Origin of the sequence: Leucobacter sp. Ag1, from assembly GCF_000980875.1 — a bacterium.
In the GTDB taxonomy this organism is placed as follows: Bacteria; Actinomycetota; Actinomycetes; order Actinomycetales; family Microbacteriaceae; genus Leucobacter; species Leucobacter iarius.
This window is the reverse complement of the sequence record NZ_LAYO01000107.1, coordinates 57,291-108,119: the sequence shown is the minus strand read 5'-3', so window position 1 is coordinate 108,119 and position 50,829 is coordinate 57,291. Positions and strand designations below refer to the sequence as shown.

Sequence of the window (50,829 nt, the reverse complement as noted above, 5' to 3'; positions counted from 1 at the left end):
AAACGAGGAACGCCCCGGCCGTCGGCCGGGGCGTTCCTCGTTTCAGCGCGGATCCGCTCAGCGCAGCTGCTTGGTGAAGTTCGTGATGCGCACCGTCGAGCAGCGGCGGCCGCGCTCGTCGGTGATGACGATCTCGTGCACCGACATGCTGCGCCCCAGGTGGATCGGCGTGCAGACCCCCGTCACGATGCCCTCCGCGGCCGATCCGGTGTGGGTCGCGTTGATGTCGACGCCGACGGCGACGGTGCCCTCGGCCGCGACGAAGTTCGCGTGCATCGACCCGAGCGTCTCGCCGAGCACCACGTAGGCGCCCCCGTGCATGATGCCGAACGGCTGCGTGTTGCCCTCGACCGGCATGGTGGCGACCGCCCGCTCGCGCGAGAACTCGGTCATGCGCACGCCCATGCGCTGCGCGAGCACGCCGAGTCCGTGCTGCTCGATGTAGGCGAGCCCCTCGTCGGTGCCGGTCGGGATCTGGTCGAAGCTCGCTCCGCTGGTCGTCTCGGGCATGCGTTTCCTCTGCTCGGGGTGGCCGCGCCGCACCGTCCGCCGAACGCCCCTGCCGATGTCGGAGGCGGCTTGTAGGCTGGGCACGTGTCGAATACGCCTCAGCCTACTCTCATGATCATCGACGGCCACTCGCTGGCCTTCCGCGCGTTCTACGCGCTGCCGGTCGACAGCTTCCAGACCGCATCGGGCCAGCACACCAATGCCATCCACGGCTTCATCTCCATGCTCATCAATCTGCTGAGCAACGAGAACCCCGATTCGTTGGCCATCGCCTTCGACATCTCGCGGCACTCGTTCCGCACCGAGGAATACCCGGAATACAAGGGCACCCGCGGCGAGACCCCGCCCGAGTTCAAGGGCCAGGTCCCGCTCCTGCAGGAGGCGCTGCACGCGATGGGCATCCGAACCATCGAGAAGGAGAACTACGAGGCGGACGACATCCTGGCGACGCTCTCCCTGCAGGGCGCGCAGGCCGGCTACCGGGTGCTCGTGGTCTCGGGCGACCGCGACACGATCCAGCTGGTCGACGACAACGTGACCCTGCTCTACCCGTCGAAGCAGGGCGTGAGCGAGCTGACGCGCTACGACGCCGAGAAGGTCATGGAACGCTACGGGATCCGCCCCGAGCAGTACCCCGAGATCGCGGCGCTCGTCGGCGAGACGAGCGACAACCTGCCCGGCATCCCGCGCGTCGGCGAGAAGACCGCGGTCAAGTGGATCAACCAGTTCGGCTCCCTCGAGGAGGTGCTGCGCCGCCAGGACGAGATCGGTGGCAAGGTCGGGGAGAGCCTGCGCGAGAACGCGCACCTCGCCGAGCGCAACCGACGCCTCAACCGGCTCGTGCGGGACGTGGAACTCGACGTCACGCTCGACGAGCTCGAACGCGGGGACATCGACATGGCCGCGGTGCAGCAGGTCTTCGCGAAGCTCGAATTCCGCACGCTGCTGCAGCGCGTCGGCAAGCTCGCGGGCGCCGAGGTGCCGAGCGGCGGTGCGACCACCGCGGCGGCGATCGCCCCGGTGCCCACGGCACCCGAAGCGAAGCTGCTGCTCGACGAAGAGCTGGACGACTGGCTGCGCAAGGCCGAGCGGCCCGCGGTGAGCATCACCGCGGTGGGCGAGGGCTACGACGTCGGCCTCGCCACGCTCGAGAGCTCGGCCGAGCTGCACTGGATCCCCGGTGGGCGCGACTACGCGCTCTTCGAGACCTGGCTCGCGAGCGACGCGCCCAAGGTGTTCTTCGACGCGAAGTCGCAGATCCGGGCGATCGCGAGCACGGGCGTCGGCATCGGCGGCATCGTGGGCGACACCCTGCTCGCGGCCTGGCTCGTCTGGCCGCTCGCAGCCGAGAAATCGCTCGCCAGCACGGTGCGCAAGTACCTGGGTGAGGACATGCCCGAGCCGGACCCCAACCAGCTCGTGCCCGACGAGGACGCGGCGGCGGGGCCGGGCACCGTCGCCTGGTACATCCTCCGGGCCCACGACGCCGTCGTCTCGAAGTTCCCCGAGCGCACGGGCGAGGTCTACACCGACATCGAGCTGCCCCTGCTCCCGGTGCTCGCGGTGCTCGAGCAGCGCGGCGTCGAGATCGACCTGCCGCTGCTGCAGTCGCACGAGGCCGAACTGCGCGACCGAGTCGCAGCGCTCGCGCAGCAGGCCTTCGACGCGATCGGGCACGAGGTCAACCTCTCGTCGCCCAAGCAGCTGCAGCAGGTGCTCTTCGAAGAGCTCGACATGCCCAAGACCCGCAAGACCCAGACGGGGTACACGACCGACGCCGCCGCGCTCGCGGACCTGCAGGTCAAGAACCCGCACCCGTTCCTCGACGCGCTGCTCGCGCACCGCGACGCGAACAAGCTGCGCCAGATCATCGAGACGCTGGTCAAAGCGGTGCAGGCCGACGGTCGCATCCACACCACGCTCGTGCAGATCGGGGCGAGCACGGGGCGCCTCGCCTCGACCGATCCCAACCTGCAGAACATCCCGGTGCGCACCGAGGAGGGCCGCCGCATCCGCGAGGGCTTCACCCACGCGGGCGAGTTCGAGAGGCTGATGACGGCCGACTACTCGCAGATCGAGATGCGGATCATGGCGCACCTCTCGGGCGATGCCGGACTCATCGAGGCGTTCAACGCCGGCGAGGACCTGCACCGCTTCGTGGGCTCCCGCATCTTCGGCGTCGAGCCCGCCGAGGTCACGAGCGAGATGCGCGCGAAGGTCAAGGCGATGTCCTACGGCCTCGCCTACGGCCTGTCGGCGTTCGGGCTCTCGAAGCAGCTCGGCATCTCGGGCGCCGAGGCGAAGCAGCTCATGCTCGACTACTTCGAGCGCTTCGGCGGCGTGCGCGATTACCTGCGCTCGGTGGTGGAGCAGGCCAAGGCCGACGGCTACACCGAGACCATCTTCGGTCGCCGGCGCCCGTTCCCCGACCTCACGAGCCCGCACCGCGCCCTGCGCGAGAACGCGGAGCGCGCGGCGCTCAACTCGCCCATCCAGGGCAGCGCGGCAGACATCATCAAGCGCGCGATGATCCAGGTGGAGCAGCGCATGCGCGCAGCGGACATGAGCTCGCGCATGCTGCTCCAGATCCACGACGAGCTCATGTTCGAGGTCGCCGCGGGGGAGTGGGACGCGCTCGAGGCCATCGTCCGCGAGGAGATGGCGGGCGCTGCCGACCTCTCGGTGCCGCTCGACGTGCAGGTCGGCGGCGGCGCGAACTGGAACGCTGCGGCGCACTGATCCGACGCACCGCCGGGCTCCTGCTCGGCGGTGCGCACCCCGCGGCGCGCCGAGCGCCGCGGGGGTTGATCTCGGGCGTGTCGCCTGAGTAAGATGATGTGGTCACAACTGTGGCGACTCAACCATGCCAATCGCGGGCGTGCGCTTCGGGCCTCCGGGCTCGCAAGATGTTTCGCACGTCCGCCCGACTTCCTGTCCATTCTGGAGATCATTTACATGACGAACGCAACGACCGAGAGCAAGCAGGTCGCGATCAACGACATCGGCTCGGCCGAAGACTTCCTTGCAGCGGTCGAAAAGACCCTCAAGTTCTTCAACGACGGCGACCTCATCGAGGGCACCGTGGTGAAGATCGACCGCGACGAGGTCCTCCTCGACGTGGGGTACAAGACCGAGGGTGTCATCCCCTCGCGCGAGCTGTCCATCAAGCACGACGTCGACCCCGGTGAGGTCGTCGAGGTCGGCGACTCCGTCGAGGCACTCGTGCTCCAGAAGGAGGACAAGGAAGGCCGCCTGATCCTGTCGAAGAAGCGTGCTCAGTACGAGCGCGCTTGGGGCGACGTGGAGAAGATCAAGGAGAACGAGGGCGTCGTCACCGGCACCGTCATCGAGGTCGTCAAGGGCGGCCTCATCGTTGACATCGGGCTCCGTGGCTTCCTCCCCGCTTCGCTCATCGAGCTGCGCCGCGTGCGCGACCTGACCCCGTACCTGGGCCAGGAGCTCGAGGCGAAGATCCTCGAACTCGACAAGAACCGCAACAACGTGGTGCTGTCGCGCCGTGCGCTCCTCGAGGAGACGCAGTCGGCCAGCCGCTCGTCGTTCCTCGCCGAGCTCAAGCCCGGCCAGGTCCGCAAGGGCGTCATCTCGTCGATCGTCAACTTCGGTGCGTTCGTCGATCTCGGCGGCGTCGACGGCCTCGTGCACGTCTCGGAGCTGTCGTGGAAGCACATCGAGCACGCGTCCGACGTGGTCGAGGTCGGCCAGGAAGTCACCGTCGAGGTGCTCTCGGTCGAGCTGGATCGCGAGCGCGTCTCGCTGTCGCTGAAGGCGACCCAGGAGGATCCGTGGCAGGTCTTCGCCCGTACCCACGCGATCGGTCAGATCGCCCCGGGCGTCGTCACCAAGCTCGTCCCCTTCGGCGCGTTCGTTCGCGTCGCGGACGGCATCGAGGGCCTCGTGCACATCTCGGAGCTGTCGGGTCAGCACGTCGAGCTCGCTGAGCAGGTCGTCTCGGCCGGCCAGGAGGTCTTCGTCAAGATCATCGACATCGATCTCGATCGCCGCCGCATCTCGCTCAGCCTCAAGCAGGCCAACGAGGGCGTCGACCCCGAGGGCACCGAGTTCGATCCGGCTCTGTACGGCATGACCACGGAGTACGACGAGAACGGCGAGTACAAGTACCCCGAGGGCTTCGATCCCGAGACCCAGGAGTGGAAGGAAGGCTTCGAGTCGCAGCGCGAGAAGTGGGAGCAGGAGTACGCTGCTGCCCAGGAGCGCTGGGAGGCTCACAAGAAGCAGGTCGCCGCTTCGATCGCCGAGGCTGCTGCAGCTCCCGCCGTCGACGCCCCGTCCTCGAGCTTCTCGAGCGAGTCGTCCTCGACCGGTGCACTCGCCGATGACGCGGCTCTGGCCGCGCTGAAGGCGCAGCTCGAGGGCAACTGAGCCCGACTTCGCGTCAGCGAAGCGAGTCCTCACGAAGGCCCGGCTCCCCATTGCGGGGGCCGGGCCTTCGGCGTTCCCGGGCGGCGGGTGGTGGCGGGCGGGTGCGGCGTGCCGATGGGTGGATCCCGTGTTGGCGAGTGGAAGCCTTGCCGACGAGTGGACGGTGTGCCGACGAGTGGACGGCGTGTCGGACGGAGATAGGGCATCCGGAGGTCGGGAACGCGTCCACTCGTCGGGCACGATCTGGCCGGGTGCCACGGGTGCCACGGGTGCCACGGGTGCCACGGGTGCCACTGGTGCATACGAACCCGAGCGCCGGGCACACGCCGATGCGTCGGGAGGCACCCGTCAGCACACGATCGGATCAGGCGGCGGAGCGAGGGGGCCGGGGTCGGGCGCCGGCATCATGCGTCCGGGGTCAGACGACCGGGATCGTGTCAACGGTGTGAGGCGACCGGTATCGTGTCAACGAGGCCAGACAGCCGCCCCACGCGACCGCGCCTACGCGACCGCGCCTACGCGACCGCGCCTACGCGGCCGCGACGGCTCTGCGCGCCGCGCGCTCGCGCAGCGCCCGCCGGAGGCGCCGGACCAGCCACCACATGATCAGCACGACGCAGACGAGCGCGAGCACGGGCACCAGGATCGCGAGCACGGCGAGCAGCACCGCCCCGATGTCCTCCAGGGTGCTCGTCACGGGCGCCGCGAGGCCGGCGCTGAGCGCGTTCAGCACGGGCCGTGCGATCGCCTTCAGCAGGTGGGGGATCAGCGCGATGACGACGCCCAGCACGAACGGCCACACCTGGCCGCTCTCCACCCACTGCGCCGGATCCGTCACCGCGACAGTGTCGGCCTTTGCGCCGGCCGAGAAGACGAGCCCGCCGGACGCGGGCCGGATCACAGTGTGCAGCACGTCGTTGGCGGTGTCGAGGACGGGGAACTTGTCGACCAGGATCTCGATCACGAGCAGTACTCCCACGATGCCGAGCGTCCACTCGTTCTCGAGCCAGGTCCATCCGGTGGGCAGTTGGACCAGATCGGTGAAGCGGGAGAGCAGGCCGAGCACCAGCAGCGGAATGTACGCGTTCAGTCCCGCGGAGACGGCGAGGACGCCGCCGGTGATCAGCTCGAGCATGGCTCCAGCCTATGCGGCTCCGCATTCCGTGCATCGTGCGGCCCTAGACTGCATGGCGTGCAACTCATCGCGCTCACGGGCGGCATCGCCGCAGGCAAATCGACCGTCGGCCGCCGTCTGGCGGAGCTCGGGGCATTCCGGATCGACGCGGACCAGCTCGCCCGGGACGTCGTGGAGCCCGGCACGCCCGGGCTGCGCGCCATCCGAGATCGTTTCGGCGCCGAGGTGATCCGTGCGGATGGCGCTCTCGACCGGGCGGCGCTCGGCGCCCGCGTCTTCGGCGACGCCGAGGCGCTCGCGGATCTGAACGCGATCGTGCACCCCGCGGTGCGCGAGCTCGCGGAGCGGCGGATCGGCGAAGCGGCCGCGCTGGATCCGGACGCGATCGTGGTGTACGAGATCCCCCTGCTCGTCGAGACCGGCGGACGCGCCGCGAGCTCGGTGCCCTGGGGCCTCGTGTTGGTCGCGGACGCGCCTGCGGAGCTCCGGGCGGATCGTCTGGTCGCGCTGCGCGGCATGGAACGCGCCGAGGCCGAGCGGCGGATCGGGAGTCAGGCGAGCGACGCCGACCGCCGCGCGATCGCCGATGTGCTCATCGACACGAGCGGCACGGAGCAGGAGACCCTGGACCAGGTGGATGCGCTCTGGACGCGCCTCACGGCGCGAGAGACGACCGGCTGAACCGGGCTCCCCGGCCGAGCTCCGGGATCGATCAGCGGCTGAACTCGGCCAGCCAGTCGAGCTGGAACTGGGCCACCGCGGCGATGACCACGTAGCAGAGCAGCACGATGACCCAGCCCCAGGAGTAGACGGCGCGGAATCGCCGCTGAGCTGGCTCGCTGAGGGGGACATCGCCGACCGCGGGAGCTCGGAGGAACGTGATCCAGAACAGTGGGATGGTCACCGTCCAGATCACCATGCACCAGGGGCACAGGCGACCGAGCACGAAGACGCTCTGGAAAGCGAGCCAGCTGATGAGGCAGAAGCCGAGGAACAGGCCGCCCTGGTAGAGCCACCAGAACCACCGGGAGAACCGGGCTCCGGCGAGCAGTGCAACACCGACGGCGATCGGCGCGACGAACGCGCTGATACCGATGATCGTGTTGCTGAATCCGAGGACGGAGCCCTGCCAAGAACCCATGTTGTCGCTGCAACTCACCAGCACGCTGATGTTGCAGTTGGGGACGTAGTCGGGGTTCTTGAGCTTGTGGAGGTACTCGTTGAGCAGCTCGAAGGAGGCGAACCAGCCGATCGCGCCGAGCACGATCGTGAACACGGCGAAGCCGATCGGACGGGGAGCGCGCACCGGCGTAGTGGTCATAATTCGAATCCTAGTGACCATTTCTGCGGTGCGTATTCAGCTGACGTGCCATAATGGACACCGTATCGGCGCCGAACAGGCGAGATGCGCACAGTCTTTTGGCCGCCCTGCGGCGGTCACCGGTCGATGCACTGACCGAGCGCGGAGCGAACGCCCCGCGGAGAACAGGATTTGCGGCGGTGAGCCGCCGCACCGAGGAGATTCCCGGAGGGGCGAGTATCCTCCGGGCCAGAGGAGTACACCAGAGATGGTGAATCAGCCCGACAACGAAACTTCACAGAACGTCGAACCCGTCACCGCGGAGCCGACGAGCAGCGACGCGCCCGAGACGATCCTCGACGCGGTCGAGGCGGTTCTCGACGCGCAGTTCGAGGAGGCCCCGGTTGACGCGGCCACGGCCGAGTCTGCGGCAGCTGAGGCGGTGCCCGAGAGCGACCCCGCCGCGGAGCCGTCCGACGCGCCCGCAGGCGAGGCGGCGGACACCGCCCCCGAGGCGGACCCCGCTCCCGCAGTGGAAGCCACTCTCGAGGCGGACGCCACCCCCGCAGGCGCAGAGCCCACCGAGGCCGCGCCCGAGCCCGAGGCTGCGCCCACCAAGACCCACCCCGAGCTCGTGCTGCCGCTCGCGGACATGACGCCGGAGGAGCGCTTCCGCGCCACGACGCGCCTCATCTTCCTGGCGCCCGACGTACCCCCGGTGGCGCCCCGTCCCCGCCGCGGCGGGACCGAGCTGCGCCAGCTCGACGATCTGCTCGACCAGCAGTTCTCGCGCGACGACGCCGAGGACCGCGAGGCAGGATCCGCTCGTCGTCGCAGCCGTCGCCGCACCGGCGGTCAGGAGCTCCCTCCCGAGGAGGAGCCGCAGCCTCGACGCCAGCCGCGCCAGGCCCCGGTGATCACCGAGCCGCAGAAGATCAAGGGATCCACCCGCCTGGAGGCGAAGAAGCAGCGCCGTCGCGACGGCCGTGACGCGGGCCGCCGCCGGCGCATGGTCATCACCGAGTCTGAGTTCCTCGCCCGCCGTGAGGCGGTGGATCGCGAGATGGTCGTGCGCACGACCGCCGACCGCATCCAGATCGGCGTCCTCGAGGACAAGGTCCTCGTCGAGCACTACGTCGCCCGTTCCAGCGAGAGCTCGCTGATCGGCAACGTCTACCTGGGACGCGTGCAGAACGTGCTGCCGAGCATGGAAGCAGCGTTCGTCGACATCGGGCGCGGCCGCAACGCCGTGCTCTACTCGGGCGAGGTCGACTGGTCGGAGTTCGAGGGCAGCAACACCGCGCGCCGCATCGAGAACGCGCTCAAGCCGGGCGACCAGATCCTGGTGCAGGTCACCAAGGATCCGGTGGGCCACAAGGGTGCTCGCCTCACGAGCCAGATCTCGCTCCCGGGCCGCTTCCTCGTGTACGTGCCCGGCGGCGCGATGAACGGTATCTCGCGCAAGCTGCCCGACACCGAGCGCGCCCGCCTGAAGAAGATCCTGAAGGCCGTGCTGCCGTCCGGTGCCGGCGTGATCGTGCGCACGGCCGCGGAGGGCGCCAGCGAGGATCAGCTCACGCACGACGTGCAGCGCCTGACCCGCCAGTGGGAGTCGATCCAGAAGCGCGTCGAGAAGGGCGGGGCCCCGGTCCTGCTGCACTCCGAACCCGACATGCTCATCAAGATCATCAGGGACGTCTTCAACGAGGACTTCCACCGTCTCGTGATCTCGGGCGCCGACACGTTCAGCACCATCTCGAACTACCTCGAGCAGGTCGCCCCCGATCTGCTGCAGCGGGTGGAGCGCTTCGAGGGGGAGCGGGACGTCTTCGACGAGTACCGCATCTCCGAGCAGATCGTGAAGGCGCTCGACCGCAAGGTCTGGCTGCCCTCGGGCGGATCCCTCGTGATCGACCGCACCGAGGCGATGACGGTCGTCGACGTCAACACGGGCAAGTTCGTCGGTTCCGGCGGCAACCTCGAAGAGACGGTCACCAAGAACAACCTGGAGGCCGCGGAGGAGATCGTCCGGCAGCTCCGGCTCCGCGACATCGGCGGGATCATCGTCGTCGACTTCATCGACATGGTGCTCGAGTCCAACCGCGACCTCGTGCTGCGCCGCCTGGTGGAGTGCCTGAGCCGCGATCGCACGAAGCACCAGGTCGCCGAGGTGACCTCGCTCGGCCTCGTGCAGATGACGCGCAAGAAGCTGGGGCTCGGTCTGCTCGAGTCGTTCAGCGAGCCCTGCGAGGTCTGCGCGGGTCGTGGCGTGATCGTGCATCACGAGCCGGTCGCCAAGCACCGCAGCGTCGATTCGGCGCCGTCGCGTGGCAAGCGGAAGTCGAACGGCGGACAGGGCGGCGGCCAGAACGGCAACGGTTCGAACCACTCGAACGGATCGAACCACTCGAACGGCAACGGCGGGCAGAACGGCGGGCAGCAGCAGCCCCACGCGGCCTCGCAGACCCACGCGATCAGCGACGGGGCGAAGAACATGCTCGCCCAGGTCGCGGCCTCGACGATCCCCGGCTCCGCAAAGCACGAGGACGAGGCTCCTCGTGCCGAAGCTGCGGCTTCGGCCGCCGAGTCGCCGAAGCGCGAGTCCGGGCAGCGGAACCGCGCGCAGCGCGGCGCACGCTCCGCCTGGGAGAACGCGCAGACCGAGCCCGCCGCCGCACCCGCAGCCGCTCCCGCGGGCGGTCTGCTCGACTCGGTGCTCGAAGCGCTGCCCGACGCGCCCGCTGCAGGGCGCGGCCGGTCCCGCGGGCGCCGCGTGTCGGTCGCCTCGGGGCGTGCCGCCGAGGGGCGCGAGACCGAGACGCGCAGCGACGAGTCGGTGCGCGCAGCGCAGGCCGCGCTCGCCGAGGCGCTCGACGCGACCGTGTCCGGTCGCGACACGGAGTAGCGGGACACGCCAGGCATTTGACCGGTCGGCGATCGGGAGATATGCTTGATCGCTGGTGCCACTCTTTTTGAGTGGCGATCCGGTGAACAGGGCGCGGTTCCACAGTGCGGAGCAGCGAGAACGTTCGCCCCGCAGACCACGAACGGCGATTTCAGCGTCGCGGTTCGGATACGTAAGACGATCCTCAGGAAAAGGGTGACAAGTGGTTTACGCAGTAGTGCGCACCAGCGGACGGCAGGAGAAGGTCGAGGTTGGCTCGATCATCACGGTGAACCGTCTTTCGGCTGACGCCAAGGACAAGATCGAGCTGCCCGCCGTGCTGCTCGTCGACGGCGACCAGGTGACCACCGACGCCGCCAAGCTCGCCAAGGTCAAGGTGACTGCAGAGGTCCTCGAGGACCTCCGCGGCCCCAAGATCGTGATCCAGCGGTACAAGAACAAGACCGGCTACAAGTCGCGTCAGGGTCACCGCCAGGATCTCACCCGCATCAAGGTCACGGGCATCAAGTAGCCCCCGGCTTCCCGAAACAAGGAGACTAGAGACTCATGGCACATAAGAAGGGCGCGAGCTCGACCCGTAACGGTCGCGACTCGAACGCACAGCGTCTTGGCGTGAAGCGCTTCGGCGGTCAGCAGGTGAACGCCGGCGAGATCATCGTGCGTCAGCGCGGCACCCACTTCCACCCGGGCGCCAACGTCGGCCGCGGTGGCGACGACACCCTCTTCGCTCTCGCCGCAGGCGCGGTGGAGTTCGGCGCGAAGGGCGGCCGCAAGGTCGTCAACATCGTGACCGCAGCCGCCTAACACTCGGCAGCACTTGGCAAGGGCGGGCTTCGGCTCGCCCTTTGCCGTATTTTCGGGCTTTTGAATCTGACGTGAGGAACGCAGCATGGTGACGTTTGTTGACCGGGTGCAGGTGCACCTGCAGGCCGGGCGGGGCGGCAACGGCTGCGTATCGATCCGACGGGAGAAGTTCAAGCCCCTGGCGGGCCCCGACGGCGGCAACGGCGGGCACGGCGGCGACATCGTACTGCTGGCGGACCCCCAGGTCACCACGCTGCTCGACTACCATCGCCGGCCCCACCGCAGCGCCGAGAACGGCGGCTACGGCGCCGGCGACTACCGCGCGGGCACCAACGGCGCCGAGATGACCCTCTCGGTCCCGATCGGCACCGTCGTGAAGGACGACGCAGGGGAGACCCTCATCGACCTCACCGAGCCCGGCACTCGCTACGTCGTCGCCCACGGCGGCATCGGCGGCCTCGGCAACCACTCGCTCGCCAGCACCAAGCGCAAGGCTCCCGGCTTCGCGCTGCTCGGCACCGAAGGGTGGGCCGGCAGCATCACCCTCGAGCTCAAGACCATCGCGGACGTCGCCCTCGTCGGCTACCCCTCCGCGGGCAAGTCGAGCCTGATCGCGGCGCTCAGCGCGGCGAAGCCGAAGATCGCGGACTATCCGTTCACCACGCTGCACCCCAACCTCGGCGTCGTGCAGGTGGGGGATCACCGCTTCACCGTCGCGGACGTCCCCGGCCTCATCGAGGGCGCGAGCGAGGGCAAGGGCCTCGGCCTCGACTTCCTCCGCCATGTCGAGCGCTGCAGCGCCCTGCTGCACGTGCTCGACTGCGCGACGCTCGAGCCGGGCCGCGATCCGCTCTCCGACCTCGAGGTGATCAAGGCCGAGCTCGCCGCCTACCCGGTCCCCGAGGGCCAGGTGCCGCTGCTGGACCGTCCGCAGCTGATCGCGCTCAACAAGGTCGACGTGCCCGAGGCCCGCGAGCTCGCCGAGTTCGTGCGTCCCGAGCTGGAGGCCATGGGCTACCGCGTGTTCGAGATCTCGGCCGCGTCGCACGCCGGTCTGCGCGAGCTCTCGTTCGCCATGGCCGAGCTGGTCGAGACCGCTCGCGCCGAGGCGCTGCAGGACGAGATCGATCAGCCTCGGATCGTGCTGCAGCCGAAGCCCGTCAACGAGGGCGGCTTCACCGTGCGCGCCGAGGGCGGCAGCTACGGCACGCTCTACCGCATCCTGGGTACGAAGCCCGAGCGCTGGGTCGCGCAGACCGACTTCACGAACGACGAGGCCGTCGGCTACCTGGCGGATCGCCTCAACAAGCTCGGCATCGAAGACGGGCTGGTCAAGGCCGGCGCGGTCGCCGGATCGACCGTGGTGATCGGCCCGGGCTCCGGCGTGATCTTCGACTGGGAGCCCACGCTCACGAGCGCGGCCGAGGTGCAGATGGGTGCCCGCGGCACCGATCTGCGCGTGGAGCAGAACAAGCGCCGCACCAACAACGAGCGTCGTGAGGAATACCACACGCTCATGGATGCCAAGGCCGAGGCCCGCGCGGAACTCGAGCGCGAGCGCAAGGCCGGCATGTGGAGCGACGAGGCATGAGCCGCGCCGAGTGGCTGCTGACCGGGCGGCGCGTCGTCGTCAAGGTCGGCTCCTCCTCGGTCAGCGGCGACAACGCCGCCCAGATCCCGCACCTGGTCGACTCGCTGGCCCGGCTGCACGCCGCGGGCGCCGAGGTGATCCTCGTCTCCAGCGGTGCGATCGCGACCGGTGTGCCGTTCCTCAAACTGGAGGAGCGTCCCGACGATCTCGCGACCCAGCAGGCCGCCGCCGCGGTCGGGCAGAACATCCTGGTGAACCGCTACCAGCGGGCGCTCACGACGCACGAGATCGTCGCCGGACAGGTGCTGCTCACCGCGCACGACCTCGACAACCCGACCCACCGCGGCAACGCCAAGCGGGCGCTCGAGCGCCTGCTGCAGCTCGGGATCCTCCCGATCATCAACGAGAACGACACCGTGGCGACGCACGAGATCCGCTTCGGCGACAACGACCGACTGGCCGCGCTGGTGGCGCGCCTCATCGGCGCCGACCGCCTCGTCCTGCTCTCCGACGTGGACGCGCTCTACACCGCCCCGCCCGCGGTGGCCGGGGCGACCCGCATCGCGGAGGTCGCCTACGGGGACCGGCTCGAGGGCGTCGAGATCGGTGAGACCCAGTCGGGCTGGGGTACGGGAGGCGCCGCGACCAAGGTGCAGGCGGCCCGGCTCGCCGCGGATGCGGGGACCGAGGTGCTGCTGACCGAGACGCGGCTGCTGCCCGCCGTGCTCGACGGTGCGGATCACGGGACCTGGTTCGGCGCGCGCGAGCCCGAACCGACCGCGTAACGGCACGGCATCGGCGGCCCGTCTCCCGTCGAGGCGCGATAGTCTGGCCCGATGAGCGTGCTGAACGACCCCTTCATCGACCGACTCGAGCGCGCGCGTTCGGGCGCGAAGCGTCTCGCCACCGCGACGACCGCGTCGAAGGACGCAGCGCTGGAGGCGATCGCCGTCGGCATCGAGCAGGCGATCCCGGGCATCGTCGCGGCCAACGCCGAGGACCTGCAGCGCGGACGCGAGAACGGCCTGGACGCCGGTCTGCTGGATCGCCTCCTGCTCGACGAGACCCGCCTGCGGGGCCTCGCTGCAGCGGTGCGCGACGTCATCGCCCTGCCCGACCCGGTCGGCCAGGTGGTGCGGGGCAGCACGCTGGCGAACGGGATCCGGATCAGTCAGGTCCGCGTGCCCTTCGGCGTGATCGGTGCGATCTACGAAGCTCGGCCCAACGTGACCGTCGACATCGCGGCGCTCTCGCTCAAGAGCGGCAACGGCGTCGTGCTCCGCGGCGGCAGCGCTGCGGAGAGCTCCAACGCGGTCCTGGTCGACGTGATCCAGCGCGCGGTGACGTCCGTCGGACTCGACGGCGACGCCGTGCAGACGATCGACGAGTTCGGGCGCGAGGGCGCATCCCGCCTCATGCGGGCCCGCGGCTACGTCGACGTGCTGATCCCGCGCGGCAGCGCCGGCCTCATCTCGACCGTGGTCCAGGAATCGACGGTGCCGGTCATCGAGACCGGTGCGGGGATCGTGCACGTGTTCGTGGACGCGAGCGCGGACGAGGAGATGGCCGCGGCCATCGTGCGGAACGCGAAGACCCACCGGCCGAGCGTCTGCAACGCCGCGGAAACCCTGCTGGTGCATCGGGACGCCGCGGAACGCCTCCTGCCGCGCCTCGCCGCCGATCTGATCGCGGCGGGCGTCACGCTGAACGGGGACGAGGCGGCACGCGGATTCTCCGAGGAGATCCTGCCGGCGGGGGAGGCCGAGTGGAGCACCGAGCACCTGGCCCTCGTCATGGGCGTCCGCGTCGTGGATTCCCTCGACGAGGCGCTCGCGCACATCGAGCGCTATTCGACCCGGCACACGGAGTCGATCGTCACGCAGGACTACGCGAACGCGGAGCGCTTCCTCGCGGAGGTCGATTCGGCCGCCGTGATGGTCAACGCCTCGACGCGGTTCACCGACGGCGGCGAGTTCGGCTTCGGGGCCGAGGTCGGGATCTCGACGCAGAAGCTGCACGCGCGCGGACCGATGGGCCTGCCCGAACTCACCAGCACGAAGTGGCTCGTCCGCGGGTCCGGTCAGATCCGCTGAGCGGAAACCGATAGACTGTTTGCCAACTATCCATTTGCTCGCACAGTAGAGGACGTCAGATGTCACTTCTCGCCACGGTCGCCGCAGCAGCCGAGGGTTCTTCGCACGTTGTCAACGAGCTGCCCATGCCGGCACCGCTCTTCGGGGTCATCGTCTTCGGCATCTTCACGGCGCTCGCCATCGTGACCTTCAGCTTCCGCGACGTCGCGAACCGCCACGCCGAGAAGGCGGAGGCGTACGCTCGCGAGCATGGTGATGCCCAGCATCACTGAGCCGGTGGAGCACCGAAGCCGCCGCATCGGGGTGATGGGCGGCACGTTCGATCCGATTCACCACGGCCACCTGGTGGCTGCGAGCGAGGTCGCGCAGAGCTTCGACCTCGATGAGGTCGTGTTCGTGCCGACCGGGCGCCCGTGGCAGAAGACCCGGGTGACCGAGAGCGAGCACCGCTACCTGATGACGGTGATCGCTACGGCGTCGAATCCTCGGTTCCGCGTGAGCCGCGTCGATGTCGACCGCGAGGGGCCGACCTACACGGTCGATACGCTCCGCGATCTGCGTGCGATCTATCCCGACGCCGAACTGTTCTTCATCTCGGGGGCCGACGCGGTCGAGCAGATCCTGAGCTGGAAGGACGTCGACCGACTCTGGGAACTCGCTCACTTCATTGCGGTTTCACGGCCCGGTCACGAGCTCTCGCTTTCCGGTTTGTCGGGCGAGCACGTAAGCTTGCTAGAAGTCCCTGCGCTGGCGATCTCGTCGACCGACTGCAGAAGTCGAGTCGCGCGCGGCTATCCGGTGTGGTACCTCGTGCCCGACGGAGTCGTGCAATACATTGCCAAGCACGAACTGTACACCGATGGAAGCGACTGACCGATGAGCGAGCACGACGAGACACCCGCCCTGACCCGGCGCGAGCGTCGGCTGCAGGCCCTGGGCGAGACCGGCTCCATGCCGACCGTCGACGCCCCTGCGGCCGCCGCGGAAGCGGCTGCGGTCGCGGCCGAGCAGCAGGCGACCGACGCCACCGACCCCGCGGACGAGATCGAGATCTCTCCGACGGACCCGGACGGGCGCCCGCGAAGCCGACGCGAGATCCGTGAACTGCGCGATCGAGCGCGCGCGGAGATGGAGGCTGCGGCCGTCGAGCACGCTGCTGCGGCCGAGGCTGCCGCCGCCGAGGCCGCCGCCGAGGCCGAATCCGCCGCCCCCGAGTCGACAGCTCCCGAGCACGTCGCGTCGGAGCAGGCCGAGCCGGAGCACGTCGCCCCTGCGCCCGCTGCTCCGGTGCCGACCGAGATCGCCGTGACCGAGGCGCCGGCCGAGCCGACGCTCGAGACCGTCGCAGCGGAGATCATCGAGTCCGAGACCCCCGACGCGACTCCCGCCGCTCCCGCGACGATCGTGATGGATTCCGTCGAGGTCGAGCCGCACCCGGCCGAAGAGGCTCCCGCCGACACGGACGAGGCTCCCGAGGATGCCGCTGAGGCTCCTGCAGGGGTGCCCGCGGCTCCCGAAGCAGCGGTCCGCGCCGAGCAGGAACCGGTCGATCCGGCGGCGACGCAGGCGTTCTCGATCGCCGAGATCGCCGAGGCCTCGGGCAGCTGGCCCGAGGAGCGCGCTCCCGAGACCGCCGGACTCGATTTCGATGCGATGGTCGGACAGGCCACCGCGCAGGTCGCCGAGGAGACCGCTCAGGCGGCCGATGCCGAGCCGGCAGCGGAGCCCGCTGCCGAGCAGGCCGCGCCCGCGAAGCCCAAGAAGCGCAAGCTCGGCTGGAAGAAGAAGCAGGACGGCGCCGCCGAAGAGGCAGCCGCTCCGGCTGCGGACGAGGCCGCCTCGCAGGACGCCGCTCCGGCCATGCCCGCCGCGTTCGCGCCCCCGGCTTTCACCGCGCCCGAGCCCGAGCCCGCTGCGGCCCCTGCCGCACCGGCACCCGCGCAGCCGGAGGCCGCGCCCGAGGCGGCTCCCGAGGCCGAGCCCGAGCCGGAGGCTCGTCCCGCCGAGCCGACTCCGGCGACGCCCGCGGCGCCGCAGTCGGCGCGCACCGCCTACTCGTTCCCCGACATCGTCCCGCTCGACGACGGCATGTCGGTCTTCGACGATCCGGCCGTTCACCGCGCCCGCATGGGCCAGGCGGGGCAGGGATCCGGCGACTTCGAGGACCTCATCTCCCGCGCCGTGGCGCAGGAGGGGGCGGCCAGCACGACCAACACGTCGGCGCTGATCCTGCCCTCGATGCCCGAGACCAGCGAGCTCACCGGTCCGCTCGGCGCGACCGGCGACCTGTTCCTCACCGGGTCCATCGAGCTGCCGAAGTCGCTGGGCGAGACCGGCGGCCACGCGGCGATGCACGACTCGATCGACGTCGATGCGGCCGAGGAGGTCAGCCGCGAGGCGGCACCGAGCGACCCGCACGGCGCCTCTCCGGTGTCGGCGGCCCGCGCCGTCAGCGCCCGTTCCGCCCACTCGGTGGCCGTGGTCAACGAGAACAAGCGCGGAACCAAGACGCTGCCGATCGTTCTCATGTCGGCCGGCGGCGTGCTGCTGATCGGCGTCGTCGGGCTCTTGATCTGGGGCGCGAGCAACGGGATGTTCGGCTGATCGCCGACGCCCCCTCAGTTTTTCCAACCACACCCATTGAAAGGGACGCGTGAGCGACACCACTGACGTTCTCAACACTCTCGAGACCGCGGTCCTCGCGGCCGACGCGAAGGGCGCGACCGAGCCTGTCGCACTCGACGTGGGGGAGTTCTTCCCCTACGCCGATGCCTTCCTGCTCCTGACGGGCAGCGTCGAGCGCAACGTGCAGGCGATCTCCGACGCGATCGAGGACGCGCTAAACGAGTCCGGCGTGCGCACCGTGCGACGCGAGGGACGCGAGGGCGGACGCTGGGTGCTGCTCGACTTCGGCGGCCTCATCGTGCACGTCTTCCACCAGGAGGAGCGCGAGTTCTACCAGCTCGAGCGTCTGTGGAGCGACTGCCCGGTGATCGACACGCGCGGGATCCTGGAACGGGCTGCCGATTTGCGTTCGACCCCCGAGGGTGATGTAAAGTAGAAGAGTTGTCGGGGGAGAATTCGTCCGACTTCCACGGGTCTGTGGCGCAGCTGGTAGCGCACCTGCATGGCATGCAGGGGGTCAGGGGTTCGAGTCCCCTCAGATCCACTCAAGAACAGAAGGTCCGGCGAAAGCCGGACCTTCTGTCGTTTCCGGGCCTGAAGAATGCGCTCCCGCGGCGCGAAGGAACCGGCGCGACCCGACTGCGGGCCGAGCGCCCGCCCGCGGGTCGGAGGCGCCGCCGATCCGTGCCGGCATACGCTGGTCGGCGGGATCGCGCGGCTGATACTGTCGCTCCGTGGAACGACAGAGCGCGCCGAGGATCGAGGGCCTGCCCGACCGATCCATTACCCGCTTCGGAGAGCGCGAGCTCGGCGACGAAGGGGTGCGCGGTGTCGACGGACCGCTCGGCATGACCGCGAAGGCGCGGGCGTTCGGCCCCGTGCTCATCGTCGAGGCCGAAGGGACGGGATCCGAGTTCGAACGGCGGCCGATCCGGCCGGATCTCCCGACGATCGATCTGCTCTTCGTGCAGCAGGGCGAGTTCGAGTATCTCGACGGCGGCGTCTGGTGCGCGTCGCGGGGGCCGCTCATGATCGCGCCGAGCGGCCTGCCGAACCGGGTCCGCCTGGCCGGACCGTGGCGGTTCGTCGTCGCGCGGATCCCGCGTCAGGCGCTGCTCGTGCACACGCCGACGCTCGACGACCGGGTCAGCATCCATGAGGAGCTGACGCTCTCGGAGCGCTCGCTCGCCGTGCTGCTCTCGCAGTCGGTACGGAGCGAGCAGGAGGCGTCCGAGGCCGACGCGCGGCTCATCGCCCGAACGGTGCTCGAGATGGCCGGGGCCGTGCTGCGCCATCGGCAGGGCGGCGGATGGGAGCTGGAGGATCGGCAGGCCGGGATCCGGGATCGCGCTCTCGCCCTGATCCGGAGCGACGGTGCGGACCCGCGACTGGACCCGGAACGGATCGCGAGCGGGGTCGGGGTGTCGCTGCGCTACTTGCAGGAGATCTTCGCGGCCGGCGGGAGCTCGGTGGCCGCGGAGCTGCGGAAGGAACGGGCTCGGGTGGCGCGTTCCCTGCTGCAGGATCCGGGGTTCGGCGGCCTCGGCGCGACCGAGATCGCGCTGCGTGCCGGATTCGGTTCCAGCGCCAGCATGCGCCGCGCGCTCGCAGTGTTCTACCGGCTCGGTCCCGCGGAGCTCCGGGCGCGAAGGGCACCGCAGCCGGAGAGCCCTGTCGAGGTGATCCCCGGAGAAGGACCTGCGGCGTAGGTTCGGGGGCGAGGTCCGCGGACTCCCCGGGAGCGCCTGACCGGTGCCAGGTCACGCCTTGCGCGGCGGCTCCTCGACGCAGCGGAGGCCGCCCGGCGAATTGGCGAGGGAGGCCAGCTGCTCGATCCACAGCGGGTTCAGCTCCTCGGTGGTCTCGGCCTCGAACTCGAAGTGGATCGGGACGGTCGGGTGCAACCAGATGCTGTGCTGCTGTCCGTCTCGCGTCCAGGTGAGTATGAGGCTCTCCTGGCGCTTCAGCTTGCCGAGCACGACGGTGCGCAGGTGGGTGAGCAGGCGGTCGTCGAACGCGAAACTCTCCATGCCGCTGTAGTGGAGGTATCCCATGGTTCTAGAACTGCTCCACCGTCTGCTTCGCGGCGTCGGTCTCGGTCAGCACCAGCAGACCGCGTGCGGTGTGCGAGTGCTCGGTGAGGACCTCGATCCAGTGCCGGTTGAGCTGCGGCGGACGGCTGCCTGAGAAACGGAACACCAACGGGATGCTCGGCGCGAGCCACACCGACAGCCGCCCGCCTCCGCGCTCGGCCGGGTGCACCCAGCTCATGAGGAAGCTCTCCTGGCGACGGAGCTTGGTGGTGATGGCGACCTTCAAGTGCGCGAGCGTCCGATCATCGAACTCGAACTCCTGAGTACCGCCATAGATGAGAAAGCCCATAGGTGCATGCTGGCATGTTCCGACGCAAATGACGAGAGGTGCCGCGAACGGCACGACGGTTTCCGACGATCAGTGACGTACGCGACGCGAAAACTGGAGTAATGTGACCGCGTGACTACGCACACTCCGCTCGAGGAGCCCTCCAAACCGGCAGACGGCGCCGGGTCCCGTCTGCGCCGTTGGCTGCTGACCGATACCGCCGAGAAGGCCGGCGAGCACACCGGCCCCCACGGCAAGGCGGTCGGGCGCGGAGCGCCCTGGTGGCGGGTCATGTGCCTCACCGGACTGGACTACTTCTCGACGCTCGGCTACCAGCCGGCGATCGCGGCGCTCGCGGCGGGCCTGATCGCCCCGCTCGCGACCCTGCTGCTCGTGGCGATCACGCTGTTCGGCGCGCTCCCCGTGTACCGTCGCGTGGCGCGCGAGAGCCCGAACGGTGCCGGATCGATCGCGATGCTCTCGAAGCTGCTGCCCAAGTGGGGCGGCAAGCTCGCGGTGCTCGCGCTGCTCGGCTTCGCCGCGACCGACTTCATGATCACCATGACCCTGTCGGCCGCGGATGCGACGGCGCACGCGATCGAGAACCCGTTCGCCCCCGACTTCCTGCAGGGGCAGCAGGTCATCATCACCCTCGCGCTGCTGGCGGGGCTCGGCGTCGTGTTCCTGCGCGGCTTCACCGAGGCGATCCGCATCGCGACGGTGCTCGTCGGCGGCTTCCTGCTCATCAACGCGGTCGTGCTCGTCGTCGCCCTCGCGCATATCCTGCAGACTCCGCTGAAGGTGGGCGACTGGTGGACCGCGCTCACGACGCAGCACGGCGATCCGTGGATGATCATCGCGATCGCGCTCATCGTGTTCCCGAAGCTCGCGCTGGGGCTCTCGGGCTTCGAGACCGGTGTCGCCGTCATGCCGCAGATCCGCGGCGAGCAGGGAGACCCCGAAGCGACCCTGCGCGCACGCGTCAAAGGCGCCCACCGCCTGCTGACCACCTCGGCGCTCATCATGAGCGCGTTCCTCGTGACCTCGTCGATCGCGACGGTCGTGCTGATCCCGCAGGAGGAGTTCCAGCCCGGCGGCAAGGCGAACGGCCGAGCCCTCGCGTACCTCGCGCACCAGTTCCTGGGCGACGGGTTCGGCACGGTCTACGACGTGATCACCATCGCGATCCTGTGGTTCGCGGGGGCCTCGGCGATGGCCGGCCTGCTGAACCTGGTGCCGCGCTACCTGCCGCACTACGGCATGGCGCCGCGCTGGGCCCGCGCGATCCGTCCGCTCGTGATCGTATTCACGTGCGTCGCGTTCCTCATCACGATCATCTTCCAGGCCAGCGTCGACGATCAGGGCGGAGCCTACGCCACCGGCGTGCTGGTGCTGATGACCTCGGCGGCGGTCGCGGTGACGCTCTCGGCGCGGGGCAAGCGCGAGCGCGGCAAGACCATCGGCTTCGGGATCGTGACCCTGGTGTTCCTGTACACGACGATCGCGAACATCATCGAGCGCCCCGACGGTATCAAGATCGCGGCGTGCTTCATCCTCGGGATCCTCGTGGTCAGCTTCGTCTCCCGCGTGGTCCGTTCCATCGAGCTGCGGGCGACGACGGTGCAGCTCGATCCGCTGGTCGAATCCTGGGTGCGCGAGGCCGTCGATTCGGGCCGGCCGATCCAACTGATCGCGCACGATCCGAAGCACGCCAGGCCCGAGCGCTACGCCGAGAAGCTCAAGCACGCGCAGGCGGCGCACCGCTTCGTCGGGGAGGACGCCTGGTTCATCGAGGTGACGATCGGCGACAGCTCCGACTTCGAGGACGAGATCTACGTCGTCGGCGACGAGCGCTACGGCCACCGCGTGCTGTCGCTGCGCGGCAGCTCGGTGCCGAACAGCCTCGCCTCGGTGCTCATCGATCTGCGCGATCGCACCGGGCAGGCCCCGCACATCTACTTCCGCTGGACCGAGGGCAACCCGGCCTCGAACTTCGCGCGCTTCCTGCTCTTCGGCGAGGGCGAGATCGCTCCGATGACCCGCGAGGTGCTGCGCATCGCGGTGCCCGACATCACGCAGCGACCCTGGGTGCACGTGGGATGAGTGCAGGCCGCTACGCGCCGAGCCCGTCGGGCGACCTGCACCTGGGCAATCTGCGCACCGCGCTGCTCGCCTGGCTGTTCGCGCGGTCGAGCGGGCGCGGGTTCCTCATGCGGATCGAGGACCTCGACCGGGGTCGCGATGCGGGCGCGGCGGATCGCCAGCTGGAGGACCTCGCCGAGCTCGGCATCGACTGGGACGGGCCCGCGGTGCTGCAGACCGAGCGCGGCGACGACCACGATGCAGCGATCGCGGAGCTGGCGGAGCGGGGCCTGGTCTACGAGTGCACCTGCACGCGGCGGGACATCCTCGCCGCGCCGACCGCACCGCACGCGCCGCCCGGCGCGTACCCGGGGACCTGTCGCGATCGGAACGAGGCCGAGCGCGCCGCCGCGCGCGAGCGGATCCTGCCGCGGCTGCCGGCGCTCCGCCTCCGGGTTCCGGAGGGCGCGGGGCAGCTCGCGTTCGATGATCGGCTCATGGGCCGGGTGACCGGTGTCGTGGACGATCTCGTGCTGCGCCGTGGAGACGGCGCCGTGGCGTACAACCTGGCGGTCGTGGTCGACGATGCCTCGATGGGGGTGGACCAGGTCGTGCGCGGGGACGACCTCGCGTCCTCGACGCCGCGGCAGATCGTGCTGCAGCGCCTGCTGGGCCTGCCGGCGCCGCCCGCGGTGGAATACGCGCACGTGCCGCTCGTGCTGGGGCCGAGCGGTGCGCGCCTCGCGAAGCGGGACGGCGCGGTGACGCTGCGCGAGCTGCAGGCGCACGGCATCGGGGTGGAGCGCGTGCGCTCGCGTCTGGCCGAATCGCTGGCGCTCGCGTCGCCGGGGGAATCGGTCTCGACCGAGCGGTTGCTCACCCGATTCGATCCGGATCTGCTGCCGAGGGAGCCGTGGGTGTGGACGCCGGATCCCACATAAGCAACATAAAACCAATGTGGTTTTAGTTGCGTATTCTCCCGTTCGTGTGGCACTGTTGGATGAACGCCACGCAACGACGGGAGGAGCGTTTCGTGTACGCCGCAGAACGCCAGCAGCTGATCCTGACTTCGGCGCGCGCCGACGGACGCGCCGAAGTGGGCGCGCTCGCCGAGCAGCTCGACGTCTCCACCGAGACGATCCGCCGTGACCTCACGGCACTCGAACGCCGCGGCCTGCTGCAGCGGGTCCACGGCGGTGCGATCCCCGTCGACCGGGTCGAGCCCGAGGTCGGTCTCGACGTGCGGATCGGCCGACGTGCCGCGGTCAAGCAGCGGATCGCGCTTCGCGCTCTCGAAGAGATTCCGGCGGGCGGCACCGTGCTGCTCGACTCCGGGACGAGCACGCTCGCGATCGCGCAGGCGCTCCCCGCCGACGCCGAGTGCACGGTCATCACCAACAGCCTCATGATCGGCGCCGCGCTGTCCGCGAAGCCCGGCATCGAGCTGATGCAGCTCGGCGGACGGGTGCGGCCGGTCACCGGCGCAGCCGTCGGGCGATGGACCTGCGAGGCGCTCGCCGAGCTCACCGTCGACGTCGGCTTCTTCGGAGCCAACGGCTTCGACGCGCAGCGCGGACTCACCACTCCGGATCAGGAGGAGGCCGCGGTGAAGCGGGCGATGGTGCTGGCATCGCGCACGACCGTTCTGGTCGCCGACTCCAGCAAGGCGGGTCGCGCGCACCTCACCCGCTTCGCAGCGCTCGACGAGATCGACCTCGTGATCACCGACACCGACCTCGACGGCGACCTCGCCGAGGAGCTCCGGGCGGCGGGCCCGACGGTGGTGACGGCATGATCGTCGCGCTGACCCCGAACCCGAGCGTGGATCGGGCGGTGACGGTCGAGACGCTGGACCGCGGCCAGGTGCTGCGCGCCGATTCGTCACGGGTGGATCCCGGCGGCAAGGGCGTCAACGTCGGGCGAGCTCTGACCGCGATGGGCGGCGACGCCCTCATCGTGGTCCCCTCCGGCGGTCCGGAGGGCGCGCTCTTCGAAGTCCTCCTCGCACGCACCGGCGCGGCGAGCCGGATCGTGCCGATCACGGGGAGCACGCGCATGAACGTCAGCGTGCTCGAGCCCGACGGCACGACGACGAAGCTCAACGAGGCCGGTCCGGCGCTCGAGCCGGCCGATGTCGATGCGCTGCTCGAAGCGGCGCTCGGCGACCTCGAATCCGGCGCATGGATCGCCGGATGCGGCAGCCTGCCGCCGGGGGCGCCGGACTCCCTCTACGCCGTCCTCGTCCGTGAAGCGCGAGCGCGAGGGGCACGGGTCGCCATCGATTCCTCAGGTGCGGCGTTCGCCGCCGCGGTCGCCGCGGTGCCGACGCTCATCAAGCCCAACCGCGAGGAGCTCGCGGAGCTCGTGGGCCGGCCCCTCGATACGCTCGGCGCCGTCGTCGATACCGGCCGGGAGCTGGTCGCCTCAGGCATCGAGTTCGTGGCGGTCAGCCTCGGGCGGGACGGTGCGGTGCTGATCACCGCCGACGAAGCCGTGCACGCGCGGGCGATCATCTCCGACCCGGTCTCGACCGTCGGTGCGGGGGACTGCATGCTCGCCGGGCTCCTGCTCGGCCTCGACCGCGGAGAAGCCCCGGCTGATGCGCTCTCGACGGGGGTGCGATGGGGCGCCGCTGCGGTGCGGCTCCCCGGAACCGAGGTCCCCGGCCCGGCCGACCTGCTCGACATCGAGGTCGAACGAAGCCGCACCCTGCAGCGCGAGCTGCCCCTGAACGACTGAACCGGCGACGCGCCGGACCCGAACCGAATCCCGAAAGGAATCGACATGCCACTCATCAGTGACGAGCAGGTGGTGCTCGACCTCACCGGTGCCGACCGGCACGAAGCGACCCGTGCGCTCGCGGAACGCCTCGTGGCGACCGGTCGCTGCACCGACCTCGAGGTCTTCATCGCGGACCTGCGCGAGCGCGAGTCGAAGATGGCGACCGGGCTCCCGGGTGGTATCGGGATCCCGCACGCGCGCAGCGCGGCGATCACCGAGCCCTCGCTCGTGTTCGGCCGGATCGCCGAGGACGGGATCGACTGGGGCGCGAAGGACGGCCCGGCTCGGCTCGTGTTCCTCATCGCAGCGCCCGCCGACGGGGGCGACGCGCACATGCAGGTGCTGCCGCAGCTGGCTCGCGCCCTGATGCGCGAGGACTTCCGCGCGGCGCTGCTCGCCGCGGAGAGCTCCGCCGAGGTCGTGGCCATCGTCGACGAGCACGTGCGGCTCGATCCGGCTCCGACCCCAGCCGAGAACGCTGCCGATCCCGCATCCGTCGCGGATCCCGCTCCGGCGGAGCGCGCAGCCGAGCGTCCCCTGCGCTTCGTCGCGGTCACCTCGTGCCCCACGGGCATCGCCCACACCTACATGGCGGCAGAGGCGCTCGAGAACGCCGCGCGCGAGGCCGGACACGAGATCGCGGTCGAGACCCAGGGCTCCGCGGGGTCGACCCCGCTCACCGCCGCGCAGATCGCCGCAGCCGATGCGGTCGTGTTCGCGCACGACGTCGAGGTGAAGGATCGCGCGCGGTTCGCGGGCAAGCCCACCGTCGACGTCGGGGTGAAGCAGGCGATCTCCGACGGGCCCCGACTGCTCGAGCAGGCAGCCGAGCTGGCGGCAACGTGGGCGGCGGATCCCGAGCGCGCCGAGCGGGCCGCGGGAGAGGCCGCCGCCGGCGCGGCTCCCGACGCCGATGCCGAGCAGAAGGTCGGTGCGGGCACCCGGCTGCGTCAGTGGCTCATGACGGGCGTCTCGTACATGATCCCGTTCGTGGCAGCCGGCGGCATCCTCATCGCCCTCTCGTTCATGCTCGCCCAGGTCGCTCTGGGGGAGCGCGGTGCGATCGAGATCGTCAAGTACGGCCTGACGAGCTCCGACGAGTTCAACATCGCCCAGCACTTCGATGTGACGAGCCTCACCTCGTGGGCGGCGCTCTGCTTCGTGATCGGCTCGGCATCCTTCGGATTCCTCGTCCCGATCCTCTCGGGCTACATCGCCTTCGCGATCGCCGACCGGCCGGGTCTCGTGCCCGGCATCGTGGGCGGCGCGATCGCCACGAGCATGAACGCCGGATTCCTCGGCGGCATCGTCACAGGCCTGCTCGCGGGCGCGCTCGCCAGGTGGATCTCGAGCTGGAAGGTGCACAAGGGCGTGCGGGGCGTCATGCCCGTCGTCGTCATCCCGCTGCTGTCGACCCTGCTCACCGCCGGCCTCTTCATCACGGTGCTCGGTCGCCCCATAGTGGGACTCATGACCGCCATGAACGACGGACTGAACGGCCTCACCGGCGCGGGCGTGCTCGTGCTCGGACTGATCCTCGGAGCGATGATGGGCTTCGACCTCGGCGGCCCCGTGAACAAGGTGGCCTACGGCTTCGCAACGGCCGGGCTCTCGGCCGCGGGCGCCGCGATGGACGCACCGCAGCTGAAGATCATGGCCGCGGTCATGGCCGCGGGCATGGTGGCGCCCCTCGCTCTCGCACTCGCCACGGCCGTGCGACCCCGACTGTTCTCCGCTCCCGAGCGTGAGAACGGCAAGGCGGCCTGGCTGCTCGGAGCCTCCTTCATCTCGGAGGGCGCCATCCCGTTCGCCGCGGCCGATCCCATCCGCATCATCGTCGCCTCGACCATCGGGTCCGCCGTGACCGGCGGCCTCGTCATGCTCTTCGGTGCGACGCTCCGCGCACCGCACGGCGGCATTTGGGTGCTGCCGCTCATCGGCCAACCGCTGCTGTTCGTCGCGGCGCTCGCCGCCGGCGTCCTCGTGACGGCCGCCCTCGTGATCGTCCTGAAGGGCGCGGCAGCCCGCCGAGCCAACGCCAGGACCGCGGCAACCGTGCCGATCGCGGCCTGAACCGAACCATCGCACGGCCGTCGCAGGGCGGCCGTCCCACCCGAACACCCCGTACAGAGGAGTCATCATGGCAACCCGTTCCGTCACCATCGCTTCGTCCGTCGGTCTGCATGCCCGACCCGCCTCGCTGTTCGTCGAGGCCGTCGGCGAGTCCGGGCTCGAGGTCGAGATCGGTCGTCCCGGCGAGGCCGCCGTGGACGCCGGGAGCATCCTCGGTGTCATGGCGCTGGGCGCGAAGCACGGCGAAGAGGTCGTGCTCACCGCGGAGGGCGCTGACGCCGAAGCCGTGCTCGACCGTCTCGTCGAGCTGCTGTCCACTGACCTGGACGCCCAGTGACCTCCGCCGGCGACGCGAGCGGGTCGACCGCAGCGGGACAGGCTTCGGAGACCCGACAGGGCATCGGCGTGAGCCCCGGCTCCGCCGCCGGCCCCGTCGTGCAGGTCGCGTCGCCGGTGGAGCCGCCGCTGAACGAAGCGGCGGCGTCGGATCCGACCGCGGCCGCCGAACAGGCGGTCGCTGCGTTCATGCGCGTAGCCGGGGCGCTCGACGCGAAGGCGATGAACGCCGACGCCACCGCGCGCGACGTGCTGAAGGCCACCGCCATGATCGCGCGCGACCGATCCCTGCATCGCGCGGTCGCGAAGCACCTCGGCTCCGGGCAGGGGGTCGCGACCTCCATCGCGCTCTCGATCGACGAGTTCGCCGCGCAGTTCGAAGCGCTCGGCGGCTACTTCGCCGAGCGGGTCACCGACCTGCGCGACGTGGGCTCGCGCGCGATCGCCGAGGTGCTCGGCGTACCGGCCCCCGGAGTGCCGGAGTTCACCGAGCCGAGCATCGTCGTCGCCGAGGACCTCGCGCCCGCCGAGACCGCGACGCTCGATCGATCCCTCGTGCTGGGCATCGTGACCCGTGCGGGTGGACGCACCAGCCACACCGCCATCCTCGCGGCTCAGATGGGGATCCCCGCCGTGGTGCAGCTGCCGGACGCGACCGCGATCCCGAACGGCACCCCGATCGCGATCGACGGCGACAGCGGTACCGTCGTGCTGCACCCCGACCCGGGTGCCGTCGATGCGCAGCGGCGCATGCGCGAACGGCGCGACGCCGCGCTCGCCGAGGTCCGCGGGCCCGGCGCGACCGCCGACGGCCACCCCGTCGCACTGCTCGCCAACATCGGGGGCGTCGAGGACGCCGAACTCGCTGCGGCGCAGGATGTCGAGGGAGTCGGTCTCTTCCGCACCGAATTCGTCTTCCTCTCGGCCGGCGCAGCGCCGACGGTCGAAGAGCAGACCGAGATCTACCGGCGGGTCTTCGCGCCGTTCGGTGCGCGGCGCGTGGTGGTCCGCACTCTCGATGCCGGCGCTGACAAGCCGCTCGCCTTCGCCGACCTGGGGGAGGAGGAAAACCCCGCGCTCGGACGACGCGGTCTCCGCCTCTCGCAGGCACGGCCCGAACTGCTCGACGCGCAGCTCGAAGCGCTCGCGGCGGCGGCCGAGGCGACCGGAGCCGACGTGCGGGTCATGGCCCCGATGGTGGCGACGGCGGCGGAAGCACGCTGGTTCGCCGAACGGGTCGGCTCCGCAGGACTCGGTTCTGCCGGGGTGATGATCGAGGTCCCGGCCGCCGCGCTGCGCGCCGAGCAGGTGCTCGGCGCGGTCGATTTCGGCAGCCTCGGCACCAACGACCTCGCCCAGTACACGATGGCTGCGGATCGCATGCAGGGAGAGCTCTCCGACTTGCTCGATCCCTGGCAGCCCGCTGTGCTCGACGTGATCGCCGCGGCCGCCTCGGGGGCGCGCGCGGCCGGGAAGCCGCTCGGCGTGTGCGGGGAATCCGCCGGCGATCCGCTGCTCGCGCTCGTGCTCACGGGCCTCGGCGTCGGCAGCCTCTCGATGGCGTCGAGCAAAGTGCCCGCGGTACGCCTCGCGCTCTCGGCGCACGCGCTGGAGGAGTGCGAGCGGCTCGCCGAACTCGCGCTCACCGCGGAGAGCCCGGAGGAGGCCCGCGAAACCGTGCGGGCAGCGATCGCCCCGGAGCTCGTCGAACTGCTCTGACCGGCGGCGCGTCGCCGCCGGTCCGATCCGGCGCGGCTCAGTTCGCGGGCGGCTTCCAGCCCGCGAGCTCGAGCCGCAGCTCCGTGACGCGCGTTGCGGCGTCGGTCAGTCGCGCCTCGGGCACGGCCTTCGCGGCGACCGCGGCGACGATCCCGTCGACCGCGCCGGTCGCCGTCGCCTGATCCGAGCCGATCACCATGAGCAGCAGGTCGTTGCCCGCGGCGAGGGCGTCCACGGCGTTCTTCGTCGGGTCGGTGTACGCAGGATCGCCCGACGACAGCAGCATGCCGAGGTCGTCGGTCACGGCGACGCCGGTGAATCCGAGCTCCTCGCGCGCGATCCGATGCCAGAGCGGCGAGAGTGAGGCGGGCTTCGCATCGACCGCGGTGTAGGCGAGGTGCCCGAACATGAGCAGCTGCGCGCCGGCCCTGATGCCGTCGGTGAAGGGCGGGGCCTCGTTGCGCTGCCAGCTCGCGCGGTCGAGGTCGGTCTGCGGGATCCCGCTGTGCGAGTCGCCTGGGGCGGCCCCGTGCCCGGGGAAGTGCTTGAGCGTCGAGGCCACGAGTCCGCGCTCGCCTGCGACGGCGGCCGCGACGCGGGGGCCGGACTCGGCGGCGTTCTCGCCGAGCACGCGCCCGAAGATGAAGCTGTTCGGGTCCGAGGTGACGTCGGCGACGATCCCGAAGTTGACCGTCACGCCGCCGTCGTGGAGCAGGCCGGCGCGTGAGCGGAAGGCGGCGGTGGTCTGCGCGGGCGGCTGCGATCGGAGTTCGCCGGCGCCGGGCAGGTCGTCCCACGGCAGGCGGGTGACCTCGCCGCCCTCCTCGTCGATGCCGGTCAGTACGGGGAGTTTCGGGTCAGGGCTCAGGCCCGCGGTCAGGGCGCGCAATTCCTCCGGGGTGCCCGGGACGTTGCCGCCCATGAGGATGAGCCCGCCGAGGTGCTGCTGCGCGGCGAATGCGCGCACCGGCGCCGGGTCCGTCCCCTCGAACCCGGCCATCACGATGGATCCGGCGCGCTCGCGCGGGGTCCACGAGGCCACGAGGCGCTGGGCTTCGGCGTGCCGGAGCTCCTCGAGAGTGGGCGGGGGCGGGGTCGTCTTCGTCGGCTTCGGGGCGCTGGAGCTCGGGCGGGCCGGTGCCGGCTCGGGCGCGCAGCCGGATGCGCCGAGCAGCAGCGCCGCCGTGCCGATCGCGGCCAGCACGACGGCGAGGCGTCCGCGTGCAGTCCGTGCTCTGCCGCGGCTCATCGGCGCGGCCGCTGTTCGACGGCGCGGCTGAGCCACGCGCAGAGGAACCCGACGAGGCCCAGCAGGGCGCCGGCCCAGAGCGGCGAGACGAAGCCCCAGCCCGACGAGATGAGCGCGCCGGCGACGGCCGCGCCGATGGCGTTGCCGATGTTCAGGGCCGAGTGGTTGAGCGCGGCGGCGAGCGTGTGCGCGTCGCCCGCCACGTCCATGAGCCGCACCTGCACCGACGGCACCATCACGGAGCCGACCGTGCCGATGAGGAACAGCCCGATGGTGAGGGGGATCGGGAACGGCGCCAGCAGTGCGGTACCGGCGAGCAGCACGGAGAAGACGGGCATGAGGCCGATGAGGGTGCGGATCGCGCCCCCGTCGGCGAGCCTCCCGCCCAGCAGGTTGCCCGCGGTCATGCCGAGCCCGACCACCGCGAGCAGCCACGGCACCGCGGTCGCGGGCAGCCCGGCGACCTCCGTGGTCAGCGAGGCGACGGTGCTGTAGACCGCGAAGAACCCGGCGAAGCCGATGGAACCGATCGCGACGGCGATCCACACGCCCGGCCGGCGCAGCGCCGACAGCTCGGTGCGGATGGAGGTGCCGGGACCGTGCTCGCCGCGCGGCAGGGTCAGCGCGATGGCGACGGTCGCGACGGCGAAGATCGCAGCGATCGTGAGCACGGCGACGCGCCAGCTCGTCGCGTGGCCGATCGCGGTGATGAGGGGCACGCCGAGCACGTTCGACACGGCGAGACCGAGCAGCACCGACGCCGCTCCGCGGCCGCGCATGCCCGGCCCCATGAGGTCGGCCGCGGCGAGCCCGGCGATGCCGAAGTACGCGCCGTGCGGCAGCCCCGAGACGAAGCGTGCGAGCACCGCGAGCTCGAAGGTGGGTGCGGCGGCGGTCGCGATGGAGGCGAGCGCGAACGCGCCGGCCAGCGCGATCAGCACGGGACGGCGGGGGAACCGGGCGAGCCAGGCCGCGAGCGTCGGGGCGCCCACGACGACGCCGATCGCGTAGGCCGAGACGAGCATCGCCGCGCGGCCGAGCGCCGCGTCGGGATCGCTGCGGTGCAGTTCGGGCAGCAGATCGGCCGCGAGCTCGGGCAGCAGCCCCATCGCGGCGAACTCGGTCGCGCCGATGCCGAAGCCGCCGATGGCGAGCGCGAAGAGCGCCGGCCGGATGCTGCGGCCGGGGGAGGATCCCGGTGCCGTGCTCGGGGCCGGGGTCACGCGAGGTCCGCGTCGTGCCGCGGCGGGTGCACGGCACCGGGCTGCGGCCGCTTGGGCTCGATGTGGTCGCCGGACGAGACGTGCTTGATGCGTCGGATGACCCAGGGCACGAGGTGCTCGCGCGCCCAGACCACGTCCTCCTTGCGCGCCTCGCGCCAGGTGCGCACCGGCAGCGGCGGCGGATCGAGCGGGGCGAGGCTGTTCGGCACGTTCAGCGCGGCGAGCGCGGCCCGGGCGATCGTGTGGTGGCCCAGGGCGTTCAGGTGCAGGCGGTCGCCCGCCCAGTACCGGCTGTCCTGCAGCTCCTCGAGAGCCCACTGGTCGACGACGACGCAGTCGTGGCGCTGGGCGACCTTGCGCACGTTCTCGTTGAAGATCGCGACCTTGCCGCGGATCGACCGGAAGACGGGCTGGAACCCGGTGTCCACACCGGTGAAGACGAGCACGGTGGCGCCGGTGGCGCGCAGGCGCGACAGGATCGACTCGAGCTGCTCGGCCACCGCGTCGGGATCGGTGCCGGGGCGGATCACGTCGTTGCCGCCGGCGCAGACGCTCACGAGGTCGGGGCGCAGGTCGAGGGCGATGTCGAGCTGCTCGTCGGTGATCTGGCCGATCAGCTTGCCGCGCACCGCGAGGTTCGCGTAGGCGAACTCGGGATCGTGCTCCGCGAGCACCTCCGCGAAGCGATCGGCCCAGCCGCGCAGACCGCCGGGGCTCTCGGGATCCGGATCGCCGAGGCCCTCGGTGAACGAGTCGCCGATCGCGACGAATCGCGACCAGGGCAGTTCCAGCGGAATCGCATCGTTCGCCAGTTCGTCGGACATCGCGGGGATCCTCTCGCTCGGCGGGGAACGACCGCGCAACGGCGCCGAACTCGGGGGGTCGGACGTCTGCCGGTCGCGAACCCGGGCACGTCGCCCGGGCGCACCGGCTAGTCTAGAACGTTGTGACTGACTCGGACCACGGCCTCCACCTGCCGGGCACGAGCGCAGCCGAACACCTGCCCCCGGCATATCCGGAGCGCGCCGCGCACGGCACCGCAGGAACCCTGCGGGCCTGGCAGGAAGAGGCGATTCGCCAGTACCTGGAACGCGAACCGCTCGACTTCCTCGCCTCCGCGACGCCGGGAGCGGGCAAGACGACGTTCGCGCTCCGCCTGGCGTCGATCCTGCGCGCGAACCGCACCGTCTCGCAGGTGATCGTCGTCGCGCCCACCGAGCACCTCAAGACCCAGTGGGCCGACGCCGCGGCGCGCGCCGGGATCCGGCTCAACCCCTACTACTCCAACGGCGACGGCCTCGGCTACGGCTCGCACTACCACGGCATCGTCGTCACCTACGCCCAGGTCGCCATGAAGCCGGTGCAGCACCGGCTCATCACCGAGAACGCCGACACGCTCGTGATCCTCGACGAGGTGCACCACGGCGGCGACGCGCTGAGCTGGGGCGACGGGATCCGCGAAGCCTACGCGACCGCCAAGCGGCGGCTCTCGCTCACGGGCACCCCGTTCCGCTCCGACGACGCGCCGATCCCGTTCGTCGCGTACGCGCCGCAGGGCGACGGCTCGAAGGTCTCGGTCACCGACTACGACTACGGCTACGGTCGCGCGCTCGCCGACGGCGTCGTCCGTCCCGTGGTGTTCATGGTCTACGCGGGAAAGATGCGCTGGCAGACCTCCGCGGGCGAGGAGATGGAGGCGCGGCTCGGCGAGGGCAACACCAAGGACGTCACCTCGCAGGCCTGGCGCACCGCGCTCGATCCCGCCGGCGACTGGATCTCGCAGGTGCTGCGCGCCGCCGACCGCCGCCTGAGCGAGGTGCGGCGTTCGATCCCCGACGCGGGTGCGCTCGTGATCGCGACCGACCACGCGGCGGCCAAGGCGTACGCGAAGCAGCTCCGCGAGATCACCGGCGAGCAGGTCGCGCTCATCCTGTCCGACGACGCGGGCGCTTCGGATCGCATCGACGAGTTCTCGAAGGGCGAATCCCGCTGGATGGTCGCGGTGCGCATGGTGTCCGAGGGCGTCGACGTGCCCCGTCTCGCCGTCGGCGTGTACGCCACCAGCTCGTCCACCCCGCTCTTCTTCGCCCAGGCGATCGGTCGCTTCGTGCGTTCGCGCAGGCGCGGCGAGGTCGCCTCGGTCTTCATCCCCAACGTGCCGGCGCTCATGCAGCTCGCGCAGGAGATGGAGAAGGAGCGCGGGCACGTGCTCGAGGGGCCGAAGAGCGCTGAGGAGATGTGGGATGCCGAAGCGGCGCTCATGGCCGAGGCCGAGCGCGAGGACAAGGCGTCCTCGGAGCTCGCCGACGGCGAGGGCTTCGTCTACCAGGCGCTCGGGTCCGACGCACACTTCGACCGCGCCGTGTTCGACGGCACCGAGTTCGGTGGTTACGCCGAGGTGGAGAGCGAGGAGGAGCTCGAGTTCCTCGGGTTCCCCGGTCTGCTCGAACCGCACGAGGTGAAGGCGGTGCTGCAGCAGCGGCAGGCCCGGCAGGCGCGCAGCAGCGCGACGAAGCAGGGGATCCTCGAGCACGCGCCCGAGAAGGCGGAGGCGCCCGGGGCGCTGCACCGAACCCTGGGGGAGCAGCGCAAGCTCCTCAACAGCCTCGTCGGCATGTACTCGAAGGTGTCGGGGGATCCGCACCCCGCGGTGCACACCGAGCTGCGGCGCATCTGCGGCGGGCCAGCGGTCGCGCAGGCGAGCGTGTCGCAGCTGCAGAAGCGGATCGAGCTGCTGCGTCGACGCCTCAGCCCGTAGGGTTCGGGAGGCGGTGCCGGGGCTGATGCGGGGCGGGTCCGGGCCGGATCGACTCGTGAGAATCCGCTCCACGGGCCGCGACGCGCGCGGGCGACGAGCCCGGTTCGTCGGGTCTCGGGAACCGTGCTAGAGTTTATCTCTGTTGCCGGAACAAACCGCGAGGTTCGATCTGGAAGCAGTGTTCGCGCGGGTGGCGGAATGGCAGACGCGCTAGCTTGAGGTGCTAGTGCCCGTATTAGGGCGTGGGGGTTCAAGTCCCCCTCCGCGCACGCGAACGAAAAGGCCCCGGCCGAGAATCTTCTCGGCCGGGGCCTTTTGCATGCCCGGGCTTTCGTGCGTTCGCGCGGCCAGGAGAGGCGCTGCGGGCGTCCGGTCGGCGCGTGCCTGCGTGTCCGGCGGAAGTGACGCGGCCGGCAGGTGCGGTGCGGGCGGCGGGTATGGCTCGAGCGGCTCGGGCAGCACCGTTGGACGCCTTCGCGACATGTGGACGGCGTGTCGGTCGTAGATTCGGCGTCCAAACGTCGGGCTGGCGTCCACTTGTCGCGCAGACGTCCGGTCGCCGGGTTGGCGTCCAATCGTCGGCCCGGCGTCCGATCGTCGGGCTCGTGTCCATTCGTCGGTTCGGCGTCCGACTGTCGAATCGGGGTCCGGCCGTCGAATCGCTGATCCGGATGTCCGCCTGCGCGCCACCGCATCGGGGACCCGTTCGCCAGCGCACACGGCGCGCGAATATCGGTGATCCCGCTCTCGATGTCTCCGAGGGCGGTTCGGATATCCGTTCCGCGGCCACGATACCGTTGACCCCGTGGCCGCGGAGTGGGTGCGACGGGTGCTGGTCGTCGAGGATCAGGGGGCGTTGCGCGCGCTCGTGCACGACCTGTTCGCGCGCAGCGGCTTCGCCGTCGAGAGCCGCGCGACCGCGGTCGACGCGCTCGCCGCCTTCGCCGAGTTCGATCCCGACGCGCTCGTCGCCGACATCGACCTCGGTTCCCGCCCGGACGGCATCGAACTCGCGACGGCGCTGCGCCGCATCGCCCCGCACCTCGGGGTCGTGTTCCTGACCAACTATCCGCGCCGAGCCGCAGGCACCGAAGCGTTCGGATTGCCCGGTGCCGTGTTCGTCGGCAAGGCCGAGCTCGATTCGCCGGAGCAGATCCTCGCTGCTCTGGAGCGTGCGCTGCGGCCCAGCGGCCCCGCGGACCCGACCGACGCTGCCGCCGTGTCCGGTTCGGAAGATCCCTCGGCGCCGATGGCCGCGGGCGGGAGAACCGACGGGGGAGTGACCGCCCTCACCCGGCACCAGCTCGCCGTGCTCGGCATGGTCGCCCAGGGCTGGTCCAACGAGCAGATCGCACAGCACTCCGGTGCGACCGTGCGCGCCGTCGAACGTTCCATCAGTCGCATCTTCGACCGGCTCGGCGTCTCCGGGGATCCGGCCACGAACCCGCGAGTGGCCGCGGCCGCCCGCTACCTCGCCGAGTTCGGCCCGCAGCGGTGACCCGCTTCGTCCGGGCGTCGCGCACCGCTCTCGAACGGGGTCCGCTGCTCAGCCGATGGTCGGCGCTCGGCACCCTGCCCGTCGCCCTCACCGTGATGGGCCCGTACCTCGGGCCGGACGCCCCGCAGCAGCTCCCCGAACTGCTGCTCGCCGCGTCGGCGTCCTGGATGATCATCGCCGCGATCCTCTGCGTGCCGGCGCGCGTCGCTCGTGCGGTCCTCTCCCCCTGGGGACGCGCGGTCCTGGTCGGGGTCCCGGTGCTCGCGCTCGCCGCGGCGCGTCCGGTGCTCACCGACCTCTGCGCCGAGGCGTTCGGCGCCGATCCCGCGCCCGAGCGGTGGCTCCCGTTCCGCATCGCGACGAATCTCGTCGTCTGGCCGGTGCTGCTGCTCGCCATCGCCGTGCTCGTGGCATCTTTCCGGGCGCTGCGCGTTGCGAACCGGCGGCTCGCGGCCGCGATCGCGCTGGGGAGCGCCGATGCGGATCGGCTCCGCGCCCGTGAGGCCCGGGCCCGCTCCGCGGCCGCGGCGTGCGCGGCGGAACTCCGGGCCCGCCTGGCCGGGCTCGAGGCGACTCCCGAGGCCGTGCGCGCGTTCGGGGCCGGGCCCGTGCGCGACTGGTCCCACCGGCTCGCGGATCTCGCAGATGTCGGCGGTCTCCCCGGTGTCGCGGCGGACGCACTCGGAGCGACCGCACCCGCACCCGCACCCGCGGCTGCTCCGGCGACCCCGCGGCTCCGCCTGCCGCCCGTCGGCACGGTCTCGATCGCGTACGCGTTCGCCGTGCTCCCGTACGCGGTGCACACGGTTCCGCCGCTCCCGTTCGCGGCGGGCGCGCTCGCGATCCTTCTCGGCGGCGTCGCCATCGACCTGCTCGCTCGGAGGCTCAGGAGCGGCACGGCGCTGTTCGCGGCGCTCTGGGGCGTCGCCGGTCTCGCGCTCGCCGCGGCGCAGCTCGTGGATCCCGCGCTGCCCGCGCACTACGCGTGGGTGCCGGTCGTCGCGCTCCCCGCGATCGCCCTGGCCGCCGAACGGATCTCCGCACTGGTGCACGGCCTGCGCAGCGAGGAACGCCGGCTCGAGGCCGCGCTGCTCGCGCGTCGCCGCCGACTGGCCGAGGATGACGCGGGCACCGCTCGCGCGCTGCGCGCCGCGGCCGGGATCCTGCACCGGGATCTGCAGGGCGCGTGCGTGCACTTCGCGGCCGCGAGGACGCAGGAGAACCCGAACGCCGAGGCTGCCGACCGGGACGCGAACGCGTTGCGCGTCGAATGCGGCGCAGCGCTCGACCGGGTGGCCCGGGCCTTCGAATCCGACCCGGACCCGATCCCCGGCTGCGAACGGCTCGATGCGACGCTGCGTTCCTGGAGTCTCGTGCTCGCACTGGACGTGCGCATCGACATCGGCGCCCGGCAGGAGCTGGAGCGCTCGGACGCGCTCGTCGAGCGGGCGCTCGAGATCGTGACCGAGGGCCTCGTGAACGCCGTCAAGCACGCCGACGGCCGCACCGCCTCCGTGCGCGCGACCCGCATCCCGACCGGTGCCGGACCGGTGCTGCAGGTGGAGGTCATCGCACCCGGCGCGCTCCCGCCCGCCGCCGCGCTCCGCCGGAACGCCCCCGCAGCCGCACTGGGAGCCGAACTGCTGCAGCGCGGCGCCGACACGGTGCTCCGAGCCCGGCTCCGCGCGCCCGCTGTCGTACCACCCGAACATCGGGCCGAAGCGCCGAACTCCCCGGAATAGAGTCGCGATCGCCCCGCGCGGAACGTCTCAGGAGGACCAGCGTGAACGATCTCACCCAGCTCATCCCGCTCGCCGTCGGCGCGGTGATCTCGCCGTTCCCGATCGTGGCGACGGTCGCGATCCTGCTCTCCGCCCGGGGCCGCACGACCGGCCCCGCCTTCGCCGCATCCGCCGCGCTCACCGCGTTCGCCCTCACGCTCGCCGCCGCCCTCACCTCCTCGCGTGCCGGAGCCCACCGTTCCGACGGCGACGACCTCGTCGTCATGGTCATCACCTCGGTCCTCGTGCTCGGCTTCGCCGTGCTCGCCGTGATCAGCTGGCTGACCCGGCCCCGCGACGGCAGGCCCGCCAAGACCCCCGGCTGGCTCGCCGCAGTCGACACCATCACACCGCTCCGAGCCGCCGGCCTCGGCCTCGTCATGGGGCTCACCAACGCGAAGAACCTGCCCATCGAGCTCAAGGCGGGCGCGCTCATCGGCGCCCACGACCTGCCGCTGCTCGGCGTGATCGGACTCGCGGCGCTCTTCGCGCTCGGGGCGACGAGCGGAGTGCTCGCGCTGACGGCGCTCGCCGCAACCGGATCGGAGCGGATCGCGCGGGCACTCGCACGGCTCAAATCGGAGATGATCGCCCACAACGCGGTGATCATGACCGTGCTCTTCGCGATCCTGGCCGCTTCCGAAGCCGGCCACCTGATCCGCATGCTCCTGCACTGACCACCCCGACCCGGACCACGAGCCCGAGACCGCACCCGAGAGAGGACCGAAGATGACTTCCGAACACCGCATCGCCGAGGCGCCGGCCGGCCGTTTCGACGGAGAGGACCTCGACGGGGTCCGCCGCTGGCGGGGGATCCGCTATGCGCTCGCACCGACCGGAGCACTGCGCTGGCGGGATCCGGTCGCGGCTCCCGATGGGGGCGCCGCCGCGGTCCCCACCCGGTCGTACGGGCCCGCCGCTCCGCAGCAGTCGAACCCCGCGGTGCCGCTCGGCCCGGACACGGCCACGGACGAGGACTGCCTGTTCCTGAACGTGTGGGCTCCCGAGTCCGCGTCCGCGAGCGATTCCGCGGACGCCCGCCCGGTGATGGTCTGGATCCACGGCGGCGCGTACACCTTCGGTTCCGCGTCGCAGCCGCTGTTCGACGGCGCGGCGCTCGTCCGGGCGGGCGATGTCGTGCTCGTCACGATCAACTACCGGCTCGGTGCGCTCGGCTTCCTCGATCTCTCGGGCGTCGCGCCCGGCGAGTTCGACGGCAACCTCGCGCTCAAGGACGTGCTGCTCGCGCTGCGGTGGGTACAGCGCAACATCGCCGCGTTCGGCGGGGATCCGGGCCGGGTCACGGTCTTCGGCGAGTCGGCGGGCGGCGGGCTCGTGACGACGCTGCTCGCGACGCCGTCGGCCGAGGGGCTGTTCCACCGCGCGATCGCGCAGTCCTCGCCCGTCTCCAGCGTCTACGGGCCGGAGCGGGCGCTGAGCGTCGCCGAGCGGTTCCTCGTCGAGGCCGGCGGATCCGGCGGATCCGGCGGGCCCGCTGAGACCGGCACCGCCATCGCGGCCCGGCTCCGCGAGCTCCCGGTCGACGAGATCGTGCGGGCCGGAACCGCCGTGTACGCGAGCGTGCCCGACGACGCCCCGGGCACGCTCGCCTTCGCCCCGGTGGTCGACGGCGCGCTCGTGCCCGAGGCCCCGGTGACGGTGCTCAGCGAGGGGCGCGGGATCCCGGTCCCGCTCATCATCGGCACGAACCGCGACGAGGCGTCGCTGTTCAAATTCATGAAATCGCCGCTGATCCCGATCACGGGGGACCGCCTGGAGCGGATGTTCGACGACATGCGCGCCGAGCTCCCGGGTGCCGACCTCCCCACCGAGTCCCAGGTACTGGGAGCCTACGAGGGGGCCCGACACCGAGCGCTCGGACTCGGCATCGCACGGGACATCGGGTTCCGCATGCCGAGCCTCTGGGCCGCCGAGGGGCACGCCCGGGTCGCGCCGGTGTGGTTCTACCGCTTCGATCACAGCAGCCCGTTCCTGCACCTCATCGGGCTCGGCGCGACGCACGCGACCGAACTGCCGTACCTCTGGGGCAATCTCGACGGGGGCCCGAAGGACCCCACGTTCCGGCTCGGTGGGCGGCGGATCGCGCGTCGGATCTCGGCCCGGATGCAGCAGCGGTGGACCGGGTTCGCCCACGGCCGCGATCCCGAAGCGGACGGTGCCGCGCAGTGGCTGCCGTACACCGCGGACGCCCGCGACACCCTCGTGATCGACGGCATCGACCGGAGCGCGCCGGACCTCGACCGTGCGCTCCGCCTCGGCTGGGGCGACCGCGTGCTGACCTTCGAGTGAGCGGATCGCCGCGACTGTGACCCCGGATTGCGGGGTTCCGCTGAGAACCGCCCACCCCGGAGCCGGGTCCGGATAGCCTGGACCCATGAGTCAGGAGCGCACCGAGACCACCGAACCGCACCTCTCCGAGACAGCCCGCATCGCGCGGGATCTGATCCGGTTCGACACGTCGAACCGGGGGAACGGCGACGCCAACCCGGAGGCGGACGCGGCGGCCTACGTCGCCGCCTATCTCGCCGAGCTGGGGCTCGAGCCGACGACCATCGAGTCGGAGCCCGGCCGGGCGAGCGTGGTCGCCCGCGTCGCCGGCCGCGAACCGGAGCTGCCCGCGCTCGTGCTGCACGGCCACCTCGACGTCGTACCGGCCGATCCCGCCAACTGGAGCGTCGACCCGTTCGCGGGCGAGATCCGTGACGGCATGCTGTGGGGGCGCGGGGCCGTCGACATGAAGGACATGGACGCCATGATCCTCACCGCGATCGCCGAGCTGCTGCGCGCGGGGGAGCGGCCGCGGCGCGACGTCGTCGTCGCGTTCTTCGCCGACGAGGAGAACGGCGGGATCTACGGCTCCCACCACCTCGTCGATCACCACCCCGAGCTGTTCGCGGGTGCGGGCACGGCGATCAGCGAGGTCGGCGGCTACTCGGTCGACATCGCCGGCACCCGCGCCTACCTGATCCAGACCGGCGAGAAGTCGCTCGACTGGATCCGCCTGCGGGCCCGGGGCACGGCGGCCCACGGATCGCGCGTCTGGCGCGACAACGCGGTGACCCGGCTCGCCGAGGCCGTGGCCGCGCTCGGGCGCCACGAGTGGCCCGTCGCGCTCTGCGATACGACCCGCGAGCTCGTCGACGCGATCGCCGAGATCTTCGGCGAGGATCCGCACGAGGTCGATCCCGAGCAGCTCGTGCTGCGGACCGGCGCGGGCGGCGGCTTCATCCACGCGAGCCTGCGCACCACCACGAACCCCACCGTGCTGCAGGCCGGCTACAAGCACAACGTGATCCCCGACACCGCCGAGGCGCTCGTCGACGTCCGCACCCTCCCCACCAGCCAGGCGGGGATCCTCGACGAGGTGCAGCGGATCGTCGGCGACGACATCGAGATCGAGGCGCTGCACTCCGACATCGGCCTCGAGGTGCCGTTCGGCGGCGAACTGGTCGACGCGATGACCGCGAGCCTGCGGAAGCACGATCCCGAGGCGCGCGTGCTGCCGTACCTGCTCTCGGGCGGAACCGACAACAAGGCGCTCTCGAAGCTCGGCATCACGGGCTACGGATTCGCGCCGCTCCGCCTGCCCGCCGATCTCGACTTCCCGGGCATGTTCCACGGCGTCGACGAGCGCGTGCCGCTCGACGCGCTCGACTTCGGGCACCGGGTGCTCGTCGACCTGCTGCGCGACTACTGAGCCGCGCTCGGCGCACCGTGGCGCGCTGGGAATCTTGAGAGAACCGACCCACCCGTCGTACTAGGGTGGACGCTGGTCCGTGCTGGGGCGCGGACCTTCCTGCGCCAGAAAGGGCGGTCATGGACTTCATTCAGGCGATCCTGCTCGGGATCATCCAGGGGCTCACCGAGTTCCTCCCGATCTCCTCGAGCGCGCACCTGCGCATCGCGAGCGAGCTCATGGGCATCGGCGACGCCGGTGCGGCGTTCACCGCCATCACCCAGCTCGGGACCGAGGCGGCGGTCATCGTCTTCTTCTGGAAGGACATCGTCCGGATCATCGGGCGCTGGTTCCGTTCGCTCGCGGGCCGCACCGTGCCCCGCAACGACCCCGACGCCCTCATGGGCTGGTGGATCATCCTCGGCTCGATCCCGATCGTCGTGCTCGGCCTGCTCTTCCAGGACCAGATCGACACGACCTTCCGATCGCTCTGGGTGGTCGCGACGATGCTCATCGTCTTCGGCATCCTGCTCGGCATCGCCGATCGCGTGGGCAAGCGCGTGCACACGCTCGATCAGCTCGGCTGGAAGCACGGCCTCATCTTCGGTCTCGCCCAGGCGCTCGCGCTGATCCCCGGCGTCTCCCGCTCGGGCGGCACCATCACCGCGGGCCTCCTCATGGGCTACAAGCGCGAGGCCGCGGCCCGCTACTCGTTCCTGCTCGCGATCCCCGCCGTCTTCGGCTCGGGCTTCTACAAGCTGTTCAAGGCGCTGAAGGAGCCGGCAGGCGAGACCCCGATGGGCATGACGCTCATCGCGACGGTCATCGCGTTCGTGGTCGCGATCTTCGTGATCGGCCTGTTCATGCGCTACATCTCGAAGGGCAGCTTCCTGCCCTTCGTGATCTACCGCGTGCTGCTCGGCGTCGTCCTCATGGTGCTGCTCGCCACCGGCGTGCTCGCGGCCGACGCGGGTTCCGCGAACGCGGCGGGCCAGATCGCGCAGACCGCGGCGGTCGGAGCCGCGCTGTGAGGACCTGGACCAGACCCGAGCTGCCCGAGCTGCCCGGCGAAGGCACCGCGCCGCGCGTCTTCAACACGGCCACCGGCCGCCTCGAGCACCCGCCCATCGAGGGCGGACGCGCGACCCTCTACGTGTGCGGCATCACCCCGTACGACGCCACGCACCTCGGCCATGCGGCCACCTACCTCGCGTTCGACCTGCTGCAGCGGTCCTGGATCGACGCCGGCATCGAGGCCGTCTACGCGCAGAACATCACCGACGTGGACGACCCGCTGCTCGAGCGCGCGAACGCGACGGGCGTCGACTGGCGCGAACTCGCTGAGTCGCAGGTCGCGCTCTTCCGCTCCGACATGCACCGCCTCGGCATGCTGCCGCCCGAGCACTTCGTCGCCGTCACGGAGTGCATCGACGAGATCGCCGATGCCGTGCAGCGATTGCGCGAGCGCGGTCTCGCCTACACGGTGCCGAGCCCGGACGCCACCGGCGAGGATCTCTACTTCGATACGGCTGCGGCCTCCGAGCAGACCCAGTGGCGGCTCGGCGACGTCGCCCCCTACGATCGCGAGCTCATGTCGCTCCTCAGCGCCGAGCGGGGCGGGGACCCCGACCGCGCCGGCAAGCGCGACCCGCTCGACCCGCTGCTCTGGCGCGCGGCCCGCGAGGGCGAGCCGAGCTGGGGTACGGTGCTGGGGCTGGGGCGCCCGGGCTGGCACATCGAGTGCGCCGTGATCGCGGCCCGCGCTCTCGGCAACGCGTTCACGGTGCAGGGCGGCGGCGAGGACCTGGTGTTCCCGCACCACGAGTTCACCGCCGCGCACGCCACGGCGCTCTCGGGCACCCCGCTCGCGCACGCCTACTGCCACGTCGGTCTGGTCTCGTACAAGGGCCACAAGATGTCGAAGTCGAGGGGCAACCTCGTGTTCGTCTCGAAGCTGCTCGACGGTGGCGCCGATCCCTCGGCGATCCGCCTCGGGATCCTCGCGCACCACTACCGCTCCGAGTGGGAGTGGCACGACGCCGACCTCGAGGTCGCCGCGCGCCGTCTCGCCGCATGGCGGGCGGGTCTCGAACGCACCGGCGAGGAGCCCGCGGCGACCGTGCTGCAGCGCCTGCGCGCCGCGCTGGCCAACGACCTCGACACCCCGGTCATGCTGGCGACGCTCGACGCCGCGTTCGACGGCGGGGTCGACGAGCCGCAGCTGCTCGCCGATGCGGCGGAGGCGCTGCTCGGCGTCAAGCTGTAGGGGGCGTCCCGCCCTCGTCGTCCGGCTCGTCGTCGCGCAGGAACTTCTCGAACTCGTACGCGAGCGCGTCGCCCGTGGCCTCGGGCGACGCGCTCGCGTCCCGGGCCTCCTCCAGACGGCGGATGTAGCTCGCCATGTCCTCGTCGTCGGCGGCGATGCGGTTGATGCTCGCCTCCCAGTCGTTCGACTCGGTGAGCAGCTCGCCCCGGGGGATCACGACGTCGAGCAGCTCCTCGAGTTTGTCGAGGATCGCCAGCGTCGCCTTGGGCGAGGGCACGCTGTGGACGTAGTGCGGCACCTGCGCCCAGAGCGACACCGAGCTGATGCCCGCGTCAGCGAGCGCGAACGCGAGGATCGACGCGATGCCGACCGGTCCCTCGTAGTCGCTGCGCTGCGCACCGGTGCGGGCGCGCTGATCGGGGTCGTCGCTCGAGAGCGAGACCGCGATGGGGCGGGAGTGCGGGGCGTCCGAGAACATCGCGCCGAGCAGGATCACGGTGTCGATGCCCCAGGCCTCGATCACGTCGACGACCTCGTCGGCGAACGAGGTCCAGTCGCGCGCGGGCTCGACGCCCGCGAGCAGGAACAGGTCGGTGACGGGGGTGCCGTCGATCCGGTGCACGGTCTCGGTCGCGGGGTCCTTCGGTTCGCCCGGGCGCTGCACCGTGCCGTAGAGCCGGGTCTCGGGCCACTCGAGCACGCGGTGCCCCTGATCGTCGAACCGCACCCGAGGGCGATGCACCTGGAAGTCGACGAAGCCGTCGGCGCCGATCGTGTGCAGCACCTCCGCGCCGATCAGTTCTCCGATGTGCTGCAGCGCCGTGGTGGTGGCCGAGCCGGCGTCGCTCCAGCCCTCGAAGGCGGCGATGAGCACCCGAGCGGGGTCGGGATGCGGCTGTCGGGTCACGGGGCTGGGCTCCTTCGCGTCGGTGCCGGGGGAGGCGGCTGGCCCGGGATCGGGATGCCAACCAGGATAGTCCCCGGTCGCTCGATAGACTGGGCGGCGATGAATACCGCGCAACCAGCTGCCGTGCTGTGGGACATGGACGGCACCATCATCGATTCCGAACCGCTCTGGATCGTCGCGGAGGACGCGATGCTCTCCCGATACGGGGTCGAGCTCGATTCCGAACTGCGCGAGCAGCTCATCGGCTCCGGCCTCTGGGACGCCGCCGAGCTGTTCCGCGCGCGCGGCGTCGACCTCAGCGCCGACGAGATCGTGGCGGAACTGGCCGGCGAGGTGCAGACGCAGCTCGCCGCGGGGGAGCCGGCCTGGCGCCCCGGCGCGGTCGAGCTGCTCGCCGAGCTCCGCGAGGCCGGTGTACCGTGCGCCCTCGTGACGATGTCGATCCGCTCGCTCGCCGACCAGGTCGCCGAGCTGCTGCCCCCGGGCACCTTCGGCGCCGTCGTCGCGGGCGACGAGGTCGCGCACGAGAAGCCGCACCCCGACCCCTATCTGCGCGGCGCCGCGGCGCTCGGCGTGCCCATCGAGGCGTGCCTGGCGTTCGAGGACTCGCCGACGGGGCTCCGCTCCGCCGCGGCATCCGGCGCCGTCGCGATCGGCCTGCCGCACCTCGTCGAGCTGGGCGACGCGCCCGCGCACGCGCTGTGGGCCTCGCTCGAGGGCGCGGACGTCGCGGCCGTGGCGCGCGCATTCACCGAACTCCGCGGGACCGCTCCCGGTCCCCGAACCATCACCGAGCCCGCGGCCCGCGAAGCGCTCGTGTCCGACCCGAAGGGAAGCCGCGCATGAGCCGCGACGACGAACGCTCCGAGACCGAGAACGCCAGCCCGGCGCTGAGCGGCCCGTTCCGCTACGGTGATCGCGTGCAGCTGACCGGACCGAAGGGGCGCCTGAACACGATCACGCTCATCGACGGCGGCGAGTTCCACAGCCACCGCGGCATGATCCGCCACTCCGAGCTGGTCGGGCTGCCCGACGGCTCGGTGCTGCGCAACAGCAACGACGAGGAGTACCTGGCACTGCGCCCGCTGCTCTCCGACTTCGTCATGTCGATGCCGCGCGGGGCCGCGATCGTCTACCCGAAGGACGCGGCGCAGATCCTGTCGCTCGCCGACATCTTCCCCGGCGCACGCGTCGTCGAGGCCGGCGTCGGCTCCGGCGCGCTGTCGCTGCACCTGCTGCGCGGCATCGGCAGCGAGGGCCGCCTGTTCTCGTTCGAGCGGCGCGACGAGTTCGCCGAGATCGCGAGCTCGAACATCGAGGCGTTCAGCGGATCCGTTCCCGACAACTGGTCGGTGACCGTGGGCGATCTGCAGGAGGTGCTGCCCGCGACCTGCGAGGCCGGGAGCATCGACCGGGTCGTGCTCGACATGCTCGCCCCCTGGGAGTGCGTCGGCGTCGCCGCTGAGGCGCTGAAGCCCGGCGGCGTGATCATCTGCTACGTCGCGACCGTGACCCAGCTGTCGCGCGTGGCCGAGGAGCTGCGCCGCAGCGGCCTCTACACGCACCCGCAGGCCTCCGAGACGATGGTGCGCGGCTGGCACGTCGAGGGGCTCGCCGTGCGCCCCGACCACCGCATGGTCGCGCACACGGGCTTCCTCATCACCGCGCGCCGGCTCGCGCCGGGCACGCAGCTGCCCCAGCTCAAGCGTCGCGCGTCGAAGGGCGAGTTCACCGACGAGGACATGGCGGCGTGGATGCCCGATCTCGTCGAGGGCGGCGAGAGCGAGTGGACCCCCGAATCGATCGGTCAGTGGAGCAAGAGCGACAAGGTGCTCCGCAAGAAGGCGCGCGAGGCGCAGAAGCTCGCCGCGCAGCGGGCGAGCGGGTCCGAGGACCCCGCTGCCGGTGCTGCGGCCGAGGACGGCGCGCCCACCGCCGAGTGATCGGCTGACAGTATCCGAAGCCCCGCACCGGATAGGATGACGGGGTTCGACAGAAACGCTTCGAGAGGTCTCCATGCGCCGTCACATCCTTCCCGCCACCGCTGCGCTGGCGCTGCTGCTCGTCGGTGCGACCACCGGGTGCAGCTCCGCGCTGCAGCTCGACCGCACCGACTGCGGCCCGGCGCTCCACGAGGGGTCGCTGAGCAACAGCGTCAAGGTCGAGGGCAAGGCCGGTTCGGTCCCGAAGGTGACCGTGCCGAAGGGCGTCTCGATCGACGACTCGCAGCGCACCATCGCGTCGCACACGGGCGACTCGACCACCGTCGCCCGCGACGGCGCGCTGCTCTCGATCAACATGCAGGCGATCGACGCCGAGACCGGCCAGACGGTGCACCAGAGCCAGCGCATGGGCACCGAGAACCCGAGCGAGTTCGTGCTGCTGAAGAAGGGGAGCGGCATTCCGGCGCTCACCGACGGCCTCCGCTGCACCGCCCCGGGCGACCGCGTCGTGGTCGCGATGGAGCCGAAGGAGAGCGCGCAGCTGCTCGAGCAGTCGGGCGCCAAGTCCGGCGGTTCGGTCGTGTTCATCGTCGACGTGCTCGCGGTGCGCAACACCGGCAACGTCGCGTCGCCCGGCACGCTGCCCTCGGGATTCCCCGCGGTGACCAACCTCGACTCGGGCCGTCCCGGCATCGTGCTGCCCCCGCAGGCCGCACCGAAGTCGACCAAGGTCGCCACCCGCATCGAAGGCGACGGCCTGCGCGTGACCGCCGACAACAACGTGATCGCCCAGGTGCTCACCGTCGACTGGGACGGCCAGGAGCAGAACAACACCTGGACCACCGGCCCCGTCGGCCTCGGCAACGAGGCGCAGATGAGCCAGTCGGGCGTGACCTTCCGCAAGGAGCTCACTGGGCTGCGCGTCGGGTCCCAGGTCGTCATCATGGAGCCCCAGGCGAGCGGCAAGGCCACGGTCAGCGTGGTCGACATCCTCGCTGCAGGGTAGGTCGTGGCCGCAGCAGCATCGCAGCGTTCGGGCGCGCCCCGCTCGTCGGTCCCCGGCGAGCAGCGCGTCTTCAGCCTCGTGCTCGCGCTCGTCGCGAGCCCGCAGGGCGCGACCAAGCGCGAGCTGCTGTCGAGCGTCTACGGCTACGCCGACCGCTACCAGCACGGTGAGCGCTCCGACGCGCTCGAGCGGCAGTTCGAGCGCGACAAGGATCAGCTGCGCGCCATCGGGATCCCGATCGACACGATCGACTCCCCGGAGGAGCCCGGCAACACCCAGCTCACGCGCTACCGCATCTCGAAGGAGCTGCTCCAGGTGCCGCGCGATCTGCGGTTCTCGGAGCGCGAGCTGACCCTGCTGCGCCTCGCCGCGATGGCCTGGCGCGAGGGGAGCCTCACCGCCGAGTCCCGGCGCGCCGCGATGAAGCTGGAATCGCTCGGCGCGGGCCTCGACGTGCAGCACCTCGGGGTCTCCCTGCGTCTCGGCATCCCCGAGCCGGCGGCCCCGGCGTTGCAGAGCGCCATCGACGCGGGCCGGGTGGTGGGCTTCGACTACCAGCTGCCGCACCGCGATGCTCCGCTCGGACGCCGCGTCGCGCCGCTGCGACTGCACCGGGCCGATGGGCGGTGGCACCTCATCGCGCACGACCTGGACCGCGACGACGAGCGCGTGTTCCTGCTCTCCCGCATCGTCGGCGGTGTGCGCACCGAGCGCGAGTCCTTCGATCCCGCGCTGCGCGATCGGGTCGACGCCGAGATCGAGGAGCTGCTGCGGCTCGAGCGCGTGCAGCGCGCGACCCTCGAGGTGCGCCGCGGCAGCGTGGCGGAGGCCCGTCTCAGCCCGCGCGCCGCATCGCACGAGGACGCGGTCGAGCCCGGGTGCGAGGAGACCGTGCGCCTCGAGCTCGGCACCCTCGACTACCGCGCCTTCGCCGAAGAGCTCGCGGCGTTCGGTGCCGACGTCGCGGTCGTGGAACCGCCCGAGCTGCGCAGCGCGGTGATCGCCGAACTGCGCGGGATCGCCGGGCGGCACACGGTGCCCGCGGCCGGCTCCGCAGAACGGGGGACCGACTGATGCGCAGCCAGCTCCAGACGCCCGACCGCGTGGTGCTCCTGCTCGCGCTCGTGCCCTATCTGCGCGAGCACGGGCCGACGCCCGTCGCCGAACTCGCCGAGACCTTCGACGTCGAGCCCGCGCTGCTGCGCAAGCTCGTCCGCTTCCTCGGCACCGCCGGCGTTCCCGGCGAGACGCAGAGCTACCAGCACGAGGACCTGTTCGACATCGATTGGACCGCCCTCGAAGACGAGGACCTGGTGAGCCTCACGCACGTCGTCGCCGTCGACGACACGCCCCGGTTCTCGGCGGCGGAGCGCGCGGCGCTCATCGCCGGTCTGCAGATGCTGACCGGCATGCTGCCGGCCGAGGAGCGCGAGCGCGCCGAGCGGACCGCGGCGAAACTCGCCGGTGCGTTCGGCGACACCGCTCCGCCGAGCGCGCTCTCGGTCACCGCGGATCCCCAGGACGCGCGCATCCCGCTGCTCGTCGGCGCGATCGGCAACGGGCATCGGGTGGCCTTCGCCTACCGCGATGCGCGGGGCAGCGAGAGTGCGCGCTCCGTCGAACCGCTGCAGCTGCGGCAGTCCTCGGGCGCCTGGTACCTGCGGGCTTTCTGCCTGGAGCGCGGCGAGGAGCGCACGTTCCGCATCGACCGCATGCGCGATCTGCGGGAGCTCGACGAGGACGCCAGCCGGACCGCCTCGGCGACGCCTCGCCCGCGGCCCTTCGCGGGCGCCGCATCGAGCCCCGCCGCGCAGCGCGGCCGGATCCGCGTGCGCGTCGACGCCGCACCGCGCCTCGCCGATTTCGGGCTCGAGACCGGCCCGGTCGGCGACGACGGCTGGGCCGACGCAACGGTCGACCTCTGGTACCCCGGCACCGCCGTGGCCCTCGTGCAGGCGGCGCCCGGCGCGGTCGAGATCGTCTCGCCCGAGAGCGCCCGCGCCGCCGTGCGCGCCTGGGCGGAGCAGGCTCTCGGACTCTACGACGACGAGCGGGATTAGACTGTCGTGGTGCCCGTGAAGACCCGCCGCAAACGCAATCCCGAGGGGCGTATGAGCCTCGGCGACCACCTCGTCGAGTTCCGCAAGCGGCTCATGATCGCCGGTATCGCGATCGTGCTCGGCATGGTCGTGGGCTGGTTCCTCTCCGACTACGTCTGGGACATGCTGCGAGGCCCGATCGAGCGGATCGCTCGCGAGGGGCGCAATGCCCAGCTCGCCTACCAGGACGTCTCGGGTGCGTTCGACCTGAAGCTGCAGATCGCCTTCTTCATCGCGATCATCATCTCCTCGCCGGTCTGGCTCTACCAGATCTGGGCGTTCCTCGCCCCGGGCCTCACCGGGAAGGAGCGTCGCTGGGGCGTCGCGTTCATCGGCACCGCGGTCCCGCTCTTCCTGCTGGGAGCGCTTGCCGGTTGGTACATCTTCCCGAACATCGTGCACCTGCTCACGAGCTTCGCGCCGCCCGAGGACGCGCAGTTCATGGACCCGCGCAAGTACCTCGACTTCGTGATCAAGCTCATGCTCGCCATCGGCGTCGGCTTCGTGCTCCCGGTCTTCCTCGTGCTCCTCAACTTCATCGGCGTGCTGCGCGGGCGATCGATCATCAAGAGCTGGCGGGTCGCGATCCTCTGCATCCTGATCTTCACGGCACTCGCGACGCCCGCCGCCGATGTGATGAGCATGTTCCTGCTCGCGATTCCGATGATCGTCCTCTACATGGGTGCTGCGCTCATCGCCGTGCTCCACGACCGGCGCGTCGACAAGCGGCGCGCCGCGGAGTTCGCCGAATACGGCCTCGACGAACCGAACGGCGGAACCGCGTGAGCGAATCGATCCCGAGCGCGGAGACGCCGGCGCAGCCCGAATCGTTACCCGCGCTCGACGCGTTCGCCGCGTCGCTCGGCTTCCCCCTCGACGGCTTCCAGCGCACCGCGTGCGAGCGGCTCGAATCGGGCCGCAGCGTGCTCGTCGCGGCGCCGACGGGCTCGGGCAAGACCACCGTCGCCGAGTTCGCCGTCGCCCTCGCCCGGCGGGAGCGCGACGCGCGCATCTTCTACACCGCCCCCATCAAGGCGCTCTCGAACCAGAAGTTCCGCGAGCTCTGCGACGCCTACGGCGAGGATCAGGTCGGCCTGCTGACGGGCGACGTGAACCTGCGCGGCGATGCGCCCATCGTGGTCATGACGACCGAGGTGCTGCGCAACATGATCTACGCCGAGTCGGCGGCGCTGACGGAGCTCGCCTTCGTCGTGCTCGACGAGGTGCACTACCTCGGCGATCGCTTCCGCGGCGCGGTCTGGGAGGAGATCATCCTGCACCTGCCGCGGCACGTGCGCCTGGTCTCGCTCTCCGCGACGGTGTCCAACGCCGAGGAGTTCGGCGACTGGATGCACGCCGTGCGGGGCGACACGGACGTGATCCTCTCGGAGCACCGCCCGGTGCCGCTCTACCAGCACGTCCTCACGACCCGGGCGCTCATGCCGCTGCTCGTCGATCGCGACGGTGAGCTCGCCGCGCGCGGCCGGCTCAACCCCGAGCTGCTGCGGCTCGACGGCGGCCGCCCGGGCGGCCGCGGACGCGAGCGGAGCCGAGGCCGACCGCCGCAGCGGCGCTCGCCCCGGATCTCGCGCGGCGACATCGCCCGCGCGCTCGACGAGACGGGACTGCTGCCCGGCATCGTCTTCATCTTCAGCCGCAACGGCTGCGACCAGGCGGTCCGGCAGT

General features: G+C 71.2%; 45 protein-coding genes and 2 tRNA genes (1 of these 47 cut by a window edge). 38 read left to right on the top strand and 9 right to left on the bottom strand.

All coding sequences use genetic code 11. The features are described 5' to 3' along the window. Positions 1-57 precede the first annotated feature (57 nt). A complete protein-coding gene (locus XM48_RS13740; RefSeq protein ID WP_046456399.1) occupies positions 58-510 on the bottom strand; it encodes a hotdog fold thioesterase in 453 nt (150 codons plus the stop codon). 111 nt (positions 511-621) lie between these two features. On the opposite strand from XM48_RS13740, the gene polA reads away from it, so the two are divergent. Further along, positions 622-3,249 carry a DNA polymerase I gene (polA, locus tag XM48_RS13735; protein WP_052961521.1) on the top strand — a complete coding sequence of 876 codons (2,628 nt, stop codon included), beginning with the start codon at positions 622-624 and terminating at the stop codon, positions 3,247-3,249. Between the two features lie 216 nt (positions 3,250-3,465). Then, complete coding sequence (rpsA, locus tag XM48_RS13730) at positions 3,466-4,911, top strand: 30S ribosomal protein S1 (protein WP_046456397.1); 1,446 nt, start codon at positions 3,466-3,468, stop codon at positions 4,909-4,911. A 529-nt stretch (positions 4,912-5,440) separates the two neighbouring features. Here the strand turns inward: rpsA and XM48_RS13725 are convergent. Then, the gene (locus tag XM48_RS13725; RefSeq protein WP_046456396.1) at positions 5,441-6,046 is read right to left on the bottom strand and encodes a DUF4126 domain-containing protein; all 606 of its coding nucleotides are present in this window, start codon (positions 6,044-6,046) and stop codon (positions 5,441-5,443) included. Between the two features lie 57 nt (positions 6,047-6,103). Between XM48_RS13725 and coaE the strand changes: the two genes are divergently transcribed. Further along, positions 6,104-6,727 (top strand): dephospho-CoA kinase, encoded by a 624-nt coding sequence (coaE, locus tag XM48_RS13720; protein ID WP_046456395.1) that lies wholly within the window; start codon positions 6,104-6,106, stop codon positions 6,725-6,727. A 31-nt stretch (positions 6,728-6,758) separates the two neighbouring features. Here coaE and XM48_RS13715 read toward each other — a convergent pair whose 3' ends face one another. Continuing rightward, positions 6,759-7,367: a vitamin K epoxide reductase family protein gene (locus tag XM48_RS13715; protein WP_046456394.1), complete on the bottom strand. Its 609-nt coding sequence runs from the start codon at positions 7,365-7,367 to the stop codon at positions 6,759-6,761. Positions 7,368-7,614: 247 nt separating this feature from the next. On the opposite strand from XM48_RS13715, the gene XM48_RS13710 reads away from it, so the two are divergent. The 12 genes from XM48_RS13710 (at position 7,615) to XM48_RS17095 (ending at position 19,073) form a co-directional block, all read left to right on the top strand. Then, positions 7,615-10,251, top strand: coding sequence for an Rne/Rng family ribonuclease (locus XM48_RS13710; protein ID WP_046456393.1), 2,637 nt, complete (start codon positions 7,615-7,617; stop codon positions 10,249-10,251). A gap of 202 nt (positions 10,252-10,453) precedes the next feature. Further along, a complete protein-coding gene (rplU, locus tag XM48_RS13705; protein WP_046456392.1) occupies positions 10,454-10,762 on the top strand; it encodes a 50S ribosomal protein L21 in 309 nt (102 codons plus the stop codon). A gap of 35 nt (positions 10,763-10,797) precedes the next feature. After that, on the top strand, positions 10,798-11,055 hold the full coding sequence (gene rpmA, locus XM48_RS13700; RefSeq protein WP_046456391.1) for a 50S ribosomal protein L27: 258 nt from the start codon (positions 10,798-10,800) through the stop codon (positions 11,053-11,055). Positions 11,056-11,140: 85 nt separating this feature from the next. Continuing rightward, positions 11,141-12,646: a GTPase ObgE gene (gene obgE / locus XM48_RS13695; protein ID WP_046456390.1), complete on the top strand. Its 1,506-nt coding sequence runs from the start codon at positions 11,141-11,143 to the stop codon at positions 12,644-12,646. Beyond that, entirely contained in the window at positions 12,643-13,431 is a 789-nt protein-coding gene (proB, locus tag XM48_RS13690) for a glutamate 5-kinase (RefSeq protein WP_046456389.1), read from the top strand. Before obgE ends, proB begins: the two co-directional genes overlap by 4 nt. A 51-nt stretch (positions 13,432-13,482) precedes the next feature. Next, complete coding sequence (locus tag XM48_RS13685) at positions 13,483-14,739, top strand: glutamate-5-semialdehyde dehydrogenase (RefSeq protein ID WP_046456388.1); 1,257 nt, start codon at positions 13,483-13,485, stop codon at positions 14,737-14,739. A 59-nt stretch (positions 14,740-14,798) separates the two neighbouring features. Next, positions 14,799-15,011: a hypothetical protein gene (locus XM48_RS13680; protein WP_046456387.1), complete on the top strand. Its 213-nt coding sequence runs from the start codon at positions 14,799-14,801 to the stop codon at positions 15,009-15,011. Beyond that, positions 14,995-15,612, top strand: coding sequence for a nicotinate-nucleotide adenylyltransferase (gene nadD / locus XM48_RS13675; protein WP_084821185.1), 618 nt, complete (start codon positions 14,995-14,997; stop codon positions 15,610-15,612). Before XM48_RS13680 ends, nadD begins: the two co-directional genes overlap by 17 nt. Positions 15,613-15,615: 3 nt before the next feature. After that, positions 15,616-17,343 (top strand): hypothetical protein, encoded by a 1,728-nt coding sequence (locus tag XM48_RS17100; RefSeq protein WP_052961520.1) that lies wholly within the window; start codon positions 15,616-15,618, stop codon positions 17,341-17,343. Positions 17,344-17,392: 49 nt separating this feature from the next. Next, positions 17,393-17,800: a ribosome silencing factor gene (gene rsfS / locus XM48_RS13665; RefSeq protein ID WP_046456385.1), complete on the top strand. Its 408-nt coding sequence runs from the start codon at positions 17,393-17,395 to the stop codon at positions 17,798-17,800. Positions 17,801-17,835: 35 nt separating this feature from the next. Beyond that, positions 17,836-17,908, top strand: a tRNA-Ala gene (locus XM48_RS13660). Between the two features lie 190 nt (positions 17,909-18,098). Then, on the top strand, positions 18,099-19,073 hold the full coding sequence (locus XM48_RS17095; protein ID WP_052961519.1) for an AraC family transcriptional regulator: 975 nt from the start codon (positions 18,099-18,101) through the stop codon (positions 19,071-19,073). 51 nt (positions 19,074-19,124) lie between these two features. Here the strand turns inward: XM48_RS17095 and XM48_RS13650 are convergent, their stop codons facing one another. Together XM48_RS13650 and XM48_RS13645 are read right to left on the bottom strand one after the other, a co-directional pair. Then, the gene (locus tag XM48_RS13650; protein ID WP_046456384.1) at positions 19,125-19,418 is read right to left on the bottom strand and encodes a hypothetical protein; all 294 of its coding nucleotides are present in this window, start codon (positions 19,416-19,418) and stop codon (positions 19,125-19,127) included. Positions 19,419-19,422: 4 nt separating this feature from the next. Further along, positions 19,423-19,746, bottom strand: a complete 324-nt coding sequence (locus XM48_RS13645; RefSeq protein WP_046456383.1) for a hypothetical protein — start codon at positions 19,744-19,746, stop codon at positions 19,423-19,425. A gap of 270 nt (positions 19,747-20,016) precedes the next feature. On the opposite strand from XM48_RS13645, the gene XM48_RS13640 reads away from it, so the two are divergent. From XM48_RS13640 to ptsP, 7 genes are all read left to right on the top strand, one after another. Next, on the top strand, positions 20,017-21,828 hold the full coding sequence (locus XM48_RS13640; protein WP_046456411.1) for an amino acid transporter: 1,812 nt from the start codon (positions 20,017-20,019) through the stop codon (positions 21,826-21,828). Then, complete coding sequence (gene gluQRS, locus XM48_RS13635; RefSeq protein WP_046456382.1) at positions 21,825-22,748, top strand: tRNA glutamyl-Q(34) synthetase GluQRS; 924 nt, start codon at positions 21,825-21,827, stop codon at positions 22,746-22,748. The genes XM48_RS13640 and gluQRS overlap by 4 nt, the downstream gene beginning before the upstream one ends. Before the next feature lie 92 nt (positions 22,749-22,840). Then, positions 22,841-23,602, top strand: a complete 762-nt coding sequence (locus XM48_RS13630) for a DeoR/GlpR family DNA-binding transcription regulator (RefSeq protein WP_046456381.1) — start codon at positions 22,841-22,843, stop codon at positions 23,600-23,602. Continuing rightward, complete coding sequence (gene pfkB, locus XM48_RS13625; protein WP_046456380.1) at positions 23,599-24,546, top strand: 1-phosphofructokinase; 948 nt, start codon at positions 23,599-23,601, stop codon at positions 24,544-24,546. Before XM48_RS13630 ends, pfkB begins: the two co-directional genes overlap by 4 nt. A gap of 45 nt (positions 24,547-24,591) precedes the next feature. Then, complete coding sequence (locus XM48_RS13620) at positions 24,592-26,661, top strand: fructose-specific PTS transporter subunit EIIC (RefSeq protein WP_046456379.1); 2,070 nt, start codon at positions 24,592-24,594, stop codon at positions 26,659-26,661. A 67-nt stretch (positions 26,662-26,728) separates the two neighbouring features. Further along, a complete protein-coding gene (locus tag XM48_RS13615) occupies positions 26,729-26,998 on the top strand; it encodes an HPr family phosphocarrier protein (protein WP_046456378.1) in 270 nt (89 codons plus the stop codon). Between the two features lie 68 nt (positions 26,999-27,066). After that, positions 27,067-28,716, top strand: coding sequence for a phosphoenolpyruvate--protein phosphotransferase (ptsP, locus tag XM48_RS13610; protein ID WP_231580884.1), 1,650 nt, complete (start codon positions 27,067-27,069; stop codon positions 28,714-28,716). 37 nt (positions 28,717-28,753) lie between these two features. Here the strand turns inward: ptsP and XM48_RS13605 are convergent, their stop codons facing one another. The 3 genes from XM48_RS13605 to XM48_RS13595 are packed head-to-tail and all read right to left on the bottom strand — an operon-like array spanning position 28,754 to position 32,012. After that, positions 28,754-29,965, bottom strand: coding sequence for a glycoside hydrolase family 3 N-terminal domain-containing protein (locus tag XM48_RS13605; protein ID WP_046456377.1), 1,212 nt, complete (start codon positions 29,963-29,965; stop codon positions 28,754-28,756). Beyond that, a complete protein-coding gene (locus XM48_RS13600) occupies positions 29,962-31,188 on the bottom strand; it encodes an MFS transporter (protein ID WP_046456376.1) in 1,227 nt (408 codons plus the stop codon). Before XM48_RS13600 ends, XM48_RS13605 begins: the two co-directional genes overlap by 4 nt. Then, a complete protein-coding gene (locus XM48_RS13595) occupies positions 31,185-32,012 on the bottom strand; it encodes an SGNH/GDSL hydrolase family protein (RefSeq protein ID WP_046456375.1) in 828 nt (275 codons plus the stop codon). Before XM48_RS13595 ends, XM48_RS13600 begins: the two co-directional genes overlap by 4 nt. A gap of 122 nt (positions 32,013-32,134) precedes the next feature. Here XM48_RS13595 and XM48_RS13590 point away from each other — a divergent pair, with 122 nt between their 5' ends. The 9 genes from XM48_RS13590 (at position 32,135) to mshC (ending at position 43,188) form a co-directional block, all read left to right on the top strand. Further along, on the top strand, positions 32,135-33,946 hold the full coding sequence (locus tag XM48_RS13590) for a DEAD/DEAH box helicase (RefSeq protein WP_046456374.1): 1,812 nt from the start codon (positions 32,135-32,137) through the stop codon (positions 33,944-33,946). Between the two features lie 184 nt (positions 33,947-34,130). Further along, a tRNA-Leu gene (locus XM48_RS13585) sits at positions 34,131-34,215 on the top strand. Between the two features lie 536 nt (positions 34,216-34,751). Continuing rightward, positions 34,752-35,444, top strand: a complete 693-nt coding sequence (locus XM48_RS13580) for a response regulator transcription factor (protein WP_046456373.1) — start codon at positions 34,752-34,754, stop codon at positions 35,442-35,444. Next, entirely contained in the window at positions 35,441-37,186 is a 1,746-nt protein-coding gene (locus XM48_RS13575; protein WP_046456372.1) for a hypothetical protein, read from the top strand. The genes XM48_RS13580 and XM48_RS13575 overlap by 4 nt, the downstream gene beginning before the upstream one ends. A gap of 41 nt (positions 37,187-37,227) precedes the next feature. Then, on the top strand, positions 37,228-37,902 hold the full coding sequence (locus tag XM48_RS13570) for a GAP family protein (protein WP_046456371.1): 675 nt from the start codon (positions 37,228-37,230) through the stop codon (positions 37,900-37,902). Positions 37,903-37,954: 52 nt separating this feature from the next. Next, positions 37,955-39,535 (top strand): carboxylesterase/lipase family protein, encoded by a 1,581-nt coding sequence (locus tag XM48_RS13565; RefSeq protein ID WP_052961518.1) that lies wholly within the window; start codon positions 37,955-37,957, stop codon positions 39,533-39,535. Between the two features lie 85 nt (positions 39,536-39,620). Continuing rightward, entirely contained in the window at positions 39,621-40,943 is a 1,323-nt protein-coding gene (locus tag XM48_RS13560) for a M20/M25/M40 family metallo-hydrolase (protein WP_046456370.1), read from the top strand. A gap of 119 nt (positions 40,944-41,062) precedes the next feature. After that, positions 41,063-41,953, top strand: a complete 891-nt coding sequence (locus XM48_RS13555; RefSeq protein WP_046456369.1) for an undecaprenyl-diphosphate phosphatase — start codon at positions 41,063-41,065, stop codon at positions 41,951-41,953. Continuing rightward, positions 41,950-43,188, top strand: coding sequence for a cysteine--1-D-myo-inosityl 2-amino-2-deoxy-alpha-D-glucopyranoside ligase (gene mshC, locus XM48_RS13550; protein ID WP_046456368.1), 1,239 nt, complete (start codon positions 41,950-41,952; stop codon positions 43,186-43,188). Before XM48_RS13555 ends, mshC begins: the two co-directional genes overlap by 4 nt. Here the strand turns inward: mshC and XM48_RS13545 are convergent. Next, positions 43,178-44,095, bottom strand: a complete 918-nt coding sequence (locus tag XM48_RS13545; RefSeq protein WP_046456367.1) for a PAC2 family protein — start codon at positions 44,093-44,095, stop codon at positions 43,178-43,180. The two genes, mshC and XM48_RS13545, sit on opposite strands and share 11 nt — an antisense overlap. A 99-nt stretch (positions 44,096-44,194) precedes the next feature. Here XM48_RS13545 and XM48_RS13540 point away from each other — a divergent pair, with 99 nt between their 5' ends. From XM48_RS13540 to XM48_RS13510, 7 genes are all read left to right on the top strand, one after another. Further along, positions 44,195-44,941 carry an HAD family phosphatase gene (locus XM48_RS13540; protein ID WP_046456366.1) on the top strand — a complete coding sequence of 249 codons (747 nt, stop codon included), beginning with the start codon at positions 44,195-44,197 and terminating at the stop codon, positions 44,939-44,941. Beyond that, positions 44,938-46,038, top strand: coding sequence for a tRNA (adenine-N1)-methyltransferase (locus XM48_RS13535; RefSeq protein WP_046456365.1), 1,101 nt, complete (start codon positions 44,938-44,940; stop codon positions 46,036-46,038). The genes XM48_RS13540 and XM48_RS13535 overlap by 4 nt, the downstream gene beginning before the upstream one ends. A gap of 73 nt (positions 46,039-46,111) precedes the next feature. Continuing rightward, positions 46,112-47,044 (top strand): hypothetical protein, encoded by a 933-nt coding sequence (locus tag XM48_RS13530; protein WP_046456364.1) that lies wholly within the window; start codon positions 46,112-46,114, stop codon positions 47,042-47,044. Between the two features lie 3 nt (positions 47,045-47,047). Next, positions 47,048-48,118, top strand: coding sequence for a YafY family protein (locus tag XM48_RS13525; protein ID WP_046456363.1), 1,071 nt, complete (start codon positions 47,048-47,050; stop codon positions 48,116-48,118). Further along, complete coding sequence (locus XM48_RS13520; RefSeq protein ID WP_046456362.1) at positions 48,118-49,104, top strand: YafY family protein; 987 nt, start codon at positions 48,118-48,120, stop codon at positions 49,102-49,104. Before XM48_RS13525 ends, XM48_RS13520 begins: the two co-directional genes overlap by 1 nt. A 51-nt stretch (positions 49,105-49,155) precedes the next feature. Continuing rightward, positions 49,156-49,929 carry a Sec-independent protein translocase TatC gene (gene tatC / locus XM48_RS13515; RefSeq protein ID WP_046456361.1) on the top strand — a complete coding sequence of 258 codons (774 nt, stop codon included), beginning with the start codon at positions 49,156-49,158 and terminating at the stop codon, positions 49,927-49,929. Continuing rightward, positions 49,926-50,829 carry the beginning of an RNA helicase gene (locus XM48_RS13510; RefSeq protein ID WP_046456360.1) on the top strand. 1,370 nt of this gene lie beyond the right edge of the window, so only the first 904 of its 2,274 coding nucleotides appear in the window; it begins with the start codon at positions 49,926-49,928; its stop codon lies beyond the right edge, outside the window. The genes tatC and XM48_RS13510 overlap by 4 nt, the downstream gene beginning before the upstream one ends.

Bases quoted from the DNA above. Each gene is read 5' to 3' on its own strand.
- obgE (WP_046456390.1), top strand. From the start codon at position 11,141: ATGGTGACGTTTGTTGACCGGGTGCAGGTGCACCTGCAGGCCGGGCGG.
- XM48_RS13560 (WP_046456370.1), top strand. From the start codon at position 39,621: ATGAGTCAGGAGCGCACCGAGACCACCGAACCGCACCTCTCCGAGACA.
- polA (WP_052961521.1), top strand. From the start codon at position 622: ATGATCATCGACGGCCACTCGCTGGCCTTCCGCGCGTTCTACGCGCTG.
- rpsA (WP_046456397.1), top strand. From the start codon at position 3,466: ATGACGAACGCAACGACCGAGAGCAAGCAGGTCGCGATCAACGACATC.
- XM48_RS13710 (WP_046456393.1), top strand. From the start codon at position 7,615: ATGGTGAATCAGCCCGACAACGAAACTTCACAGAACGTCGAACCCGTC.
- XM48_RS17100 (WP_052961520.1), top strand. From the start codon at position 15,616: ATGAGCGAGCACGACGAGACACCCGCCCTGACCCGGCGCGAGCGTCGG.
- XM48_RS13565 (WP_052961518.1), top strand. From the start codon at position 37,955: ATGACTTCCGAACACCGCATCGCCGAGGCGCCGGCCGGCCGTTTCGAC.
- XM48_RS13530 (WP_046456364.1), top strand. From the start codon at position 46,112: ATGCGCCGTCACATCCTTCCCGCCACCGCTGCGCTGGCGCTGCTGCTC.
- XM48_RS13650 (WP_046456384.1), bottom strand. From the start codon at position 19,418: ATGGGATACCTCCACTACAGCGGCATGGAGAGTTTCGCGTTCGACGAC.
- XM48_RS13595 (WP_046456375.1), bottom strand. From the start codon at position 32,012: ATGTCCGACGAACTGGCGAACGATGCGATTCCGCTGGAACTGCCCTGG.
- pfkB (WP_046456380.1), top strand. From the start codon at position 23,599: ATGATCGTCGCGCTGACCCCGAACCCGAGCGTGGATCGGGCGGTGACG.
- XM48_RS13605 (WP_046456377.1), bottom strand. From the start codon at position 29,965: ATGAGCCGCGGCAGAGCACGGACTGCACGCGGACGCCTCGCCGTCGTG.
- XM48_RS13520 (WP_046456362.1), top strand. From the start codon at position 48,118: ATGCGCAGCCAGCTCCAGACGCCCGACCGCGTGGTGCTCCTGCTCGCG.
- XM48_RS13615 (WP_046456378.1), top strand. From the start codon at position 26,729: ATGGCAACCCGTTCCGTCACCATCGCTTCGTCCGTCGGTCTGCATGCC.
- XM48_RS13555 (WP_046456369.1), top strand. From the start codon at position 41,063: ATGGACTTCATTCAGGCGATCCTGCTCGGGATCATCCAGGGGCTCACC.
- XM48_RS13740 (WP_046456399.1), bottom strand. From the start codon at position 510: ATGCCCGAGACGACCAGCGGAGCGAGCTTCGACCAGATCCCGACCGGC.
- XM48_RS13540 (WP_046456366.1), top strand. From the start codon at position 44,195: ATGAATACCGCGCAACCAGCTGCCGTGCTGTGGGACATGGACGGCACC.
- XM48_RS13725 (WP_046456396.1), bottom strand. From the start codon at position 6,046: ATGCTCGAGCTGATCACCGGCGGCGTCCTCGCCGTCTCCGCGGGACTG.
- XM48_RS13535 (WP_046456365.1), top strand. From the start codon at position 44,938: ATGAGCCGCGACGACGAACGCTCCGAGACCGAGAACGCCAGCCCGGCG.
- XM48_RS13680 (WP_046456387.1), top strand. From the start codon at position 14,799: ATGTCACTTCTCGCCACGGTCGCCGCAGCAGCCGAGGGTTCTTCGCAC.
- XM48_RS13645 (WP_046456383.1), bottom strand. From the start codon at position 19,746: ATGGGCTTTCTCATCTATGGCGGTACTCAGGAGTTCGAGTTCGATGAT.
- proB (WP_046456389.1), top strand. From the start codon at position 12,643: ATGAGCCGCGCCGAGTGGCTGCTGACCGGGCGGCGCGTCGTCGTCAAG.
- XM48_RS13685 (WP_046456388.1), top strand. From the start codon at position 13,483: ATGAGCGTGCTGAACGACCCCTTCATCGACCGACTCGAGCGCGCGCGT.
- XM48_RS13620 (WP_046456379.1), top strand. From the start codon at position 24,592: ATGCCACTCATCAGTGACGAGCAGGTGGTGCTCGACCTCACCGGTGCC.
- rpmA (WP_046456391.1), top strand. From the start codon at position 10,798: ATGGCACATAAGAAGGGCGCGAGCTCGACCCGTAACGGTCGCGACTCG.
- nadD (WP_084821185.1), top strand. From the start codon at position 14,995: ATGCCCAGCATCACTGAGCCGGTGGAGCACCGAAGCCGCCGCATCGGG.
- XM48_RS13640 (WP_046456411.1), top strand. From the start codon at position 20,017: ATGTGCCTCACCGGACTGGACTACTTCTCGACGCTCGGCTACCAGCCG.
- tatC (WP_046456361.1), top strand. From the start codon at position 49,156: ATGAGCCTCGGCGACCACCTCGTCGAGTTCCGCAAGCGGCTCATGATC.
- XM48_RS13715 (WP_046456394.1), bottom strand. From the start codon at position 7,367: ATGACCACTACGCCGGTGCGCGCTCCCCGTCCGATCGGCTTCGCCGTG.
- gluQRS (WP_046456382.1), top strand. From the start codon at position 21,825: ATGAGTGCAGGCCGCTACGCGCCGAGCCCGTCGGGCGACCTGCACCTG.